We start from the raw sequence: 57671 nt of genomic DNA, 5'->3' as shown, positions 1-57671 counted from the left end.
AATACGAAGGCTGTTCAATGGAGCAACTTCCCCAGCCTCTGGAGTTAAACCTTCAAAGAATGGTGGGTTTGCGATATAAGTTGAATCTTCATCAAATGTATAAAGTGGATCACTGTTTGTTTGAATTTCGTTCCACTTCTCATTATCAGTAAATACTGTTTCGTATTCTCTGCGGAAAAGCTCTGGTGTAACTACGCGGTGAACAACTTCGTTCACTTCTGCAGTTGATGGCCAGATATCCTTGAAGAATACATCGTTGCCGTCTTTGTCTTTGCCGATTGGATCGTTTTGCAGGTCGATATCCACAGTTCCTGCCAGAGCATAAGCAACAACCAATGGCGGTGAAGCCAGGTAGTTTGCTTTTACAAGCGGGTGAATACGTCCTTCAAAGTTACGGTTACCGGAAAGAACAGAAGTAACAAGAAGGTCGCTTTCAGCAACAGACTTTTCAATTTCAGGCTTTAATGGACCTGAGTTACCGATACATGTCGTACATCCATAACCTACAAGGTTGAAACCAAGAGTTTCAAGGTAAGGAAGCAATTCAGAATCACGAAGGTATCCAGTTACAACCTTTGATCCTGGTGCCAATGAAGTCTTAACGAACTTAGGAACTTCCATTCCAAGCTCAACTGCTTTCTTAGCAACAAGACCTGCACCTACTAGTACGTATGGGTTAGATGTATTTGTACAGCTAGTGATCGCCGCAATGGCAATTGCACCAGTCTTCATTGTTGTTTTGTCGCCATTAGCAAACTCAACAACAGCTTCTTTTTCGATTTCTTTCTTGTCTAAGCCGAATCCCTGATTTCCTGCTGGAGCAGTCAATGCTTCCTTGAAGGACTTCTGCATTTCTGAAAGCGGAATCAAGTCCTGTGGACGCTTAGGGCCGGAAAGGTTAGCTTCAATTTCTGAAAGGTTGATTTCTACAACATCAGTATAAACTGGCTCTAATGCAGGATCGAAGAATAGTCCGTTCTCCTTGCAGTATGCCTCAACCACTTTAATGTGATCTTCTGTACGTCCAGTTAAACGCATGTAATCCAATGCTTCTCCGTCAACTGGGAAGAATCCGCAAGTTGCGCCGTATTCTGGTGCCATGTTGGCAACTGTCGCACGGTCAGCAAGTGGAAGTGTGACTACGCCAGGTCCGAAGAACTCGACGAATTTACCAACAACGCCTTTGCTGCGAAGAACCTGAGTCACTTTAAGTGCAAGGTCAGTTGCAGTAGCGCCGTTCGGCATATCTCCTACTAATTTAACACCTACTACTTCTGGTACTGGGAAGTATGAAGGCTGGCCAAGCATTCCAGCTTCTGCTTCGATACCGCCTACGCCCCATCCAAGAACACCAATACCGTTGATCATTGTAGTATGAGAGTCAGTTCCTACCAATGAATCCGGGAAAGTTTCAAATTCACCATCTGCATTTTTGACAGCGTGGACAACGCTTGCAAGGTACTCAAGGTTAACCTGGTGTACGATGCCCGTTGCCGGTGGAACAGCACGGTAGTTATCGAATGCTTTCTGTGCCCAGCTCAAGAACTGGTAACGTTCAGCATTACGTTCGAATTCAAGTTCCATATTTACATTAAGTGCGTCCGGAGTTCCGTATTTATCAACCTGTACAGAGTGGTCAATTACTAGATCAACCGGCTTTTCAGGATTGATTTTTTGCGGGTCTCCACCCATGTCAGCCATTGCTTTTCTAAGTGAAGCAAGGTCAACGACTGCTGGTACACCAGTGAAGTCCTGGAGAATTACACGTGAAGGCTTGAAAGGCACATCCACTTCTTTAACTTCGCTAGTTCCCCATTTAGCTAGATTTTCAACGTGCTCTTTTGTGATTACAAAGCCATCATGCTGGCGAAGAACGGATTCAAGCAATACCTTCACTGAGTAAGGCAGTTTTGATACATTGCCGATTCCAGCCTTTTCTAATGCTGCCAGGCTATAGTAATGATAGCGTTTCCCGTCAACTTCAAATGAACTGCGGGCGTTAAAAACATCTTGGTTTGACATATGTTTACCCCCTTCTTTTACGTAAACATCATAAACTAATTATAGGTAATTGTCGAAAAGTTTGAATTTTGTTGGTCATCCTAACTTTTCTCACAATTTCATATTAATATAACCTTGTATATAAGTAAATAACAAGAAAGTTATTGTGCTTGATAAGTTTTTCTTATTATAAAAATTTTAAACATGATTTAAAACCATCTTAATGAGATTTTATTAAAGAAAAATTTCTTCCCATTTCTAAGCTGATAAGAACAAAAACTATTTCACAAAAATGATAAAGCTGGATTGTGTAATACGTTGTGGGAAAAAATATGGCAGATGGAGGTGAATTCTGTGGTAAAAAGAAAAGCAAATCATGTCATCCCTGGAGCGAATGCTGCAAAAGCCCAAGGCAATGGTGCAGGCTATAACGAGGAAATGGCAAACGAGCCATTATCCGAAATGGAAAAGCAAAACAATAAAAAACGGAAAAAGAATCAGTAAGAAACAAAAAGCGGAAGGCCTCCCTTCCGCTTTTCCTGTTATTCCATATTTACCTCAGTTACAATGCTACGCAAATCCTGCTGGAACCTTTCAAGCTGCGCCCGTTGGTGTTCAGATGCGTTTTCAAGGGCATTTTCGATTTGCTGGAATGCTTCATTCACCTCATTTTTGAGATGTTTTAGCTGGTGTCCGTAGCTCGCGCTGTCCCGAACAATTTCCGAATACAATCCTTGTGCGTCTTCGAATCCTTGCTGTGCTGCCTGAAAAGCTTGCTGTTTATCTTTATGATAAGGCATATGTGATTTCCTCCTGGTGTATTAAATCTATACCGTTAAATTGCTCAGTTATAAGTAATTTATTCAGTATAAATTCGGTGGAAAATCTAATCCTAAAGTCAGGAGGGATGAGCAATGAACAAAAATGATTCCAAAGATATGCGCAAGAATGCTCCAAAGGGCGATCAAGACAGCCAGCCTGCTCCATTAAGCGGATCAAAAAAAGTAAAAAACCGTAACCATACTCGCCAAAAACATAACTCACATCACGATATGTAAAAAAGTTCAAAGCGCCATGGCGCAGGTAAACCGCAAAAAATGTAAGGGCAGCCATGTATAGGCAGCCCTTACGTTTAAATTTGTTCAAAAGCATTCAAAAGAGATTTTTCTTCCTCTGCTGTAACGGTCCGAAGATCAACATTAACCTCTTCCTTTTGTATCCTGACAACGATTGCCGGGGAATATTCCGTTCGGAGCTTTCTGGCTATATGTTCAGCGCTGACCTCCTGATGACTTATTGAGACAAGATAAGTTGGAAGCTGGACATCTGGCATCGTCCCTCCGCCTACTTGGCTAGTTCCTTCAGTCACAACCGCATTAAGACCACTTTCTAAAGAATTGATCTCCTGGGCAAAACGTTCGGTCCTGGCTCTCAGTTCCTCAAGAGGAACAAGCAAGTCCCTTATTGTCGGGATATGGAGTAAGCCCTGCTCACCCCTTAGATAATCCATCAAAGTACCTTCTAACGCCGCGAGTGTCATTTTATCTACTCGAACAACTCTTGCCAGCTGGTGTTTTTTCAGCTTATCAATAAGAGCTTTCTTCCCTGCAATGATGCCAGCCTGTGGTCCGCCAAGAAGCTTGTCCCCACTGAATGAAACGATATCTGCTCCCATTTTCAGTACTTCTCCTACAACTGGTTCGTCTCCGATTCCATGGCGAGTAAAATCATATAGAACACCGCTCCCAAGATCCTCGTAAAAAATAACCTGGTCGTGCTTAGTTGATAGTTGGGCCAATTCCTCTGTATCGACAGTTTTCGAGAATCCATATATTTTGAAATTACTCGTATGGACCTTCAAGATCATCCCAGTATCGTCAGTAATTGCATTCTCATAGTCATATAAATGCGTTTTATTTGTTGTTCCAACTTCCACTAAATGAGCTCCGCTTTCTTCCATAATGGAAGAAATCCGGAATGAGCCCCCGATTTCAACAAGCTGCCCGCGTGAAACAATGACCTCCTTGTTTTTTGCAAGTGCACTCATGATTAAATAGACAGCTGCAGCATTATTATTAACGACCATCGCTGCTTCAGCGCCGGTGACTTCTTTAACAAGAGATTCAACATGGCTGTGCCGGGACCCTCGCTCACCTTCCTTCAGCTTATATTCAAGATTTGAATAATTCCTCGCGGTTTCTACCACATGCTTCACTGCATTCTCGCTCAATCTTGACCTTCCAAGATTCGTATGTAAAATGGTCCCTGTAGCGTTAATGACCCTTTTCAGTGTGTAGTCAAATCTTTCTGTTGCGGATGAATCAAGCAAATTAAATAGCTTGTCAACAAACAGTTGCGTACCAGGCTCAGGCCCATTCCATTTTTCGTTAACAATTTCTTTCCTTATATCATTTAACACATCTTTGATTATGTCTGTAAAACGATCAGCGTCCGCATCATGCTTCTTGAGCAAATCAAGAAACCTGGAGTCTTTCTGTAGTTCATGTACAGCAGGTAGCTGTCTTAAAAACTGTTTCAAACTGTATCTCCCCCACAACATTAGTGCATTCATTAATTATATCATTATTGCCCAATTAAAAGTTTTTTCAAAACGGTGAACTTAAGGATAAACGAAAAGCACTTAAAACGTGAAGTATCCAGATAGACAATAAAAAAAGCCCGGCTAATTGCCAGGGCATTAATTCATTGCTTCCATTTGTTTGATCATTTCGTCTGAATCAGGGAAAACACCTGTATCCAGTTTCGAATATATTGTCTGGCCATTTATTGTTACCTCAAAAGCTCCTTTGGAAGCTGGGATCAGCTCCATCTTCTCAATTTGGCTTCGGAAATGAGTGAATAATTCTTCCGCGAAACTCGCGGCTTTTGGTGCATAATTTCACTGCATGCAAAATTGGATGGTTACTTGAAAATTCTTCATTGCAAAATCCCCCTGTAATACTTTTTTATATGTTTTTACTGTCATTTTAGTGTAAAGCCATTGTCAGTGCAAATAATAATAGCTTAAGGATGATTTTAAAAACAAGAAAGAGTATACTTTTTTGTGGAGGTGATCAGGTTGAGTGAACACGAGAAAATCCGTTTGACATCACTATCAACAAAGGCTGGCTGAGGATGCAAAATCAGTCCCGAGGACTTGACGCAAGTTTTGCGTCTATTGCCAGAGCAGGATTATGTTCCTGAATTGCTTGTCGGACATGAGACTTCCGATGATGCAGGTGTATATAAACTTACTGACGATATAGCCCTGATCCAAACGATTGATTATTTCACCCCTGTAGTGGATGATCCATATATGTTTGGCCAGATTGCAGCTGCGAATGCCCTAAGCGATGTTTATGCCATGGGCGGGGAACCTAAAACAGTTCTTAATATGGTAGGATATCCTATCAAAAAGCTTGGTCCAGATATGCTTGCAGAAATATTAAGAGGAGCCAGTGACAAAGTGAAGGAAGCTGGCGCAGTGACCATCGGCGGGCATTCAATCGATGACCAGGAACCTAAATTCGGTTTATCTGTAACTGGGCTTGCCCACCCTGGTGCCATCTGGAAAAACGTCGGCGCAGAACCAGGTGACCTGCTTGTTCTGTCAAAACCTATTGGTGTCGGGATCTTGACAACAGGAATCAAGCGCAGCGCAGTAACTGCGGAGCAGGAGCAGGCAGTAACCGATACAATGGCATTACTGAACAAATCTGCCGCAGATGCGCTGAAAGACTTCACACCACATGCGGTAACGGATGTTACAGGGTTCGGCCTGCTTGGGCATGGCAGTGAGATTGCACGTGGCAGCAATGTCAGTTTTGAAATTTCGTTATCGGATGTACCTGTGTTAGATGGTACATATGAATTGGCTGCAAAAGGAATTGTGCCTGGAGGATCTAAATCCAACCATAAATGGCTGGATAACGATGTGGAGTATCAGGACATATCTACAGAAGAGCAATTAGTACTCTGTGATGCAATTACTTCAGGAGGACTCCTTGTTTCACTTCCTGAAAGTGAAGCGGGACATTACGTGGAAGCCTTGAAAAAGAAAGGGCTCGTTCACGCGGCTATAGTTGGGAAGGTCGTAGAAAAGAAAAATAAATTAATCTATGTAAAAAGGTGAAATCAATGGAGATTTCACCTTTTCCTTTTATCTATAGTTTTGCTTTAATTTTTCCAGCATGTCAGCTGTCATACTTGAGAGGTCATACTTCGCCTTGAAGCCCCACTCTTCAGCCGCAGCGGATGCATCAATGGAGTTCGGCCAGCTGTCCGCGATCGCCTGTCGTACAGGATCGACATTATAGGATATTTCAAATCCAGGAATATGCTTCTTAATTTCTGCTGTCAGTTCCTCTGGATCAAAGGTCATCGCAGTTACGTTGAAAGCATTTCTGTGAATCAGCTTTGAAGGATCAGCTTCCATAAGGTCAATGATCGCTCCTAGCGCATCTGGCATATACATCATGTCCATGTAAGTGCCTTTATCAATATATGAACTGTATTTCCCATTCTTGATTGCTTCATAATAAATTTCAACCGCATAATCAGTTGTACCTCCGCCTGGAGGGGTCACATAAGAAATCAATCCTGGGAATCTTACTCCCCTTGTGTCTACCCCGAAACGGTGGAAATAGTAATCCGCAAGCAACTCACCCGCAACTTTGTTAACACCATACATTGTAGTTGGACGCTGGATGGTGTCCTGAGGGGTATTGTCCTTAGGCGTATTAGGCCCGAATGCACCAATGGAGCTTGGTGTGAAAAATTGCAAATCTAGTTCTCTTGCTGTTTCAAGCGCGTTCATTAATCCGCCCATGTTAAGGTTCCAGGCAAATACCGGCTTCGTTTCAGCAGTGGCAGATAGCAATGCTGCCATATGCATGATGGTATCGACTTCATATTTTTTGGCCAATTCGACCATTTTGTTTGTGTCCATAACATCAAGTATTTCAAATGGACCGTTGTTAGCGGCTTCAGAATCAGTTTTCCTGATGTCCGTCGCAATGACATTTTCCTGTCCGTAAATGTCACGAAGTTTAACTGTTAGTTCAGAACCAATCTGGCCAAGCGCGCCAGTTATTAAAATTTTCTTCATTCTATGTACTCCTCCTGTTATCCCTGAAAAAAATAGGCCGGCTTGTCGACAAACCGGCATATCCAATTAAATAATCTCTAATTCCTTGCCTACTTTTTCATAAATAGCCAGTGCCTCATCCAGCATTTCCTTAGTGTGTGCCGCTGAAGGCATATTCCTTACACGGCCAGTTCCACGAGGTACGGTAGGAAATACGATGGATTTTGCGTATACTCCCTCTTCGTAAAGCCTTTTGCTAAACTGCTGTGTCTTGACTTCATCGCCAATGATACATGGAGTGATTGGCGTCTCAGAATGGCCAATGTCGAAGCCAAGTTTTTGCAAACCGTCTTTCAGATAATTTGCATTCTCCCATAAACGCTCGTTCAATTCTGTGCTTTCCATCAAAATTTCGATTGCCTTTTTGCTGGCAGCAACATCAGCCGGTGTGAGCGAAGTCGAGAATAGGAATGGACGGCTTCTTACTTTCAGCCAGTCGATCAGATTTTGTTTGCCAGCAACGTATCCTCCGACTACACCAATAGCCTTTGATAGTGTCCCGATTTGGAAATCGACTTTATCTGAAAGGCCGAAATGCTTAACAGTCCCAGCGCCTTCACCCAGTACTCCAGAACCGTGCGCATCATCGACGTATGTAATGAGGTCGAATTCTTCTGCGATTTCGACAATTTCCGGAAGTTTTGCAATGTCTCCATCCATAGAGAACACGCCGTCGGTGATGACCATGATTTTATTGTACTGGCCTGACTCCTTAGCTTCTTTCGCTTTTGCGCGAAGATCTTCCATATCCGAGTGGTTGAAGCGGATGATCTTCGCTCTGGATAAACGGCAGCCATCGATTATGGATGCATGGTTCAGCTCATCAGACAGGATGGCATCATTTTTATCCATAACAGCTGAAATGGCCGCCATATTGCACATGAATCCCGACTGGTAGGCAATCGCAGCTTCAGTCTTTTTGAATTTCGCCAGTATTTCCTCTAGTTCAAGGTGCAGTTTGAGTGTACCGTTAATTGTACGTACTGCTCCGGCACCAACGCCAAATTTTTCAATAGCTTCATCTGCAGTCTTTTTCAATCTCTCATCAGTAGCAAGTCCAAGATAGTTATTAGAGGAAAGGTTTACCATGTCTTTCCCATTGATGGTTATGATTGGTCCATTAGGGCTTTCTAATGGGTCGATCACATTATATAAACCCTTCCCTTTTAAATCCTCAAGGTTCTCATTTAAAAATTGATCTAATGTTTTACTAGACATCGTAAATCCCCTTTCTGCCGTCAAATTGGGCATGTCATTATAATGGATACATCTGTCTTTATGGAGTGGACAATGAATTCGTCCCTTTTTCCATATCTAGTGTGTGTTCACAAAATATACTTTATCATATTTATTTGATTTGTACATCTATGAAGGACAGAAAACGCTTTCTTTTTTATCTGTTTATTTTCCCCTATTTTCTGGCACAATGCATGACATTTTATAAAAAGCGTCATAGAACACGTAGATTTCCTATCACCATGCAAAAAAGACTTGAGGAGCTCTGTAATAATAGGTTTGAAAATTTTTATTAGGGTATAGAAAAGAGAGCCAGTCTGCAGACAAGCAGTTTGGCGGGGGCAGTGAAATTTTGAGTTATACATAATGATCACTTCCTCCTTATTTCATATATAAATAGATACTGAATATGGAGGCTGCTTTTATGAAATACCCTTTGAATGTAACATCTGAAATTGGTGAATTAAAATCCGTAGTACTTCACCGGCCAGGAAAGGAAGTTGAAAACCTGACTCCTAAATACCTGGAACGGCTTCTTTTTGATGATATCCCCTATTTACCGGCAGTGCAGAAAGAACACGATTATTTCGCGGATGTATTAAGAAACCGCGGGGTTGAAGTTCTTTATTTGGAAAAATTAATGGAAGAAGCATTAAAAACTGATGAATTACATCAACAGTTCATCGATCAAGTATTAAATGAAAGCAAGAGCAACTTGAATGGCTCAAGGCAAACAGTCGAAGAGTATCTTCATTCTCTTTCAACTGATGAAATGATCCGAAAAGTCATGTCTGGAGTTCTTAAATCAGAAATCGAGCCAGAGAAAAAAGTTCATTTACATGAGCTGCTCGATGATTACTACCCATTCTTTCTTGATCCAATGCCAAATCTTTATTTTACAAGGGATCCGGCAGCTGTAATCGGAAATGGTGTCTCTCTTAACAGAATGTGCGAAGGTGCAAGAAAAAGAGAATCATTGTTCATGGACTTTATCATTAGACACCATCCAAGGTTCTCTGAACATGATATTCCGCATTGGTATGACCGTGATGAATATTATCCATTAGAAGGCGGAGACGAATTGGTCCTCAGTCCTGAGGTGATTGCGATTGGGGTTAGCGCACGTACGTCTGCACAGGCGATTGAAAAATTGGCGAAACGGATTTTTGCCAGGAACGGCACTATCAAAAAAGTAGTTGCAGTTGAAATTCCTAAATTAAGAGCCTATATGCATCTTGATACTGTATTTACAATGGTTGATCATGAGAAATTCACAATCCATCATGGAATTGAAGGCCCTAATGGTAATATGAAAATCTATATTCTCGAAAAAGGCACGGACCCAGACACGCTTAACATTTCCGAGCGCTCAAATCTGACACAAACACTAAAGGAAGTCCTTGGTCTACAGGAGCTCGTACTGATTCCTTGTGGTGGTGGGCATGAAATTGCGGCGGCCCGCGAACAATGGAATGATGGCTCTAATACTCTTGCGATTGCACCAGGTGTGGTCGTTACCTATGACCGTAACTATGTTTCGAATGACTTGTTGCGTAAAAATGGTGTAGAAGTCATTGAAATTCCGAGTTCGGAGCTATCAAGAGGACGGGGTGGCCCGCGTTGCATGAGCATGCCGATTTACCGAAAAAATCTATAATATGAAGTTTAGAAAAGCAGTCCCAAAAATATGAGGACTGCTTTTAAATTTACTTTAATATGAAGTATTTATTGTACTTAGATGAGTGTCTAGCTGGTTGCCAGGTAGCTTTGCAATTCTTTGATCAAGTGCTCGGCTCCTTCTTTGCTTAAGACGATTCTTCCATCTGCTAGTGACATATTATCATTGCTGATTGTACCGGTTATGAGGCAAGTCAGGTCTGGCTGGTATTTCTTGAGGATAATCATATCCTCATCAACGAATATTTCGAGCGGATCACTTTCACCAATGCTCAGTTTTTTCCTAAGTTCCATCGGAATGACCACCCTGCCAAGTTGATCTGTTTTCCTCACAATTCCTGTAGCCTTCATATAGCATCCTTCCCTTCAAAAAATTTTGGGATGTGGATGTCAATTCTTTGAATAAATTCTAGCCCAATACAATTATAGCAAAACAAGGCATAATTTTACATTATTAATGTATCAGTTTAAGCAATCAGTGATCGACCGTGCCTATGATAAATAGCTTCATCTAAACATCAAAGGTTCTATAATAATCGAATTTATCAAAAAAGGCTAAATTCTAGTATTAGAATTTAGCCCCAAGTCTATTTATGATGAAAAGGACATTTCCCTTCTATTGGTTTGCTGTCGTCTCCGATAAAATACATTTTCCATTCTCGATGATCCGGGTCGGCATAATGGCTTACATTCGGGTGCTTTGGCAGGTTGTCCCATTTCTCAACGCGCTCCCTTACCTTTTCCCGTGACATAATTCCGCCCTTTGACGTTCCTTCAAGACCCTCAAAAATTCGACGCGGCTGAAAACCAAGAACAAGACTATTGCCCAGGTCCCTCGTTTTCCGCTGTTTATAGGCAGGTGCATTTCCGAAGGCAAAAAATGGTTCACCAGCAAACGAAAATGCCCATAAGTGATGTTCAGGATCTTTTGGATAATCAGCAGGCCATGGCTGCGTATCATTTTCATGTAGAAACTGAAGTACATTCCAGAAGTATTCACGATAGTAATCAATTGTTTTTTCTTCCATTTCAGGCTCAACGAATACAAACAATCCATGTCTTATAAGAGGTTTGGAATCATCAAACAATGCAATGAACTCTTCAATAGCGCCGGGCAATTGATCCCAATTCTCCCTGCTGATATATGAATAGCGGAGCTCCCCTTTTTTTTCGGCAGACATTCCAAAATAGCAAGGAAACTCTCGATTTGTAACAACTTCCCTGAAATTTTTGTATTCATTTATCACCCATTCAGGCACAAGATCGGGGTTGACCATATCTTCCTTTGTAAACAAATAACTATTGGTAACTGCCATGTTTTACACCTCAACTTAGTTAGTTAGCTTGTTATCATTTACCCTTTCTATCTATCAGCAAACTTACTTTCTCAAACTAAAAACCCAGGGTGTCTATGGGTCGATACCAATGATCTTGTTATCAAAAGTTTGGTTTTATTTCCAATATTAAGGTACCTTGGTGTAGACAGATGACCATTGAACGATGTTTTTCAATATGTACCAACCTAGAAAACTCTAGTCTAACAGCTGAGATTTTAGTATTATTAAGAAATGTGATTGTTAAATATTTGATTCTTAAAATAGATTAAAGCGAGGATTTTATCATGAGTTTATTGAATGTAGAAATTTTAAGCCACACATTTGGGGACCGTACCCTTTTTAAAGACGTTTCCTTTCGTTTGCTGGCAGAAGACCATGTTGGTCTTGTAGGAGCGAATGGTGTCGGAAAGTCGACATTGATGAATATCATTACTGGGCAGTTAATACACGATTCCGGTAAAGTTGAGTGGACTCCAGGTGTTGAGTATGGATATCTTGACCAGCATACAGTTTTGACACCTGGAAAAACAATCCGCGATGTATTGCGTGATGCGTTTCTTCCTCTTTTTAAGAAAGAAGAAGAATTAAATGAAGTTACGGGAAAAATGGCAGATGCCTCACCTGAAGAACTTGAAAAATTACTTGAACAAATGGCCGAAATCCAGGATGCCTTAGATGCAGGAGGTTTCTACTCCCTTGATATGGAGGTCGAAGAAGCTGCACGAGGTCTTGGTTTGGATGCAATCGGTATAGACCGCGATGTTTCTGCGTTGAGCGGCGGTCAGCGTACAAAAGTTCTGCTTGCAAAGCTATTGCTTGAAAAACCAAAGGTTCTCCTGCTTGATGAGCCAACCAACTACCTTGATGTCGAGCATATCCAGTGGCTGAGTAGATATCTGAAGGACTATCCTTATGCTTTTATCCTGATTTCACATGACACTGAATTCATGAACCAGGTTTCAAATGTCATTTTCCAGCTGGAATTTTCTAAGTTGACACGTTATACTGCTACCTATGAAAAATTCCTGGAGTTGGCTGAGATTAACAAGAATCAGCATATTAACGCTTATGAAAAGCAAAAGGAATTCATCAAGAAACAAGAAGATTTCATTGCTAAAAATAAGGCTCGCTACTCGACAACAGGGCGTGCAAAAAGCCGCCAGAAGCAGCTTGACCGCATGGAACGGATCGACAGACCTGAAACAGCCATCAAACCTACTTTTGAGTTTAAGGAATCACGCGCGAGCAGCCGTTATGTATTTGAAGGTACTGACTTTGAAATCGGATATACTCACCCACTTCTTCCTAAAATGTCTGTTACGATCGAGCGCGGCGAGAAGATTGCGATTGTCGGAATGAATGGTGTCGGTAAATCGACCTTGTTGAAAACGATGCTTGGAAAAATACCTGCGTTGAGCGGTAAAATCGAACGCGGAGACTTCCTCTTCCCTTCTTACTTTGAACAGGAAGTCAAAGCAGGAAGCATCACTCCGATAGAGGATGTCTGGAGCGAGTTCCCAGGCATGGATCAGCATCAAGTCCGTGCTGCTTTAGCACGAGGCGGGTTAAAGAATGAACATATTTCCCGTCCGTTGAACCAGCTGAGCGGTGGAGAGCAGGCGAAAGTCCGCTTGACTAAATTGCTTATGCACGAGAGCAATTGGCTGCTGTTCGACGAGCCTACCAACCACCTTGACATCACTGCAAAAGCGGAGTTAAAGCGTGCGTTGAAGGCATATAAAGGCACGATTGTGCTTGTCAGCCACGAACCAGATTTCTACGAAGATTGGGTAACAAAAGTCTGGAATGTTGAAGAATGGATTGAAAAATCAAAATAGGATTCAAAGGAACCTGACGGCTATTCCGTCAGGTTTTTTAAATTGAGTTCTGACAACTCCTTAAAGATCTTGTTGAGAACAGGATTTGATTAAGATTTTCGAACTGCTTGGACACTGAATTCTCCTAATCTCCCATAATATTCATATTAAATTTCATCAAAATGTATTGAGTTATCCACTTGTTATTGATAAATTTTATAGGGTGCATAAAATTTATTTATAAAGGTGATAAACAAATGAAAAAATTGATTACTTTATTAAGCTTATTAATGATTATTGCCCTTGCGGCTTGTTCTGACAATGGTACAACCGAAGGACAAAAAGACACAAGAACAGAAACAATCAAAATCGGTGCCATTCCCGATCAGAATGCGGCTGACTTGAACAGGGGCATGGAGGACTTTGCGATGGATCTGGAAGAGAAAACGGGATTAAATGTTGAGTATGTCCCCTCTGTTGATTATTCAGCGCTTGTTACTGCATTCGAGCGAGGCGAGATCCACCTTGCGTGGTTTGGTGGTCTTACTGGTGTACAGGCAAGAAACTTAGTTCCGGAAGCTGAGGCATTTGCACAAAGGCCAATCGATGAAAAGTTTAAATCCGTTTTTATTGCCCACAGTGATGTTAAGATTAATAACCTGAAAGATTTAAAAGGAAAGTCATTTACTTTCGGCAGTGAAAGCTCGACTTCCGGCCATTTAATGCCGCGCTACTTTATGATGGAAGCTGGCATAGACCCGGATCAGGAACTTGATGGAAAGCCTAACTACTCCGGTTCACATGATAAAACATATAAGCTTGTGGAATCAGGTGCATTCCAGATTGGCGCATTAAATATTTCTGTATGGGAAGCAGCTATAAAAGAAGGCAAAGTAGATGAATCAAAGGTAAAAGTATTTTATACAACTCCTGAGTACTATGACTACAACTGGACATTAAATGAGATGGATGCAGATACCAAAGCTAAACTCAAAGAGGCTATACTTTCAATGACTTCAGAAGATAATGAAATCATGGAATTATTGCAGACTGATAAATTTATAGAAACGAAGAATGAAAATTACGAAGCCATAGAAAAGGTCGCAAAGCAACTCAAGATCATCAAGTAGGTGGAATTCATGCAGGAAGCAATAAGCCTTAAGCAAATATCAAAAATCTATGAGCGGAAGATAGCCTTATCTTCCCTCTCTTTTACTGTTAATAAAGGAGAACTAGTTGCCCTTATTGGTCCAAGCGGAGCAGGCAAGACTACATTATTGAACTTGCTGGCAGCCATTCTTCCACCAAGTCAGGGTGAAATCCTGATAGACGGCCACCCTCTCTCTGGGCTAATTGACCATAAGAAGAGAGCAAAAAAAATCGGTATCATTCGCCAACAGTTTGACCTTGTTGGTGAGCTTCCGGTCATCCATAATGTTCTTGCTGGAAGACTGTCTGAATGGGGTATTATTAAATCTCTTCTTTCCATGCTGATCCCTCAGGATAAGGAATATGCTGTCCAGGCACTGAATCGGGTGGGATTGACAGATAAATTGTATGAAAAAACTTCTTCCCTCTCCGGCGGAGAACAACAACGGGTAGCGCTTGCAAGGCTTCTTGTCCAAAGTCCTGAAATTGTCCTCGCTGATGAGCCGGTTGCCTCGCTGGATCCCGCGCGTGCGGAAGACGTCCTGGATTTATTGGTTAAAATCGCTTTAGAAGAGAACCAAACACTGATCGCCAGCTTGCATTCCGTCGATTACGCAAGGAAATACTTCGATAGATTGATAGCCCTTAAAAATGGTGAACTCTTCTTTGATCTCCCCGCCTCCTCCGTAACTGATGACCATATTAACAGCCTTTACAGACTAAAGGAGCTGTCTTGATATGGATAAAAGATGGTTGAGTTTTGAGCTCCATAAGCGAAAGATCCTTACACTGATCCTATTGCTTGCATTCATGTTGAGTCTCTTCTCTCTTGAATGGAATAGTAACTTGATTCATAGCGGAGGATTCAAAACAGCAAAACAAATTGCGGCAGCATTTTTCACTCCTGATTTATCGGGTGACATCCTTCTTCTGGCCCTGGAGTCAAGCTGGACTACTCTTTCTTATGCTGCTGCCGGCATGAGTCTGGCAATTATCATTGCCTTTTTCTATGGCATTCTCGCCGCAGGAATTGTCGTATCAGAAAGTAACATCAAAAGGTATATACGGCCTTTTTTTAGAGGGCAGCTTGGCTTCATGAGAGCCATTCATGAACTCGTTTGGGCCTGGTTATTCGTCGCCTCGATCGGCCTCTCTCCTTTTGCTGCGATTTTCGCCCTGGCTATACCATACGGTGGCATCCTGGGAAGGATTTTTGCAGATATGCTGGAGGACATACCGAGGGAACCGATTAAAGCTTTGGAAGCAGCAGGCGCTTCTAAATTGCAGGCTTTATGGTATGGTTATTTGCCCATGGTTAGGGCGAGCATTACCAGTTATGCGATGTACCGTTTTGAGTGTGCAGTTCGTTCATCTGCGATTATGAGCTTTGTCGGTATCGGCGGCCTGGGGTATCAAATTCAGTTGAGTCTTGATGACCTTCATTATGATGAAGTTTGGACTTTCGTGTTCTTTTTAATCGCCCTAGTAATCATGATCGATCTCTGGAGCAATCAACTAAGAAAGAGGCTGGTACAATGAAGAAACATAAAATCAGCTTTGTAACTGCTTCTGTTTATGCTTTATTACTCCTTGTGGTTGGATCCTGGGTATCCATATTTATTGTTGAAAAGGCAAGCTTGTCCTTACTGTTTTCAGAAAAGAACCTTTTTTACGCTAGCAAATTTTTTAGAGGGCTTTTGGGTATCGATGAAGAAAGTCCGGCCTATCTTAATGCTGAAAGCTGGAAAAATGCACTGGATCTTACGATCGAAACCTTGGTAATGAGTGTGATGGCTGCTGGATTCGCGACAATTGCCGCACTCCTGACAGTTGTGCCAGCAGCAAGGAATGTTGCAGATGGGTCCCTCACGCTGGTTAAAAAATGGCATGGTTGGCTTTCATTTGGTGCTGTTCGCGGAGGCTATATTTTTTCTCGGGCAGTCCCGGAGCTTGTTTGGGCAATGATCATCATCTTTATCTTCAAACCTGGGATATTGCCAGGAGCAATCGCACTTGCTCTTCATAATTTTGGGATACTTGGAAAGCTATTTGCAGAGGTTATTGAAGATTTAGACTCAAGGCCGGTTCGGAACCTTTCTTCATCCGGGGCTGGACGTTTTCAGCTCTTTTTGTATGGAGTACTGCCGGCTGCTCTTCCCCGATTCCTAACGTATATACTTTACCGTTGGGAAGTCATCATGCGGACGACGATTGTCGTTGGTTTTGTTGGCGCAGGAGGCCTGGGCCAGCAATTTAAGCTGAGCATGAGCTTCTTCCATTACACGGATATTACACTCTTGCTATTTTTCTATCTTGTCCTGGTATTCGCAGCCGATTACATTTCAGAAAAAGCGAGAATCTTTATAAAATAAATCCGGCCACGCCTGGCCGGATTTTTCCTTAAAAAATATCAATCTTGTCCAGCCCATTTTCCAGGAAGTATTTTTCGTAACGTGCTTTCAGTTGGAAAAGTCGATTGATTTTTTGTTCAATTGAAGCTTCGATGTTGACTTCACGCTTCAAATCAATCGTTGCAAGCTTATGGGTAAGCTGATCCCAAAAGACATCTTCCTCGTACTCATCAATAATCGCTTCCACCGTATCCCTGAGGTCTTCGGAAAGATAGTAGTATTCTTCTTCCTCGTCATAGTAAATCCCATCACGAGCTTCAAAGTCCCTTGATAGAGAGAAAATATATTGTTCAAGATCCTCCGCTTTACTCACCAGTTCCTGATTTGCTTCTGTCAATCCTAGAGGCCAGTTTCCAAGCTGCAATAATTTTACTAGTGTTAAATATTGTTCCCTTGAAAGGTCAATTCTCATATAACCCTCCCCTTTCATATGCTTGTTTCATATATATGAAAGAACAATGGCCGGCTTTCCTAAATATAACTCAAGATAGGCCCTTTTTTTGTTACCAGCTCTTTCTCATAATCAAAATATTAGTGCTCCACAAAATAAAAACGGCAAGCCGCTGTTCAAGGACCTGCCGTAATCTATTTGAACCTAGTTACTGATATTGATCGCTTCACCTAATAGTTGAATATCTTTATAAATCTCATTTTTCAATTCCTTATCCTCGCATTGCGCATACTCATCGAATAAACGGCCAAGTTCTTTGATAAATAACAGATGTTCTTCGACTGCAACCATACAGAGACCCCTTTACACAGAAGATGACCAGTGGCTATTGCTGAGATTCTATTTCTGTTGACCAGAATATTTACCCGTTAACATTAGTATCAAACTACCAATTTTTATAATTATATGAGGGTACTGTCCACTTTATGACAACCAGTTTGTTTAGTGTCCAATTCTTTAAGGTAATTAATAGGAAGAGACAAAAATATTCAGGGGGTTAAAGACATGTGGATTCAACGACCTTTTTTTAAATACGCAACTGGAACCATTCTCCTGCTTCTTATCATCCTCCTTTTTGGTAAGATAGACTACTTTGTTTGGCCGCTGCAAAACTTTATTATCGCCATTTTCTTTCCTGTTTTGATCGCAGGCCTTGTCTATTATATATTAAGGAAACCAGTTCATTGGTTTGATCGATACATGCCAAAAATAGTGAGCATTGTGATTGTCTTTGTTCTGGTAGCTGGATTATTTTCGGGATTTGTTTATTTTGCAGGTTCTCAATTAGGAGAACAGATCAGCGAAATAAAGGAAAACTTCCCTCAAAAAGTAGATGAAATTACGGAAGAGTCGAAAAAAGTCATCAATGATAACCAACTGGGATTTATTAATGCAGATCAAATCAAGCAAAGGGCACTAAACTATATGAGCAAGATTTTACAAGGTTTGGGAGAAAATCTCATGACGGTATTTTCGGTGATTACAAGTGTCGCAACTGTTCTTGTGGTAGTACCGTTTCTTGCGTTCTTCTTTTTAAAGGATGATGAAAAATTAAGGCCTTATATTTTGAAATTAATTCCCGAAGAACATGTGCAGGAAGGGAATAAAATTTTAACAGATATAGATAAAACACTATTCACCTATGTAACTGGCCAATTCATCATCGCGCTTGTTGATGGGACACTGATGTATATTGGATATAAGATCATTGGACTTGAATACGCCCTTATCCTTGCGATTTTCACGATGTTTTTAACAGTCGTTCCATTTCTTGGCCCGATGATAGGTGTTATTCCAGCATTATTCGTTGCCCTCACAAACAGTCCAATGATGATGTTGAAGGTACTGATTGTCCTGGTAATCGTGCAGCAGCTTGAAGGGAATCTTGTCACTCCTCAGGTAATGGGGAAAAAGCTCAGCATCCACCCGATTACCGTCATCCTTCTGTTAATCGCGGCCGGCTCCTTATACGGCTTCGTGGGGATCCTGATCGCCATCCCCCTTTATTCTGTAGTGAAGATTGTCATAAAGGATGTGTGGAAATTTTATAAACTAAGGGAAAAGAGGAACCTGATCACCCCTGATAACTAAAAAAATCACAAAAGGCCAGCATAGAAGCTGGCCTTTTGTCTGCTTAATTTGTATTCTTTCCTCCATCCTCCAAGCCCGTCTGAATAAGTGGCCGTACTGATGAATCTGTCAACAGGCCGCTATGGCTCACACCACTTATTTCAACATTTTCTGCTCCATCAATAATTGAACTCGTATAAGGGTTGATGACTGTATCGGCACTGCTGTAGATTGATGTGTATTGAATGGCCGATGTAGTGTCACTGCCATTTGGTGTTTCGTCAACACTGTTTAAGTCGTTTAGGAAAGCACTTCCGGGAACCATTTCTCTTGCTCCTTCTGTCCACAACCCAAAATATGAAGAAGTGGTCCCGTGATGAGGGGAACCTAATGTGACTACATCATCGACTTTCTGAGCACCTTCCAGGTATTTTACATAGTAGCGAGTACTTAGCCCACCCATACTGTGTGCGACTATATCTACTTTTGATGCTTTTGTCTGGCGTAAAACGTTTTTCACGAATGATTGCAGTTCGTACGCATTGTCTATACTGCTTCCTGTAGTATCTGAATATTGAATGGCATACAGGTAATTTGATGCCCATCCCTGGCTAACAAGCCATTGTTTCATGTTATCAAAGCTGGAAGACGAACCCGTAAAACCGTGGACAAACACGACGGGATCCTTCTCAGAAGCAACAGGCACTCTTTTGGCCGCTTCGGCTGTTGAAAAGACGGAAAGAAGAAAGACAATTGTAATAGCGATACTCATCAAACCTCTAATCTTGTTCATTAAAAACCTCCTAAAATTTTTATCTATTAATCTTATGGCAGCGCTTTCATAAAATTCCTCCATCTTGACAAATATTCACATTGCCATATAATCCAGTACCCGATTGGCCAGAAAAATAATAGTTTTTCTTCACTTTGATAAGTTGGGAAAAATCTCGAATAAAACTCCAAGTATTTGGACATTCTATTTGCGATTCAAAATTTAGGAGGATTTGCCAATGAAACGAATTAGCGTACAGATGCTTATCCTAATTATGACCGTCCTTTTGTTCACTGGGTGCAATACATATACGGATGAGGGAGCAGAAAATTATCAGATAAATAATGATGGTGCACAAATCCAGAATATCAACGACGAATACACCTCCAATTCATATAATCAAACATACAGGATGCATGTGGATGAAAACGGGGAGGAACAGGTAGAAATGCTGAATGAAGTTCAAAGCGCAACCGTCATTACCGTGCATCGAAATGCGTATGTTGCCGTAGTACTTGAAAATGGTGTTACAGAAGCTGTTCCAGATGATATAAAATCCAAAATTGCTCAACAGATCAAAGTCTCCGATGAGTCCATTGCTGATGTTTATGTATCATCCAATGCAGACTTTGTTGTCAGTATGACAGACTATAGGGAGCAGCTTCAGAGCAGGAGACCGATCGTGGGGCTAACTGAAGATTTCAATGATACAATCGAAAGGGTTTTCCCTGAGAATCGTTAAAAAATAACCAGCAAAGGGCATCGAAAAGATCGATGCCCTTTTTTCATTTAAGATGGCAATTCCGTTCCTCCAATCCCCTCATCATTCATAAGCTCTTCATCAATCATCTTATCAAGCCTGATAATGCTTTGTTTTGCGCGCTCATGTTCTATTTTCCTATAATGGTGGTTTCCGCCTTCTTCTTCATCTTTTTCATCTGCCCATTTCACTACCTGCTGAAGCGGCGTACGGACAATATCATTTGTAGGCAAAAAGGAATCTGTATGGAATAGGATTGCAAGTGAAGTGGCTTTCGCCTGCACGGGGTTCTCACCCAATCGGATCAAGAGTTTATGAGCTCTCTCCGCTCCCTTAATTGGGTGGATGTCATTTTTTCTGTATAGATCGTAGTCCCATTTGCCGTTCCTGTACCAGGTGAAATGGCCTATATCATGAAGGAAACCCGCTTTCGCTGCAATATCTACATCCACCTTATGCTGCCTGGCAAGATGGAATGCGTGGTAAGCAACAGCAATTGCGTGGGCCATGCCTGAACGCTTCAAGTATTTCTGGGCAATATGGTGTTCAAATATGTCCAAAAGAGTTACATCCCTCATTTCATACCCTCCTTAGCTGATGTGATACCCTCATTTTTATGAATGTTAACAGAAATCATAAAGAAATGCACATAAAATAAAGCTGGCAAAGGATCAAAACAATTCCCCTTTTACCAGCTTCTATTAGTTCCAGTTTTTCATTTTCAAGAGTAAGCTTTCTTTTAACTTTGCAAGGAGCGTTTTCTCCCTTCTAGCTCCTTTTTGTTTATTCCACTCATTGAAGCTGGCAACCCCGATCAGGATTGAACCCGCTATCAAGAGGTATCCCCACCAAGGGAGATTTCCCCAGAATGGGCGGGTTTGCAGGAGCACATTAAGAAGTAAAACTCCCGCCCCAACAAAGAAATAGGCTTTTACTCTCAGCCACATTCCGGCCAGCATTGAAATAAGCGACAGCGATCCAAGAATCAAGGCATCATAAACCGTATTACTTTCCAGGCCATCCTGAATGAGCCAAAGCGAGACCATAATCAATACTGCCCATTGGATATAGCTGGTGATTTGACTGCTTCTCTCTTTGAAAATAAACCGTACAAAAATCGCAAGAGCCACGAACGGAAGGACATATACCTCCCTTTCCAATAAGGCAGGGAATGTAAGCTGCTCTACGGCTGCATAATAAGGAACCAGCAGGTACGCACCTGCGATAAAAAGAATTACACTTACTCCTTTACCATGAACCCTGCTCCTCTGCATGTATAACCCTGCAGGCATAAGGAGTCCATGGATAATGAGCGCCCAGAAGGTTTCACCATTCATCAGTGCCACGGAAACAATGAACAAGAATCCAACCAATGAATAAGCATCCAGGCTTTTCAGTCCAAAAACTCCTCCCTTTTCCCAGAGATTCCTATAATTCCTTCTCCCTGAAAAAATAAGCAAAACTCCAGATCCTGAAAGAATAGCCATATCCAAATACACATGAAGCTGTGCCAGGAACAGGATTTGGATTGTACCGTAAAAAATCATGAATAATGGGAACATTGCAGCTATATCCCATTTCACACTATGGAGCAAAACCAATATCGCCGCTGCGTATCCTATAGTGATTCCAAAGAGCAGCCAGCTGAATGGATATGCTGCCAGGAAGCTTGCTACCCCTAACAGCGAAATCGGAATAAGGTAATATAAAGTTCTTTGTTTGTAATTTGCTGATGACAATAGCCAGAATACAGTCAACAAAATACTTGTCACCAGGAAGGCATAGTGGCCTGATTCTGTTTCCGTAAAATAACTGATACCTGTCTTGATTGCTAAGAACAACGTAGTGAATGCAGCGTATAATAGTGATTTCACTTTCCATTCCCTTTTGACAAAGAAAATTGTCGCAGCATAGACTCCAGTTGCAATCAAGTAGCTTAAGATCGCTTCTTCCCCGTAGATGATAAACTCAACTGCCATTATTGGAGCGAGATAAACATGGGCTATCCATGAATAAGCGACTGCGATCCCTCTCTGCTTTTGAATAAGCAAAGCGGCTGCCCCCAGCAATAACCATCCGCCTCCTGGGATGATTAAAGACTCAATTGTTGTACTAAAATCAAATATTTTTTGATTAATCGAGTCCATTGTGATCAGGTACCAGGCGAGGCTGATTACACCGGATAAAAATGCGATCAGTGACTCTTTTGTCACTCTATAAAGCAGGAGAGACATCAAGATCCCGCCAAACCAAATGAATGATTCTCCATAAATATTTGTTACCGGTGATGTGAATGTGTAAAACAGGCTTGCTGCATAGAAGCCATGCGAACTGAAAAATACTTTTTGCGAAAGGATGCTTTCCTTTGTTTTGCCTAGGACAAAACTGGCACCTAATAAAAGAACTCCCGCAAACGCGAAATTTCCGGGCATTCCAATAAGATCGCTATACAAGCTGGAATGTAACCGTATTTCTTCCCCGATTGCTGCGGCAGATAAACCGAGTGAGATGGGTGCTGCCCATTGAGCAATCAATGGCAATATCGGTCTGCTATCTATTTTCATCATGACATACAAAGCATAGCTGGTCAGAGAGAACATCAGTGCCAGCTTCCACCAATCGAGCATGGAAAAAGTAACAAGTATCGTGAAAAGCATGATCACCATTCCGACATCCCGCGAGCTAGTTTTAATCGCTTGAAGATAATTTATCTTGACCAGCCAACCTGCAAGAATGAAGAGAATGAAACCAATGAAATAAATTGGCAAAACAAGGTTTTCGAAACCGATCCATTTTCCAATCTGCAAGACGGCTTCAAACATAGCGGTGGCAAGAAAAACCGGACTTAAATATTTGAAAATGATATTTTCATTGGTATTCGTAAGATAAATGAAGTTAGCTGAAATGATCAGGTAAGCTGCCATAAGAATAAATGATGGATTTTCTGTATGAATCATCATCCCTTCAGCCGTGATGAATAAAAAAGCAAGACCTGACACAACAGCACTAGTTATTTGGAAAGCTCTTTTCAAGGCGTGTTTATCATCAATGAACCTCGGAACGAACAAAAACACAAAACCAAGAAGTGCATAACCTATCTCACTTACCTCTGTAAATCGCCAATTTTCAAGAATTTGATAGGCACCATAACTGAACATGGCACTAAAGACAAAATGATACTCTTTATGGCCATTAACGAAGATCATTGATAGATAGACTATAGCTGTCAAAATCAAATTGAACCCATTGAAAACATGATTTTCATAAAAGAAAAGCATTAATAAGGTAGACAGGACTAAGTTTGCCTGTGAATAAAGTGCAAGTTCCTTTGTGAACAGCGGCATTTGATCTTTCTTTTTAAGCTGGTGATAGGCTGCAATCAGAAGAGTATTAAAAATAATCAGCCCAAGGTAAAATCCGTCTGCTTGCAATCCAATCGCGCTCAACAGGTATGCTGCTGAAATGGATGTCGTAATGAACGTAAACCACACAAATAACCTGGAAGATAGCCTTTTGGCCAGAAACGCATATATCGGGATCAAAACCGAACTGCTTATTGCCCCTAAAATGAAGCGGCCTTCTCCATAGAATGATAAATAAGGGCCAAGCAATTCAAACCAGCCTAGTGATAAGGTGAAGATTGGCAGAAAAAGGCTGCCAAGGACAACGAACGCAAAGGCTGTCTTATCGATTTTTATGATTTTGTAGCTCATATAGGCAATTCCATAAAATAAAGCTGAAACAAGCGCGATTAATCCAGCCTTCATCCACGGAGTCATACTTTCCCAGTTACTTGTTGCTACGAACAAACCGCCAATCAATAGCATGATCACCCCAATATTCAAAGACCAGGAAATATTACGTTCACGAATCTCTTCTGCTGATTTCCTTGGTTTGACTTTTGCTGGGCGTGGTTTAGGCTGTTGTATTTGATTCTCCTTCACTGCAATATTGGCTGATGACTGAACTTTTTTGTTCTCAAGTTCAAATGCTATAGAAGTATTCTCCTTGTTCCTAGTTGCCAACTCTTTCTCCTGCCGTTCATTTGCCAGCAAATCAAGAAAATAGGCATTATGAGCTTCTGATACACTTTTGTATTCCTCTGGTGAAACATAACCTAATTCTTTTAAATTATAGAGCTCATTACGGAAAATCCTGCGTCTTTCCTCTTTAGGAGCATGTTCCATTTTTATCCCCCTATTCCTCTTAAACCCAAAACGAATTATTTAGTGTAATTTTACACCTTTTATAAAATAATTCAACATTATAATTTAAAAAACCAAAAATGATTTTTCGACAATTTTCTATTCCAACATTGCGCATGCACCTTTATAATAGGATAAGTGTTTACAGGTTGTTTTATTTGGACAAAGTGTTTTTCCTCCGCCATTCTGTTTCGATTTATAAGTTTCAGAATCGGAATGCTAAAACCACCCTGGTAAGAAACTAATTAAAAGATTACGAGGTAAGAAGATGATTGATTTTTTATGGTTAATGTATTTAGGGTTTATGGGCACGACGGCAATTTGGTTTTTGATCAAAGGGAAATATAAAAACAATGTCACCAGGCTGGATTTTGTCATTTCAATAATAACTTGGCTTGGTTTATTCGGATATGTGACCGAAACAGAAATGCTAACTCCTTTAGTATGGAAAATCGTCTTCGTTTTCGGTCTCCTTTGGGATGTGTCTTTCACCATATTCTTTGCGGAGCGGTTTGCAGGGGATTTTGGCCTGGAAGAAGAGAAAGAACCCATGCCGCTTGCAGCTAAACTTAGCGGATTGATATTTGTACTGCCCCTTTATTATGGGATATTCCAATATGCTTTTTAAAACGGCTAAGGCCGTTTTTTTTTGCTTTTCTTATGTTATACCAAAATAATAGTGTCGTTTTTTGATATAATAACCGACGATTCAGGGGATGAAACAGCATGTATTAGAGATATCCTTCTTCGTAATTAGTACCAGGTACTATTAGTGATCATCAGTGTATTTCTCAGAAAGACACTTTAATTTTGTTTGGATTTGCCGGAAAATAAAAAAGAGGATAAAACCTTTATTGGTTCTATCCTCGGAATGATTATGGATTTGTAGACCACATTCCAGCAGTCTTGATGAAAACACGGCGGTTCAATTTTAATTGCGCTACCATTAACTCGGCCAGATCTTCTGGCTGCATGACTTTATCCGGATTGCCATCTGTTAAATTCGTCTCAATGGCCAGGTCAGTAGCTACGGTACTTGGAGTAAGCGCGCTGACACGGATGTTATGTTTTCGAACTTCAAGCATTAGCGATTCAGTCAATCCTAGCACCCCGAACTTTGATGCGCTATATGCACTCGTTACCGGTGCTCCCTTTTGCCCTGCAGTTGACGCAACATTGATTATGTCACCTGTCTTCCGCTCAATCATACCTGGCAGAACCGCACGAGTCACATAGTATGTTCCCATCAAGTTGACCTGGATGATTTTTTCCCACTCCTGCGGCTCCAAATCAAGAAAGCCGCCGAATTTTGCGATTCCCGCATTGTTAATCAGGATATCTATAGGGCCGATTTCTTCTGTTACATGCTCGACAGCGTGCTGTATAGATTCGATGTCAGATACATCAGCGACAGCTCCAGAAACATTTACCCCATATTCCTCAAGTTCAGTTGTAACCTTCTCCAGATTGGCAAGTGTTAGCCCAATCATGCCAATATTTACGCCTTCTTTCGCCAGAGCTATAGCAGCAGCCCGGCCGATGCCTCTTCCAGCACCCGTTATCAGCGCAGTTTTCCCTTTTAAAGATTCCATATGATGACCCCTTTCAATTATGTAGTCAAGGGTTAATTATAGAAAACCTTATCGGTGAAAACAAATCTTGTGACTCATTTTAAAAACGGTAAACGATTTGGCGCACAAAAAGACCAGCAGTAAAGGATAACTGCTGGTTAGCACATTACAATGGCAACAATGCCACAGTTTCTTTATTCTTAAGCTGATCCACCATCCTCTTCCACTTCTCTGGTTTCTTTTCGAGAACGGAATAATAAGTGGTAAGAAAATCTGTAATTAATGCTGCAGGTAGTTCATTAGTATTTTCATCAGTCGGCATGAAACATAAATCAAGTCCTTCCACTGCTTCTCCGTCATTTTCCCATGACGGATGGACGTATTCCATATCAAGACGCTTATACCCAAGGTGAGATAATACTTCGCGTCTCACAAACGGGTCCATCGTTTTTACACCGCCAAAATCATGGTCTGTCTTACGGTACGGATCATAAATTTCTGCGAACATCCCAAACAATTCTACCCCTTGATCACCAGCGAGGTTCTGCAGGTCTTCCATCCTTTTATTTGCAAGGAATCTCCCAAGACTAAGGCCAGGTTTTCCGACGATGGTAAAGTCAGTCATCGCAATATTCCAGTCAGGATAGTACCGGTATTCGGTTACTCCCACCACTTCACCCTCATGAACAGCAACAAAGACTCTGATGCCTGGATCTTCTAGTGGTCCTTTCCATAAATCAAACTCCAATACTTCTTCCGGAGGGAAAACTTCTTTCATTAAATCGTGGAGCTTTGCAAAAAGTGGATCATCTATATTGTTAACGCGGATATATTCCATGAAGAGTGCTCCTTATCATTTTAGATTTTTTCTGCCTTTTCCCAGTCTGGATACAGGTCTGTGCGGCGGTCACGCCATGTAGTGACTGAACCGCGCTCTCGGACTTCGTACAATAGTTCTAAATCTAGATCAGCAGTTACGACCATATCATCATTAAGTTCCCCTTCGACCTGAAGCCCTTTTGGAGGGAACGGAATGTCATTAGGAGTAATCACTGCCGCCTGGCCAAAGTTAGCACGCATAAAGTCCACAGTAGGCAATGCGCCTACTGTTCCTGTCAAAACGACATATACCTGGTTTTCAATGGCCCGCGCATGGCTAGTATAACGGACACGATGGAATCCATGTCGCTCATCCGTACAAGATGGAACGAAAATGACATCTGCACCTTTTGCTTTAGCCATCCTTACGATTTCAGGAAACTCAATATCATAGCAGGTTAGTATCGCGATGCGTCCTTTCTCTGTATCAAATACCCTGAAATCCTCTCCTGCACTCATATTCCACTCATTTACCTCAGTAGGTGTAATATGAAGCTTCGCCTGCTCAACGATTCTGCCATCCGGATAAAACATATGCGCCACATTATACAATTTCCCTTCACGTGCAATGACATGTGTTCCGCCAATGATGTACATCCCTGTTTCCAATGCGAAATTCTGGAACAGGTTTAAATATTGTTCGGTAAAACCGGGGAGTTCATTGATGGTCAGCCTCGTACCCTGCTCACTGCCTATTGATAATAATTGAGTAGTAAAGAACTCAGGAAACAAAACGAACTCTGAACCATACTCCTGCGCTGTTTTTACATAATGCTCACATTGCTGAGCAAACTCTTCGAACGAGCTGATCGTGTGAAGATGGTATTGGACTGCGGAAACTCTTATTTTCACCCATCATTCCCCCTAAATCTATAGATTACATTTTGAAGTCAAATTATTAGAAATACGAAAATCATTATATAGCATTTTGCTTTTTATGAATACATTTTTCATTAAAATTAGGCAAGAAATTGAATTACAGCTTGAGCCACTTACCCTGCCCGCGAAAAAAATATTCCTTTTTAAATACAATTAGATTATAATCTAATTAGATTAAATTCTAATTAGGTCCAACCATGGAGGGCATTATGTTCAAAACATTCAACCTGGAGAAATCCTACCGTAAACTATTCCTCGCTGGGATCATCAATGGAATTGGAGATCGGTTCAGCCAGGTTGCACTTCTGGCTTTAATACTGCAAATGACTGGTTCTGGCCTGTCAGTCGGAATTACAATGGCTCTCAGGATGATTCCTTTTTTATTCTTTAGTCCCTTAAGCAGCAGCCTTGCAAGAAAAGTTGGAAGAAAAACGATTATGATAGTAACAGATCTTGCGAGAGCGGTTATTGCATTATCTTTTCTTGCGGTCAACTCTCCGGCTGATATGTGGATTGTTTATGCCGCTTCCTTCTTGCTGGCCTCAGGAGAAGCTATCTACGCACCGATTAGGAAGTCCAGTATCCCAGCCATCGTTTCCTCAAAGTCACTAAAAGAAATTAACAGTTGGGAACAGGTTTTGATGGGGTTTGTTTTAGTTATAGGAGCGTTAAGTGGTGGGATTGTCTCATACTTTCTAGGGGCAAAAGCAGCATTTCTGATTAATATAGTCTCCTTTCTTGTAGCTGGCTGGATTTTATCGACTTTACCTTCTCTTGATGGTAAGAAAGAAATTGTATTTAAGAGTAAACCAAATCATGAAAAATACAGTGAATTGGTTCCTGTTATTGTGACTTCATCCTTCCTGCTGATGTTGATGATGTTCGAGCTTATTATCCCGCTGATTAATGGGATTGAGAATGTCTTATTAAGCGTGTATGCCGTAGAAACGTTTGAAAAAGCTGACTTGGGAGTGGGCATCTTTTACAGTGTTCTTGGTCTAGGCTTAATTATCAGCCCTTTATTAACGAAGATGGTAAAAAAGAGGTTTTTATTATTTTCATTTATATGTGTCATAGGCGAAGGATTGTTTTTAACGACGATAAGCCAGACCAAAGCTTTCTGGTTGGCCGCTGTTCTATTTGGCATGACCGCAATATTCAGTGGAGTCGGCAACACACTTCTTGACACGGTAGCAATGGAAACAATACCTTCGAAATGGCATGGAATGTACTTTGGCCTAAAAAGCATGTTGTCAAATACCTTTATCGGAATATCTATGTTCTTTACCGGTATAGCCCTGGAATGGTTCAATCCAAGAATGGTGGGCATGTTTGGCGGAATCATGTATATAGTTGCCGGATCCTTTTTCTTATTATGGTCCCTAAAATATAGTCTTCATCTTGAAAAAGCTAAATTAATAAAAAAAGCGATGTAGGAATAGCAAAAGCTCCATCGTAATGGACGATGGAGCTATTTGTTTCAACGAAATCCATTTTATTCAAGAGAATTAATTCCATATTACTCCATTAAGGATATGATATTAGATTGCTAGCATTTGATATCAATTCGATATCGAATGCTATCACATATGGTCAGAATCTGTCGAAACGCCTGTTATAAAGGTGTTTATGTGCTTCCCAATCTGTCGTATTGTCGATTTTCCCGATTCCGACTCTTCAAGACGATCAATCAAAACGACAATATATGCCTGCTTTTCACCATAGGTTATAATACCGCAATCGTGTTCGACACCGGGGAGTTCTCCTGTCTTATTTCCGATTTTCAATAGAGCATCATCCATATAAAATGGCAGCTTTTCCTTGAATTGTTGTTGCAGGAGAAACGAAAGGAACGTGTTTCTCGATTGTTTATTTAAAGATACTCCAGCAACAGCTTCTTTCAGGCATAACGCGAGATCAGCTGCGGATGTAAAGTTATCGTTTCCGAATTGAATGGCATCGAAATCCAACATTTTACGCTGCAATATAGAGTTCTTCATTCCAATCCTGGATATAGTCGAATTGATTGACTTTGTCCCTATCAAATCAATTAATAGATTAGTCGCCGAATTATCCGACACAATGGTCATAAGGGACAACAAATCCTCGACAGGCAGCTGCTTAACTTTCATAGCCTGGAGAACACCCGTGTCTCCGATTTTGTCACTTTCACGAATGGTCACGAGTCTGTCTTTTTGCAGCTTACCTGCTTCAATTTGTCTCAGAGCCTCGATTAATATCGGCAGTTTTATCAAACTGGCAGACTGGTAAACTTCATTGCCGTTAAATTCTATGATTAATCCTTCTATTTCCAAAAACAAACTCGCCCGGCCCTTGCACCCAGCGAGTTCTTTCAATAGTCTATCTCTTAAATCTTCTAATTTCATAGCTATTCTGTTCCTTATCTGAAATTGACAAGCATTTCTTTTTTATCTTTTCCTTCTAAATGTTCATCATATAAATGACAGGCAACATAATGGTCTTTGTCGATTTCCTGCCAAACAGGTTTCTTCTGGGCACAGATATCCATTGCGTGCTGGCATCTGGTTCGGAATACACAACCGCTCGGAGGATCCATCGGGCTTGGCAATTCTCCCTGCAGGATGATACGTTCCCGCTTATCCTCCACATCCGGATCCGGTATCGGGATGGCAGACAGCAATGCCTGAGTATAAGGATGCAGCGGTTTATTGTAAAGCTGGTTACTAGCCGTGAGCTCGACGATATGTCCAAGATACATAACACCAATCCGGTTGCTGATTTGCTTGACCATGGAAAGGTCGTGAGCAATGAATAGATAAGTCAACCCCTTTTCTTTTTGGAGTCGCTTCAACAGATTTACGACCTGTGCCTGTACTGATACATCAAGTGCAGAAATTGGTTCATCCGCTATGATAAAGTCTGGATCAAGCGCAAGTGCCCTTGCAATTCCTATTCTCTGACGCTGCCCTCCACTAAACTCGTGTGGATAACGGTTCGCATGGTCACGATTCAATCCTACATCTTTCAGGAGCTGATAAATTCGTTCCAGACGTTCTTTTTTGTTTGGAAACAATCCATGAACTTCCATCGGTTCAGATATAATTTCCTTTACCGTAGAACGTGGGTTCAGTGAGGCATATGGATCCTGGAAAATCATCTGCATCTGCTTATGGAACTGAAATTTTTCTTTTTCCGAAAGCGAATGCACGTCTTTGCCGTTAAAAACAACTTCTCCATCTGTCCGGTCATAAAGTCCAATCATTGTTCTGCCGGCTGTGGATTTTCCGCATCCAGATTCCCCGACAAGGCCAAAGGTCTCGCCTTTATATATATCGAATGAAATGCCATCTACTGCTTTAAGGATTTCATTTTTACCCATAGTAAAATGCTTCTTTAAATCTCTTACACTTAATAAAACTTCATTTTCCATATTTATTCCTCCGTATCAATCCAGTAGCGTCTCGCTGCACAGAGTTCTTTTTCGTAGATTGTTCCTTCTAAAGAAATGATCTCGATATTCTTTCCAGTATTCGGTGAATGGAGAAGCTTGCCGTCACCATAATAGATACCGACATGATGGATGCTACCTTTTCCTTCCTCATAAGCGAAGAAGAGCAAGTCGCCTGGCAGGATGTCGGACACTGGTACTTCTTTACCCGCAGCAGCCTGTTCATGGGCGTCCCTCGGAATGATATAGCCGTTCGCCAGGCACATATTATAACTGAAACCCGAGCAGTCATAGCCATAGCTGCTCATTCCGCCCCAAAGATATGGCAATCCGAGGAATTGTTCGCCAGCAGCGACGATTGCGGCCCCATTCTTCTTAGGAATTTCCTTATCCGATGGAATAACTGCTACATCCTCAGCTCTTAAGATGCCAATACCAGTTGGTGTTTTAACGCGAATTCGATCGACTATATCCTCCACGATCGGCAATGTGGTCTGATAGCTCAATTCCATCAGCTTTTCGTTCTTTTCGGAATATAGAAGGGCTTTCTTAGCGGTAATGACTGCTGCAGGTCCCTGCTTGATATACCAATCTGATTGTTGAATCAGCTGATCTTTTGGGATCCACCCTGGATATCCGCGACGATCTTTTCCGGATGGCTGGTCAGGGACAATAACATGTGCCCATTCATTCACTTCATCAATGATCAAGACTTCCTGACCAAATAAAACCTGTGATTGAACCAGATTATCATCGCACAATAGTAGTCGTGGCTCATAAGTAAGCTTTTCAAGCCATTTATCTAAATTCAGGTTACCGGAAATTGCGTCACTGTCGATTTCTCTCGCTGAATCGTGGGAAGTCCACAAAGTCGCCACAGGGACATTGACGAGCCAAATATTATTGCTTTCCATTGGAAATTCCTCCTTCTGAAAGGACCTTTTCTATACCAAGACCTGGTTGGTCCGGAAGTGTTATTTTTCTACCATTATACTTTATTCCGCCTGAAATCGCTTCATTTGCCAGCATTAATGGCGCGTCGAAATCAAAACGCGTGATGTTTTTCTTGCTTGCTGCGAAGTGGGCAGCAGCGGTAATTCCCAGCCGTGTTTCAATCATACTGCCAACCATGCATTCAATCCCAGCGGTTTCAGCCATTTGGTTAATCATTTGTGCTTGATAAATTCCGCCAGACTTCATTAATTTAATATTAATAAGGTCTGCACTTCTCCTTCTGATCACCTCAAATGCCTGTTTCGGTGAAAATACACTTTCATCAGCCATTATTAAAGTATCGACTGAATCAGTTACCTGCTTTAAACCATCCAGATCTTCTGCTTTAACTGGCTGTTCAACCAGCTCGATATCAAGTCCAAGGTCCTCCATTTTTCGGATCGCCCTGACTGCATCCTTCGGTTTCCATCCCTGGTTCGCATCGAGCCGAATTTTAATATCATTGCCTATTCTTTTGCGGATTTCCTGGATCCTGGCAATATCGGTTTCGATCTCACCGATTCCTACCTTAACCTTAAGTACATTGAACCCATTGCTGACATAACCAACAGCATCCTCACCCATTTCATCAGGGCTGTTCACACTGACAGTAAAATCGGTTTCAAGCTCGTTTCTGTAGCCTCCAAGGAATTGATAGAGCGGAAGGCTGCAATTTTGCGAGATACAGTCGTACAATGCCATATCAACGGCTGCTTTTGCGCTGGTATTGTTAACAAGGATGGTTTTTAACCCCTGGAAAATGGCTTCAAAGTTCAATAGATTCTTTTTTAATAAAAACGGCTTGATGACGTCATTGATTGCACCCTCGATACTTACGAGACTGTCCCCTGTTATGACCAATGTAGGCGGTGCCTCTCCCCAGCCGATAATTCCATTATCACAGGTTATTTTCATAAAAATGGCTTCAGCTACAGTAACTGTACGGAGTGCGGTTTTAAACGGCTTTTTCAAAGTGACAGCATTACGGTATGTCTCGATTTTTTCAATAATCATAACTCTTATCTCCTTTGATTCTATTTGAGCCCACTCTCAACAAATAATGTTTTCTCTTTGGTATTCATGGATGCAGCCGCCCCGAGTGGCACACCAATGTGAGGAGAGCAATGCCCCATTTTGAATCCTTTGAGAGTTGGTTTACCGGCAAGTTTCATGTAATGGTCTATAACTTCTTCCAGAGTTAAAGAAAGTTCTCTTTCTGGTACGCAGTTATTAAAGTCACCGACAATGATTCCGGCTGATTCCTGGAGCTTGCCAGCCATATACAGCTGGTTCAGCATCCTGTCTACAGCCCGCGGCTCTTCATTTATGTCTTCAATAAGCAGAATCTTACCTTCTGTATCAATTTCAAATGGTGTGCCCATAGAGCTTGAAAGAAGCGAGAGGTTTCCGCCAACTAATGATCCTTCTGCGGATCCTGGGACCAGTTCTTCAATTTGCGAAAGCTCAGTAGAATAATTTAGCTCTGCTGGTGTAAACAATTGCTGGAATGTATCCTTGGAAATTTGATTAGCTTCTTCTTTGCCAATATCCGAAGCAAGCATTGGACCATGGAAAGTTACCAGTCCTGTCTGCTGCCTGATTGCAGTGTGCAAGAATGTAATGTCGCTGTAGCCCCAAAAGATTTTAGGATTATTTTTAATAACATCATAGTCTATCGCTGACGCAATTCGAGCTGTGCCATAACCGCCGCCAGCACAGATGATTCCTTTGACATCATCATCAAGGAACATCTCATGTAAGTCTGCCAGTCTCTCTTCATCATTCCCGGCAAGATAGCCATATTCAGTATAAAGTGATTTTCCTAATTTATAATTGAGCCCTAAATCCTCGACGAATTTTAAGCCGCGCTTAAGGTTTTCTTTATTAGGCGGACTCGCTGGCGCTATGACTGCCACGGTATCCCCTTTTTTTAGACGATCGGGCTTCATTGTCATTTCAACCGACTCCCTTTTATTAACGTTTTTTCGAAGTAGACATAACTATTTTATTGACTACTTTAAGAGCGCACTGGATAAAGTTAGATTCCCTGCTCTGTCTGAAATTTAGTTCCCGGACCATTTTGGGTAAATGCAGCAGGCCTGCCTTGCCCAAAATTCAGTTCTCAGACCCTTTTCGGTAAATGCAACGGAACTGCTTTGCCCCAAATTCAGTTCACCGGCTCGTTTAGGTAAATGCAACGGAACTGCTTTTACCCAAAATTAGTTTCCAGCTCCTTTTCGGTAAATGCATCGGAACTGCTCTGCCCGAAATTCAGTCCCCAGACCATTTTGGGTAAAAGCAGCAGGCCTCCTTTGCCGCAAAAATAAGATTCATATGTATTAAGGATATTTTCAAATAGTATGTACTAGTAAAAAAAGAGGTGTTCCAAGATGAACACCTCTTTCTTAGAATCATTACTTCTTATCTGCCCACTTTAATTCAAGGTATCCTACCGGATGGCGGACAACATCTGTTACTGCTTCATTTTGAAGATATACTTGGTTATAGAAGTGGACAGTAAAGATTGGTGCTTCCTCAAACAAAATCTTCTCTGCCTCATACATTAATTCAAAACGTTTTGCTTCGTCAGATTCATTTTTTGCTTGTTGAATTAGTTCATCATACTTCGGATTGCCCCAGCCAGTACGGTTCATGGAGTGGCCAGTCTGGAAGTTTTCCAGGAAGTTGATTGGATCAGCATAGTCAGCAAGGAATGAACTGCGGGAAAGCTGGTGCTTTAGTGCTTTCTGTTCTTCCGCGAATACATTCCATTCCATGTTCGCAAGCTTGACTTCTACGCCAAGGTTTTCTTTGAACATTTGCTGCAATGCTTCAGCGATTTTTTTATGGACATCACTAGTGCTGTACGTCAGGGTCACTTCAGGAAGTTCAGTGTAGCCTTCTTCTTCCATTCCCTTCTTTAGTAAAGCTTTAGCTTCTTCTACATCAGTTTTATTGAAATCTCCATTTACTTCACGGAAGTCCTTGCCTGATGGATCCTGGAATCCAGGAGAAACAAATCCATATGCAGCTTTTTCTTTGTTCTTTGTAACAAAGTCAACGATTTTTTGCTGGTCAACAGCAAGTGCAAAGGCTTTACGGATATTTACATTCTGGAACGGTTCTTTTGTAACATTGAAGCGGTAGAAATAATCTCCTGCCTGATCTTCAACCTGTACCTTTCCTTCTTCAAACAACTTATCACTTAATTCTGCTGGAACATCTGAAACATCTAGATCCCCAGCTTGATACATTTGATACTCAGTGTTTGTGTCGTCAACGATTGCCCATTCAACACGGTCAAGGTTTACGTTTTCAGCGTCCCAATACTGTTCATTCTTTTCCATGACGAATTTTGTGTCATGCTCCCAGCTTGCAAGGTTAAATGGTCCGTTGCCTACGAATGAGTCAGCTTCGGAGAACCATTCAGGGTTTTCCTTCGCAACTTTTTCATTGATCGGGAAGAATGCCGGGTTGGCAATGACACTTAAGAAATATGCCTGCGGGCTTGTTAAAGTAACTTCAAACGTCTTGTCATCTACTGCTTTTACTTTTACATTGTCAGCAGAACCCTTTCCGCTGTTGAATTCCTCTCCGCCTTCAATGAAATACCCAAGGAAAGCTGCAGCTGATCCAGTTGCAGGATCCAATAGACGCTTCCAGGCGAATTCGAAATCCTTCGCTGTTACATCGTCGCCATTAGACCATTTTGCATCTTTACGGATGTGGAATGTATATGTCTTTCCATCTTCAGATACATCCCACTTTTCTGCAGTTGCTGCTTTTGGCTGGTGGTCTTTACCCAGACGTGTAAGACCTTCCATCAGGTTGTTCAAAGCGTTCCATGAAGCTGAGTCGAAACCGATTGGCGGGTCAAAGGAAGTTGGTTCCTGGCCGTTGTTGAGGTAAAGGACTTTTTCTTCTCCTTTTTCACCATTGTCTTTTCCGTCTGTTTCTTTACCCGTGTTTTCATTTGCGGTACATGCAGCCATCGTGAATACAAGCATTGCTGCCATGAGCATGGTTAAGAACTTTTTCACTCTGTTTCCCCCTTATGTTGATCTAAATTTATATCAAAAAGGCATTAGCCTGTTTGAACCTTATCTGCTTGCAATCAATTTTTGCGCTCGCTCATCCTGGAGCCAGCAGTCCACACCGTGGCTGTCGGAAAGCTTTGTTGCTGAAGGGTAGACTTTATCACAAACCTCCATTGCATATGGGCATCGGGCTGTGAAAGGACATCCAACTGGCGGAGAGAATAAATCAGGCGGAGTCCCGCCGATCGGTATCAGCTCAGCACCATCCACGTCCAAACGCGGAACAGAATTCAATAGTCCTTTCGTATATGGATGTTGTGGATTGTAAAAAATCTCTCTCCTGGTCCCTGTTTCGACGATTTTACCAGCATACATGACTGCGATTCGATCAGCGACTTGTGCAACTACTCCTAAATCATGGGTAATCAGGATAATCGAGACGCCTGTTTTTTTCTGGATATCACGGAACAATTCTAAAATCTGAGCCTGGATTGTCACGTCAAGCGCTGTTGTCGGCTCGTCCGCAATCAAAACCTCCGGCTGGCAGACTAGCGCCATGGCGATAACAATCCTTTGCCTCATACCGCCGCTGAATTGATGAGGGTATTGTTTCAGGCGGACTTGTGGGCTCGGTATTCCCACCAGGTCAAGCATTTGTACTGCCACTTTCTTTGCTTGCTCCTTTGACAGGTTCATGTGCTGGAGAATCCCTTCAGTCAGCTGATCCCCGATTGTCAAAGTCGGATTCAATGCAGTCATCGGATCCTGGAAAATCATCGATATATCAGACCCGCGAATTTTTCGCATCTCAGAATCCTTAAGCTTCGTCAGATCCTTCCCTTTAAAAACGATGGAGCCACCATCAAACCTGCCGGGTGGTTCCGGAATCAATCTCATGATACTTTGTGAAGTCACGCTTTTCCCGCAACCAGACTCCCCTACAATCGCTAAAGTTTCCCCTTTATGTAAATCAAAAGTGACTCCACGGACAGCTTTAACCTCACCGCCGTAAGTCTTGAATGAAACATGAAGGTCTTTTACTTCAAGTGCTTTTTCCATGCTGCCTACCTCCTTAGCTTCGGGTCAAGTGCATCCTGAAGCCCATCACCTAAAACGTTAAACGAAAACATTGTCATTGAAATGAAGAATGCCGGAAAAAACAGCCTCCACCAGTCACCTGATAAAATAACCGGCAAAGCATCACTTGCCATCGATCCCCAGCTCGCAAGCGGTGCCTGGATTCCCAAACCAAGGAAGCTGAGGAATGCTTCAGCAAAGATAGCAGATGGAACGGAAAGTGTTATTTGCACAATGATTGGTCCCATCGTATTTGGCAACAGATTTTTTCGGATGATTCTTGCAGTTTTCGTTCCGAATGTTTTAGATGCTAACACGTATTCGTAGTTCTTGATTTGCAGGACTTGGCCGCGGACAATCCGCGCCATCCCTATCCAGCCAGTAATCGTTAGTGCGAAAATGATCGTAGCAAGGCTAGGCCCCATCACTACGCTGATTAAAATAACTACAAGCAGATATGGAAGCCCGTAAAGAACTTCAATAATCCTCATCATGAAATGGTCTGTTCTGCCGCCTTTATAGCCTGCAATCCCGCCATAAATGACCCCGATAAGAAAATCAATCAATGCTGCAGCAATGCCGACGAATAATGATATACGTGCCCCATACCAAGTCCGGGTAAATACATCCCGCCCCAGCTCATCGGTTCCAAACCAATACTCACTTGACGGCGGAAGATTTTGATTGACCAAATCCTGATGGTCAACAGTGTGAGGCGAAATGATAGGCCCGAAAATAGCCATGAATGTCAAAACAGATAAGAAGAATAACCCCATCATTGCAAGCTTGTTTTTCAGGAGGCGTCTCCATGCATCCTGCCAATACGACAGGCTGGGCCTGACAACAGCTTCTGCTTCCGAGTCATTTTTTTCAATAGGAACAAACCAGTCGTCAGGAATGGACGAGACTGCAGGCGGTTCCTGATGTTTACGCAGAGCCATCATTTTCCCTCCTTTTTATGAAGCTTGATCCTTGGGTCAAGAATGCCGTAGGCGAGGTCTACAAGGAAAAGCATCATGATCAATACTGTACTGTAAAAAATCGTTGTTCCCATTATGACAGGGTAGTCACGTTGGTTGATGCTTTCGACAAAGTACTTGCCCATGCCTGGAATCGCAAAGATCTTTTCGATTACGAAAGTTCCTGTAAGAATACTAGCTGCCAATGAGCCAAGAATCGTGACAACTGGAAGCAATGCATTCTTTAAAGCATGTTTAAACACAATTTTTACAGGTGACAGGCCTTTTGCCTTTGCTGTCCGTATGTAGTCTTGAGTCAAGACCTCAAGCATGCTGGATCTCGTCAAACGGGCGATGATTGCCATAGGTCCGGTAGCAAGTGCCAATGTTGGCAGGATCATATGTTTCGGACTGGTCCAGGTGGCAACCGGAAGGATCTCCCATGTAACGGCCAGCTGCTGGATCAGCAGGGTTGCCATGACAAAGTTTGGAACCGAAATACCGACTACGGCTACTGTCATTGCAAGATAATCAATCAAACCATTATGTCGAAGTGCCGCAATGATTCCCAGGAGGATGCCAGAAAAAATAGCGACGATCAGCGTGATCATTCCCAGCTCGAATGAAACAGGGAATCCCCTGCCAAGCATTTCGTTTACAGTCTGTGAGGACTTTTTAATAGAAGGCCCAAAATCGAAAGTCGCGACCGATTTTAAGTATATAAAGTATTGAACGTATAAAGGCTCATCCAAATGATAGAAACTTTCAAGGTTCTTTTGGACTGCTTCGCTCGTCGTCCGCTCCTCGTTAAAAGGAGAGCCAGGAATTGAGTGCATCAAGAAGAAGGTCAACGTGATGATGACCAACAAGGTGACCGCCATCGAGCCCAGTCGTTTGAGTATGTAATGGAGCATTAACTCACATCCTTATCATTTCTTTATGTCAGTTCTGGAGGTTAATGGAAACCTTCTATGAAAAAGTCGTCCTCATAGCGAGTTCTGTCATCACAAGCATAGCTTGATAGGCTTCTAGAATATTCTTAGCCTGATAGCGGACAATTGTGGTCCCTTCTTCAATTTCTGTTCCAGGCATCAAGTTTGCCCACTCTGCTTGTCCATAATTGGCAAATTCAATTCTTAACACAGGATTCTCAGGAGGAGTAAGCGGTTTCACTTTATCCTTGTTTTTAATAGCCAACTCAGTTTTCTCTGCAAGCAGTTCACCCGCTTTAACTGGTGTTAAAGATTTTGCCGCAGACCTTGAAATTGACTGTTTAACTACAGCAGTTGTAATGTTAGGGATCAATGACTCTGCTTCACGGGCAGCCCCATCGTCTCCTGCCACCATGATAACAGGTACCCCATAATGACCTGCTATGTAAGCGTTGAATCCAAGCTCGCCAATTTGAACATCATTGATCCACATATGGCGAACGCCGAAAATCATCGAATGCGACATCACTCCGCTCATCGATGCCCTGGCATGGTATCCGACAAATACTGCTCCACCAAAGCTGTCATCCAACCCCTGAACCATGGAAAATGGCTTTACATCTCCGGTAATCAACTGTGTTTCCGGATGAAGATCCTCTATTAAAAGGTTGTTCATCTTGGAGTGGCTATCATTGACGATGACTTCCTGGCAGCCAGTCTCAAATGCTTTCTCAATTACATAGTTCGCTTCCTGTGTCATGATTTTCCTGCCTCGATCATAATTGTGCTTTGAAGAGTCAACATGGGTATGGTCGACCAGACCAGTAATCCCTTCCATGTCCACTGATATGTACAGTTTCATTTTTACCCAACTTTCTATGAATAATTATCTTAAAATTATAAATAATAAATCTACCAACCGCAACCTTTTTTCCTATTTATTTCTGTTATTACAAGGAAATAGGAGATTTGTCACTGGTAGTGAAATGCCAATAATATTATGCAATGAATAATATTAGCAAAATGGGAATTTGTTAAAATATGAAGAAATGGGATTTAAAAGTCATTTTCTCGTACCCGCCGGAGTTTTTAAACCGTTTTTTCAAGATAATGGTTTTGGGCAGAAGAAAAGAGCGCAAAAATATGCGCTCCTACTCTTTGAGATTATGTTGCTCCATTAATTCAATAAAATGGGTCAGCACTCTTGCTGTAAGTCCCCAAATCACCTTGCCGTTCGTGCGATAGAAATATTCATCCATCGTTCTTGTCTGCCAGTTGTAGTTCTCGCCGCCAATGATCAAATCGAAAGGAAATCCATCTTCGGGTTCTACTTGAAAGTTTATTTTATAACTGTCCGGCTGGTTCTTTTTAAAGAAAGACAGAGGAACAGTGAATACTTCCCCTACTTCCGCTTCGTTAGGAATGATGTTGTTTAAATTACTTATTCTACCCACAAAAGGGTAGATAATAGTGCCGAATGCAGACACCATGTAATCCAAAGGAAAAACATCGATTATCTCGCTTTCCTTTATTCCGAGTTCTTCCGACGTTTCCCTGACCGCTGCTTTTTGGGGATCCTCTCCCTCTTCTATCTTCCCGCCCGGGAAACAAACCTCACCAGGCTGTCTTCTCATCTTTAGGGAACGTACCTCGAATAAAATATGGGCTTCACCATTAACTTCCACTAACGGCAGCAGCACTGCGAATTTGATGAATTTTTCATGGCCCAAAATTGAGGGTGTCCGCCCCAATAAGGTATTTGCTATCTGATTTATATTCATTATTGGACATCCACTCTCCCTTTAAAAGTATGTACTGTCATTGTATTACGAAAAACCAATGAATATAAAGGAAATGGCACTTATTAAATGATACTTATTGGTGACCTTATTCATTCAGATTTGAATAACAGAATACCACCAAGCTGGATTTGGGTCTAAGATCTCCAGGTTTCTGACAACCTGGCACCAAAAGCCTTTTGGGTGACTTTATAGTCCTTATTTTTAAGAAACACGGCATCAATAATGTCCATTGGGACCTGGAATCCCAGAATGTTCAGAAACAGGGCGCCAATAATGTCCATTGGTGACCTGGAATCCCGGAATGTTCAGAAACAGGGCGCCAATAAGTCCGATTGGTGACCTAAAATCCCGCAATTTTTAAAAACAGGGCGCCAACAAGCCCGATTGGTGACCTAAAATCCTGCAAATTTTAAAAACAGGGCGCCAATAAGCCCGATTTATGCCATGGAATTCCAGATACTAGAAAAGCAGGTCACTAATAAGACAATTCACTTAAAAAACAGTCCAGCCGTATGAATGCAAAGTAAAAGACAGCGACGATTTGCCGCTGCCCTTAAATCTCGTATCAACCAGATGCCCGTCCTTTGATCGCCTTATATGCAATCAAGATAATTCCTATTACTAGGAGGATATGGATGATTCCGCCGGCTATTTCAAAAATCAGTCCGAGCAACCAGAGTACCAGCAATATTCCTGCTATTGTCCATAACATTCGAATCATCTCCTTTCCTGTTGTTTTCTTGGTTAAAGTTTACCCTTTTGTTAATTCTATTAAACAAGGTGCCCCCTCACCTTCCAGCTATTCAAATATTTGATTACTTCATGGTGCTTGTGTAACACTTATACTATCCTTTTGAAGTCAGGAGAAATTGCCATGGGACACTACAAGATTTTATTTCTGGACATAGACGGAACGATTTTAAGACCTGATGATACCATCGAGGACTCTACGAAGACAGCCATCATTGAAATGAAGAGACAAGAAATTGAGGTAGTTTTGGCGACAGGGCGTCCTCTCCATGAGATATCGGAGCTTGCAGAGGAACTTCAGATCGCTTCTTTTATCGGATATAACGGAGCACTGGGAATTTATGAAGGCGAAACGATTTTTGCTGAACCAATGCAACCTGAGGATGTAAAATACATATTGGATGTGGCAGCAGCACATGGCCATGAAGTTGTTTGCTATACGCATGAAAAAAATTACTTGACCAGTTTGGAATCCGAATCGGTACAAGCCTTTCTCAAGCAATTCCATTTACGACAGAATGCAATTTTTACTGAAGGAGTGATTGAAAAAATTCTTGGCATGACAGTCATAACTGCTGGAAAAAATGGTGATTCACTATACGAATTCAAGAATGGAATCCACTTTTCTCAGGTGAACGTCGAGGGTATGCAGCATTGCCACGATGTCATTCGTGATCATGTAAATAAAGGAATCGGTGTCGAATTTCTTCTAAAAAAACTTAGGATCAAACGCGAAGAGTCGATTGCCTTTGGAGACGGAATGAATGATCGGGAAATGCTGGAAAGTGCAGGTGAAGGCTTCGCGATGGGCAATGCGCATCCTGACCTGTTTCAATATGCAAAACATAAGACAACCGCTTTCACAGATTCGGGTATTTACAATGGTTTAAAATCTCTTGGGTTATTATCAAATAAACCCGTGACATAAAAATGGAACCTCTGCCCCAGAGGTTCCATTTTTATTTACCCGCTGCCCGTTTTTTTGCGCTTGCCTTTGAGAATTGGCCCTCAGGTTGTTCAGTTTGTTTTTTGAGGCTATCTTTATAACTCATCCAATAAATCAAAGCTACGAAGACACCACCGCCTACTGCATTGCCTAAATAAACGGGTACAAAATTGGTAAAGTATTCACCCCAGCTGTAGTATCCAGCAAAAATCGCTGCCGGGATGACGAACATGTTTGCGACAACGTGCTGGAATCCGATTGCTACAAAGCCCATAATCGGGAACCAGATGGCCAAAACTTTCCCCGTCATGTCAGATGCCCCATATGAGAGCCAAACTGCTAAACCAACAAGCCAATTACAACCAATCCCCGAGAAAAATGCCGCCCAGAAGCCAGCATCAAGTTTTGCGCCTGCTACTGCGACTGTTTTGTCAAGATAAGGACCCGATTCAGTTAATCCGACAATATGTCCAAAAAAATAGGCTACAAAAAGTGCACCTACAAAGTTACTTAGTGTTATCCAAAACCAATTATTCAATAGCTTCTTAACTGTTACTTTCCTCGCAAGACTGGCTATTGAAATGGCAGTCATATTCCCCGTCAGCAGTTCACCACCGGCTAAAAGGATCAAAATCAGGCCGAGAGGAAAAACAGCGGCACCCAGGAAAGTTCCAAAAGTCCCCCACTCATGCGGGAGATTCGCGATTACCCTGATGTCCAAAAGGTAACCAATTGCGATAAAAGCTCCGCCAAGAAAACCTAGTGCCAACATGTTCTTCACGGGCATTGATGCCTTATTTGCGCCTGAGTCTATGGTCAGCTGTGCAATCTCGTAAGGTTTTCGAAATGCCAAGTTGATTCCTCCTGTTCTTTAGATGCAATTTTGGTTTGGCAACTTGTCGTTTCTTTAATGGCTTAATTCCCCTTTGTCCAGTAAAAAAACAGCTTTTAATTTTTTTTTGACAATTTTTCAGCAATGACATATCATATCGATATATCAAATTGATATATATAAATATTATTATTAAGGAGTAATGAACATGTCAATTGAACATTCGATCCTTGCAGTGATTAGCTTCCGTCCTAGTACCGGTTATGATATTAAGGCGGAGTTTGAGCATAAAGCAGCCGGACTTTTCTGGGGTATGAGTTACGGAAGTTTATACCCAAAACTCAAGAAGCTTGTAGACCAGGGTTATATAACCATAATTGAAGCCGAAACAGAAGGCCGGAAGAAAAAGCTTTACGAACTGACAGGGAAAGGCTGGATTGAGCTGGAAAGTTGGCTGGCAAAAAGACCAGAGCCTCCTTCCATTAAGGATGAGTTATTCATTAAAATGGCAGCCTGGCACGATGAAATGGATTTAAGCATCCTGGCTGGCCATTTACAAGCAAGGGCTAAGGAGTCACAGGAAATTTTAAATTTTGTCAAGGAATGGAAGCAAAACAATACTTCTCATATAAGCAGCCTTGGAATGCTTGCAATGCGATACGCAGAATTAAAGCTCGAGGCCGAAATAAAATGGATTGAAGAGTCCCTTGTTTCCATAAAGAGTGATAACCTGCCTGCCGGGCAGGATCCTAAAAATCTAGGGGAGAAACAGCTTTTACGGCGAGAATCCGCATTGAAAGCTGACCAATAGGAGGCTGTTACATGACGGCAGGGATGTTCAAACCGTTAAGAAATAAGGCTTATCGTTCACTTTTTGGCGCGCAGGTTTTTTCAGACTTAGGGAACTGGCTCGATTTTATCGCAATTCAGGTGATTGTGGCATACCACTGGGGACTGGGCGAGACCGCTATTGCATCCGTCATCATTGTCATGGGTATCCCATGGGTCATAATTGGACCGCTTGGTAGTGTATTTGTTGATAAACTTCCGAAAAAGTTATTCATGATTTCATGCCTATGGTTAAGGATCCTTTTTGTCACCGGATTGTTTTTTGCTCCTAACCTGTACGTCTTGCTGCTGTTTGTATTCCTTAAGGCTGCTGTTGCCGCTTTGTATGATCCTGCCAGACAAAGTGTAATCAGACATATAGTTCCTGAGGAAGAGCTACCTGAGGCTGTTACTTTAAGCCAGCTTTCCGTCAATACAATGAAAATTATTGGTCCTGCTCTAGGTGGTGGAATGATAGCGCTATATGGCGTTAAAAGCCCATTTATCTTTGAAGGTGCCGGATTTTTGATTGCTATACTGCTTTTATTTACATTGCCTAATATTGAAACAGATGATAATCTTCGTGTGTTTCAAAAGGCATCCTATTTTAAAGAACTTTCAGAAGGAATTACTCATATATACTCTGCGAGCATTTTAAAAGCAGCAATCATCCTCTCCTCCATTGCCTTCTTCATTATTTTTCTATACGACGGATTATTTATTTTTATGGCACAGGAACTTGGTTTTGCCCAGGCAGAGTTCGGCTTGCTCGTAAGCTCTGTCGGTTTTGGGAGTGTTGTTGGCGCCCTTCTCCTGGGCAGGTGGACAGACTGGAAACATAAGCCTATTCACCTAATGGCTTCTGCCTCCGTTGTAAGCGGCTTATTGATTCTTGTAATCGGAACAGGTGTCATGGGATTATTTTACTTACCGAAGATTCTTTGGATGTCAGGTGCGTTCCTGCTTGGTATTCTAGGCTCTGCTGGAGGGGTCCCATATGGTTATGTCCTTCAGTCAGAAACACCCAAGCAAATGATGGGAAGAGTTTCAGCAGCGGCAATGTCACTGCAGACATTCTCCATGCTAGTCGCCCCTGCAGCCGGTGCAATGCTCGCAAAATGGATTGGTGTTTCTGGAGTCTTGATTGGTGCAGGAATCGCTACATTTTTCTTGGGGTCAATCGCTTTGGTTATAAGGTTAAAGCAAACAAATAAGGAAGCACAACTTAATACTTTTGGGAGTTAAAATCGTCAAAAGCCGTTGTCCTGGGACAACGGCTTTTTGCAATTAATCTTTATTCAATAGCTCTTCCCCTGCAATCCCAGGGTTTGTCATTTCATATGGATTCAGGATTAAATCAAGCTCTTCTTCTGTCAGGACATCATACGCAAGACACAATTCCCTAACTGACTTCCCTGTCAGGATTGCTTCTCTTGCTATTCTTGAAACAGCTTCATAACCCAGGTGCGGATTGACAGCAGTAATGATGCCTACGCTCCTCTCTACATCTTTCTCGAGTTTCTCTTTGTTCGCTTCAATCCCGACAAGACAATGGTCAGTAAACACCTTAAAACCATTGTTCATGATACTGATCGATTGGATCAAGTTGAAAATAAGCACTGGTTCCATGACATTCAACTCGAGCTGGCCTGCTTCGGAAGCAAGACAGATCGTATGGTCGTTTCCAATAACCTGGAAAGCAACCTGGTTGATGACCTCAGGCATAACCGGATTCACCTTGCCTGGCATAATGGATGAGCCTGGTTGTCTTGAAGGAAGGAAAATCTCGTTGAAGCCCACTCGAGGACCTGAAGCCATCAGTCGTAAGTCGTTGGCTATTTTCGACATATTCATCATGCAAACCTTCAAGGCAGCAGAAACGCTTGTATAAGCATCGGTATTTTGTGTCGCATCTACTAAATGGTCGGCATTCCTTAATGGATATCCGCTAATTTCAGAAAGGTGGCGGACAACATTTTTGATGTATTTAGGATTTGCATTTAGCCCGGTCCCCACGGCAGTTGCACCCATATTCACTTCGAAGAGATGGCCGCGAGTATGCTTAATTCTTTCGATATCGCGTTCAATTACCCTTGTATATGCTTCAAATTCCTGGCCGAGACGGATTGGCACAGCATCCTGTAAGTGGGTCCTGCCCATTTTAATAACAGCATCAAATTCCCTGGCTTTCTGGGAAAAAACATCGCGCATGATTTGCATAGTATCCAATAGCTTGTCCAAAAGAGAAAGCACAGAAATGTGCATCGCAGTAGGAAATGCATCATTCGTCGATTGTGCCATGTTTACATGAGAGTTTGGGCTTAATGTGAAATAATCCCCTTTTTTCTCACCAAGTAATTCCAACGCGCGGTTGGCAATTACTTCATTTGTGTTCATGTTGATGGAGGTCCCAGCTCCTCCCTGAATTGGATCAACGATGAACTGTTCATGCCACTGCCCCTGGATAATTTCATCAGCCGCTCTTACAATGACCTCTCCAAGGCCGCCGTACAGCCTTCCTGTTTCCATATTGGCAAGTGCCGCAGCTTTTTTCACCATTGCCATTGCCTTTATAAGTTCACTATGTATTCTATACCCAGTTATCGGGAAGTTTTCAACAGCCCTTAAAGTTTGAATGCCATAATACGCATCCGCTAAAACTTCCTTCGTACCAAGAAAATCCTTTTCAATACGGACTTTAACCTCAGACATTTGTTCTACCCCTCCAAAAAGCGTGAAATATTCGTAATCAATCTAAAATTATGTATTGAGGGCAATCATTTTCCGACAATCTTCTTGTAACTTTTTAATCCCCCTTAGCCTAAATATTGGCCTACATGACTATTGTAAATCAAAAAAAGGATTTCATCACGACAAATCATCATTTTCCTTAACCTAGATAGCGAAAACTGTATGATTTCTGATTGTTATGCTGAAACCCCACTACTTTTGAGAGCTTTTGTCACCATGCAGGAAAACAGGAATGTTCTTGCTGAATTGTAATAGGACATCGAATTTATCATAAACCAAAACAGAAAGGAATGTGCATGATGACTGACACTCAATTCATGAAGGCATACACAATCAAAGAGGTGTCCAAGAAAATAAATGTTCCGTCCGGCACCATTAGACAATGGGAAAAAGATCTTGCAGGGTTGTTGATCGTTCCAAGAACGAAACAAGGTGCAAGATTTTATACGGATATTGAATTAGACCAATTGATGAAGATCAAACAAATGCGTGATAAAAATCTTAGCAAAGAAATGATTCGGGAGCTCTTACAGAGACATATGAGCTCTGATGCGGTTTCCGAACAAACTCCACAGGAAAACAGCCTTACGGTAAAGCCGAATATGCCAGCCGCTTCTCCGGCAGGCAGTTCAAATGATTATGATACTTTTATGTTGGCAATGGAACAATATAAAGAGTCCTTGCTTGCAGAAGTAAAAGCAGAGATCAGGAACGGCATTCGAAAGGAAGTTCTGGAGGAAGTAAAAAAAGAAATCTCCAAAGGTACTTTTACAACAGTAAAAACCCTTTCCGATTCTATCTATAAAACAGGTGAAAAAACCAATGAACATATTATGGTGCTATCTGAAACAGTTGCCAAAACCTCGGAAGATAGTTCCGAACGTCTCGGAACCATATCTTCAGAGCTTTCGAATGTTTCGAAAGGCACTTCCGAAATCAGTACGAATCTTGCAAAAGTTTCTAAAGGTACGACAGAAATGTTCAGCAAGCTTTCGGATTCTGTAACTAAAGCTTCTCAGGGTACGACTGATAAAATAACGAAGCTGACCGATAGTGTTGCGAAGGTTTCAAAAGGTACTTCCGAAAAAATAAATGCACTATCGGGAAGTCTTTCGAATGTCTCGAAGGGCACTTCCGAACGAATTGCCTCTTTGACATCTAATTTGACTAAGACCTCAAAAGGCACGAATGAAAAAATTATCAAACTAGAAAGCACGGTCAATAAGCTGTCATCCGGTACAAATAAGGAATTATCACTTTTGGCAAAACGCCTGAATGAGACAACCGAGACAGTTTCCGAAGAGTTTAAAATACTTGCGGACTATGTTTCAAATAGTCGTGAGACAACAAATCAGGAGCTATCGAATCTAAACCAGGTCATTAATCAGGAACGAGATTATTTTGTCCGCACCCTACAAAGTGAACGTGAAGAGTTACGCCGGGAGATCCGGCAACGGGATGAAATGTTTAAAAATATGGTCGATAGCTTCAGGGAGACGGCCGCTTCAAAACAAACAAAACGCAACTGGTGGAAGGTTTGGAAGTAGTTCTCATAATAACTGACATATAACTTGTAAAGATGCAAATAATATTCACACTTAATCGGTACGCGTTTTTATAAATCTCCATTATGCAACGTAAGAAATACTCTTGGGAGGGAAATTGGAGTTGGTGAGATATATTCGCTTGATGGCAATAGCAGCAATGGTCATTTATTTATCAGGAGCTTCATCAAATTTTGCTATAGCGGAAATCTCCTCGGATTACGGGCAAATAAAGGGAATCAATATCTCACATCGTGGTGCCTCGGGCCATGCACCTGAACATACATTGCATGCTTATGAACTAGGGAATGTCATGGATGGCGATTACATTGAAATCGACCTTCAAATGACCAAGGATGGAGAATTGATTGCACTGCATGACGAAACAATTGACCGGACAACCGATAAAAACGGGCTGGTCAAAAATCTTACTCTGAAGGAAATAAAGAAACTTGATGCAGGATCATGGTTTAATGAAGCTTTCCCAGAAAAAAAGAGTACCGAGTATGTGGGACTTCAAATCCCTACCTTGCGTGAGGTGATTGAGAGGTTCGGTTCAGATTCGAAGTTTTTCATTGAAACAAAATCGCCTGAAGTCTATCCTGGGATGGAAGAAAAGCTAATAAATATACTGAGTGAATACAATCTAATCGGTGTCCACCAGACATTTGGCAATGTTATTGTTCAATCATTCAGTGGAGAAAGTTTAAGGCAAATCCACCAGATAGATGAGTCGATTCCCCTGGTCCAACTGTTGTCCTACTACGCTCCAGCGATCATTACCGATAGTGAAATAAGCAAAATCAAAGAGTATGCGGTTGGGGTTGGCTTGCATTATACGGCAGTTAGTCCAGGCTATATTAAAAAGGTTACGGATTCTGGTTTAATGGTTTTCCCTTATACGGTAAATGAAAAGGAAGATATGAACATGCTTCTGGAATGGGGAGTCACAGGAATGTTTACCAATTACCCAGACCGTTTGAACGAAGTTATACAGAGCAGAATATCAAAAAATCCGTAAACCTTTTCAAGACAAAAGCTGCCTTTTGGCAGCTTTGTTCACTTAATAATGAGACTTGTTATACATGCACCTTTAGGAAGTGAATTTCTCGCATAAGGGCCTCTTTAATGACTAAATGAACCCTTAAATGTTGCGAACTTCACTCATAAGGGCTTAATAATTGGCATCTTCTCAATAAAGTCTATTTTTATATCCTTCTTCCAACCTCTTCTGTATATCAGCATCTGAGGTACCTGGAATCTTGGCGTGTGCTGCCAAAATTTCTGCACCTGATGGCAAATCAGATGAATCAGCCCAGCGTTCAGGATCCCATAAGCCGGAGCGCTTCAACGCTTTTCCGCATTGTATATAGCATTCCTCTACTTCTAACTACGATTCCAAGCAGAGGATTCTTCCCGCCGGCCTTCATTCTTTCTAGTAGCTCTGGCTCCCGTGTCAAACTGGCCTTCCCATTCACTCTCAAGGTTTCAGACATCCCAGGTATAAGAAATAACAGGCCTACCCTTGGATTGGATATAATATTTTTCAATGAGTCCATTCTCTTGTTACCGGGACGGTCTGGAATCACAATTCGGTTTTTGTCCAGAACAAGCACAAATCCAGGTGCATCTCCCCTCGGGGAAGCGTCTGTGTAGCCGTTTTCGTCAGAGGTAAATAAAACAAGAAACGGTGAATGGTGTATGTAGTTACGGCAATGGTCGTCTACGAAAGATATGACCTTACGTTTGGCCAGCTCACTAGGCTCGCCGAACAATGTCCTTAATTCTTCAAAGCTATTAATTACATGATTCATTAAATCATCTCCCAATGTTAGGTTTCATTCATACATACATAAAAACGAATAAACCAGTGTTAGGCTGATATCACTTACACCTGGTAAAAATAATATGCTAGGATGGTATTGCCACTATTTGGATGGTAAAAAATATTATAGAAGGTGCAGCATTGAGAATAACCGTAAGTAAAAATTCATTTATATTAGCATTCTTGATAGCCTTGTCTGGTGGTTTGGTGTTTTCATTCTTATCAATTCCGGTTCCTTGGCTACTCGGACCGATGTCGGCAATTCTGATTGCTGATCGCTTCAAAGGATTATCATTATATTGGCCGAGGGCCTTAAGAGACACAGCTTTAATACTCATCGGTTATTCAATCGGACTTTCCTTTACAAGCTCCTCTGTTGAAAATATCATAGAAAACCTCCCGGCAATGCTGATCATGACGGTGATTCTGGTTGCATCCGCTGCCTTGATGTCTAAAGTTATTTCAAAGCTGTCCGGTGTTGATTATCCCACAGTATTGACTGGCAGCATTCCAGGCGGGTTGTCACAAATGATCATTTTTGCAGAAGAAATGAAGGGGATTGATGTCACAACGGTTACCTTCCTTCAAGTATCCAGATTATTGATGATTGTTTTTGTCGTTCCTTTTATCATATTCGGGCCAATTTTCGATATCAGTCATATGGAGAATGAATTGGCAAGCTCAGATCCATTGATTTTTGACCCATTTATGGCCTTTATATTTTCTATAGTATGTATCCTCGGAGTGATTATTGGCAAGAAACTGAGATTGCCTACTCCATTTTTACTTGGTCCATTATTAGGTACAGCAATAATGACTTATTCTAACTATACAGGCCCAACTCTGCCATCATCAGTCATGGATGCTTCACAACTGATGATAGGCGGCTATATTGGTATGTTATTAAAACCTGAGAAATTAAAGAAGAAAGCATCCACCATCATTCTCGCTTTGTTGAGTGGTTTCTTGCTTGTAATCGGATCTTTGGTGTTAAGTATCTTTTTATCAGACACTTTAAACATCAATATAGTTACAAGTTTTCTAAGTCTGGCACCAGGCGGAATGGATCAAATGGGGATAATCGCACATGAGGTAAATGCTGATTTATCAATTATTTCAGGCTTTCAGCTATTTAGGTTATTTTTCATTTATTTTGTAGTTCCTCCGATTTTAAGGTGGTATTTCATAAGAAGAAAAATAAACCGTAAAGAGGATTCTCATTAATATTCAGGGGTATATTAACTACATCTAAAAAATTCTTAGATGGAGGAATGATATTGAACCTTTCGTTTAATAATCTGTTTAATAAAGCAAAAACGACTTTAAATCATGCATATAGTCACGCTAAGGAGACCCTTTATTCCATTACAGGGACCTCTTCAGCTTCTGTTCAGCAAATAGCTGATTTCGTGAAGAATCATCCTGATGCAACAGTTGTAAAGAAAGAATACCTGGGTGTGACTTTATCGTTTTATGCACTCGTACAGGGTGACATGAGCTATTATCTAGAGACAAAAAATGCAAAAGTTTTACAGCTTGATGTCCATTCCCATAATCACACTGTTTTAGCTTACCGATCATACCGAGATCATTTATCAGTTAACACTCCCGTAAAATTTCCAAATTTACAGAATACCAAATAAGCAGGAAGAACTGCTCTTCTCTATTCATGATACATCAAATAATAATTAAGGGTGGCCCAAAGGATATGGGACACCCAATTTTCAGTCCTTTATGTCATCCCGGACAGCTGGTCTCGGTCGTCAGCCATCGGAGGTTCCTCCAACCATGAGTTTTTGATCATGATATTGGCACCATCTTCTGCATAAAGGGCTATTTCAGGAATCAGCGAAGCATATTTCAGTCCAATATCCTTGCGCGGACTTGCTGCCATAGCGGCACCATAATTCCCGATACCTGCGGCGATCATTGCTGAGACATGGAATAAGATAAGTTTATCTGAAAATACCTGTGTTGTACTGTCTGTTACAGCTGAATCCCAAAACATGGGGGCCGGGATGTCATTATTCTTAAGGATATCACTAAACAAATCGACATGTTTTTGAGCGATTTTCTTTCCTCTCTGCAAATATCCTTTGACCTCTTTGTCCTGAGCCACTTGGATGAATCCCATGATCAGTGCCTTTCCTATTTGGTTGGTTTGTATATTCATGAACAAATGCGTTATTTCTACTGAGGTAAGTGCCCGTCTCCTGCTTTTGATTCCCGAAAGGAATTTTTGTTTCTCAACAAAGTCAACCTTATCTGGGACTGAAATAAATGGTGGCCTTATGTATGTCCCTTGCTCCAACATTGCCTCCCGTGTCAAATCCTGCAGTCCGATCGCAGATTTCAAGACACTTTTATGAAAGTTAATCACATCAGGCCGCGTTCCAAGACCGATTGCCGCAGTATTCGCTGCCATTCCGAGAATGGACATATGCCTTAAGTACATCATTGCGAATGTATCGGAAAAAAGCCGTGGAGCATGGATATTCACATCTTTCTTTGTGAAACCAATTGGGTAGGGAAAATCTTCACGATCGAAAATCTCCTTTAAAAGAGTAATGTTTTTTTGTGATGCGCCGAGAGCAAACTCCACGATTTCTTTTATCTTTTTGTCGTCTATGTTGTTGATAAAATAACTCAAAACACAAACAGAGACTGTATCATTTATATATTGCGTCCACAAACTAGACATTTCTGCCGCAGTCAGGCGGATTTTTGTCTTGTCCTCCATTTTCACACCCCAATGCACTGATGATATCTTTATCTTTCCTTAACTTGCCGTTATTTATTTAAAAATTTGGCAGTGCTCATGATGAATTTAACTATCAGCGTTGAATGTTGCTGACAGTAAAGTGAGTGAAATCATTTAACATGATAAAAACATCCTATCTATTTATCAAATAAATAGTAAAATAGAAGTATGAGTCAAATTTAGGAGTGAGCAAGCTGAGTGCAATTTTTTTATTAGTCATTGCAGCTGTTGGCATATCACTGACAGCAAATTTATTAAGATTTCATGTAAGCGCTTTTTTGAACCAACTGGTCTTCTCTGCTGCATCATTGATCCTTGTTGAGACTGCAGTTTATTTTTATGGAAGTAATCAATTAAGCTGGACTATTCTTTTATTTACCGCGACTGCGGGTTATTCTTTTAAATTAGTTGGGGGTATAGTGGCAGCCCTTATTAGTGTTCTAATCGTTTATTTACATACAGAAGGCTTCCCTTTGGCAGCTCTTCCCGTTTATTTGGTAATCGGGGCGAGTGCCGGCTACATTTCGCAATATTTACTTAAGAAAAAGAAAGACCACCACGTCTGGATGTATATGCTCATGGAGCAATCTAAGCATTTACAGGTCTTTCGTGAAGTGAGCACAACGATGCAGGGCACTCTTCAGCAGGATCTGCTTTTGAAAGTGATCTTGACATCGGTTACAGCGGGCCATGGCCTTGGATTTAACAGAGCGATGATTTTTCTTGCCTCCAATGAAACTAAGTCCCTTAAGGGGATCGTTGGTGTTGGCCCTATGGATGTAAAAAAAGGCTATGAAGTTTGGGAAAAGATTTCAGAAGACAGACTAAAACTCAGTGATTTAATTGAACATAACTTTGACAGCAATTTTACCGACCCGGAGTTGAATGCTATTTTACGTTCATTGGATATACCAATTGATGAACATAACGTCTTTGGGCTAGCATTATCAAGTCAAAAACCAGTTATTGTTCAGAGCATCGCAAAAGAGGATCCGTCACAGGTACTAATTAAAGACTTGTTCCAGACTGAGGAATTTGCGGTGATCCCCTTGATTAACCAGGGTAAGAATATCGGAATCCTGCTGATTGATAATATTGTAAATAAGAGATCGATTACCTTGATGGATACTGAAAATATCCTTCCTCTGGCGAACCAGGCTGCGATCGCTCTTGACCATGCTAATCTATATGAGCAAATTGAGGAAATGGCTTTACGCGATGGATTGACAGGTCTTCTCAACCAACGGGCATTCCAGACAATTCTAAATGAAAACTTCCCGGTTAAAGAAAATCGGAATAGTCCTCTTTCGTTAATCATCTTTGATATCGATTTCTTTAAGGTGTTCAATGACAAAAACGGCCACCTGCTGGGGAATGAAGTGTTGATGAAACTGGCAAAAGTCATTGTTAATTCATTAAGACCTGATGATTTTTCCTTCCGATTTGGCGGAGAAGAATTTGTTGTCCTATTGCCTGGCACCCATCTTGAACAAGCTGAATTAATAGCGGAAACAATTCGATCGAACGTAGAGAAAGCAAGCTTTCCTGGTGAAAAGACACAGCCTAGCGGCACATTAACCGTGAGTATCGGAATAGCCTGTACAGACCATTCTGGAATAACCACTAAAAATGAATTGATAGAAGCTGCTGACCAGGCACTATACAAAGCTAAAAGCGCAGGTAAAAATACGGTAGTTTCTTTTAAGGAGTTTATGAATATTGATTGAACTGGCATTTATTCTTGCTACCCTTTTCTTTTTCATGGCTTCCGCTTTAACAAGCAGGCCCTTATATAATCTTTCACAAAAGCATTATTCCAACCGCGTTACTGTACATTATGGGTTCAAGGTATCAGAATTGCATTATTCCTATGACCAAATGATCTACTTTATCTCACTGCCGACTACTTTGCCATATATTAAGAATGCGTTAAAGGAGGACCTGGTTATTGAGCAAGATTATTCATCTTATTTTTTTCCCGTTCTTAAAGGTATCAAAATATCTTTAAAACAGAATGGCGAAAATATGTACCTTGCCTATTTGCCTATCGGAAATTTCCGTCTGCCACATCTTGATAAATTGCAGCAGGAAGGCACTATTGATGAGCAGACATATTTAAAAATAAGCACCAGTAAGCTGCTTGATCCCGGCACATTGCATGAAGTACGCGAAGAGGTATATAAACAGCTTCAAGTGGGTCGCTATTAATTATAAAAGAGCCAGATTGGATGCTGGCTCTTTTACTTTTCAACTTCAGCAGTTGTTCCCTTTCGCTTTCGCAGGTCTATATATATCCACTTTTTTAATAAAGCAGCCCAAAAAATCATGAATAAATGAATTAAATTATTAATAATAAAATGGCGGAAATTTCTTTTGGCAATCCCACTTTTCATGACCAGAACATCCATAATCTTAGTGAAACTGAAAGCCTGTAAAATTCCTTTCCATCCACTGTCATTTTTAATAATTAATGCTGTTGCCATTGATAGAATAAATGAATAGATTGGTGCTACCTTAAAGTGTTCCTTCCAGCTATGCCATCTTTCAAAACCAAATCTGAACTTTCTTAGTATCGACATGGAGTACATTAGGTTCAGTCCATTGACCAGGATGCCAAGGAATAATGAGCTAAAATGGAACATAGGTGTTCCAATTCGTAGTTGTTGATACCAAAAATCATTTATATTAAAAAAAAGCGGAATGAGGATAACCGTATATCTCGTCTTCCACCAATTATTTCTATGGATACCCGTAAACAAGAAAAGTTTCTCGATTAGCCCGAAAAAAATAGCGAATAAGACTTTTCCTGTCCAACCAATTTTGAAAGCTGTTATAAAAATGGCGGTGAATGGAACAAAAACTGCCTGGGACATAATTGCACCAAAAAAATTGTCCAAATCCTTATTTTTGAACAATTTAGGCTTGTAGCGATAAGCTTTAAAAAGACTCAAAATGAAGTATTCAAAAATAAAACAAAGACCCATTCCCGATAAAAGAGTGATGAGCATCCTCTTTCGGTTTTTATTCTTGTAGAAGGCATACATCATTAAAGAAGTGTGGATGAAAAGGAGGAAGAAAAACGGCATATAATGTTTTTTGTTCCTGTTCATAGTGCTCCTTCCACCTTCCCTGATTAAATATCTCTATTAAGATTGACGGATTCAGATGTTTATATCCAAAAGGATTGGAACAGGAAAAGCCCAATCAAATGATTGGGCCTGCATCATCAATTTAAACTCCCAATAAAATTTAGCTCATTGGCTTCGGATATACTAGAAGGGTTTTCAAGTATTCTTTTCACATCATTTAGCGTTTCCTCGAGTTTCACGTCCTCTCCCTTCTTGCCAGTGTATGCTTCCGCTACAAAGAAAGGCTGCGTCAAATATGCCTCCAATTTCTCGCCTTGCTTATAAATTTGCGACTCGGCAGCTGGAAGGCGTTCGATGCCATGTACATTGACGATCGCCCGCAATTCTCTGTACCTGCGTAAAAGCTTTTGCGCTCTTTGTTGAATGCTATGGTGTACAGGGTCTAAATATGACCCCTCTAGGATGGAGGATGTTGAGTAGATTGGGTTGATGGCAGGGTATTTATGACGTGCTGCAAGGTCGGCATCGAATTGCCATAAAGTATCAAGAGGGCCATACGGAAGGTCTTCATCGACAGCCTCTCCTTTCAAATCCATCAGGAATGTCGTTACCTGGCTGATTCCATTGTCATCGAAAGTTTCCTGTAATGTGAACATTTCACCTGATATTACATAGGATCTGTCGGCTGTAAGTACGTAATCTTTCTCTGTACCTTCTTTTAACATTACCTTATATGTCTCTTCGATATTGTTTGTTACGTAATCGACATCATCCAGAATATCGTCAAGCTCTGGGTGATTACCCTTCGGTTTTATGAGAATGGTGACATACCCTTCACTTTTCAGTCGGTAGAGCATCTCCGCCAGTACAACTAATTGCCCCATTCCCGGCCGCGCAACCAGCCCAACAGTACCGCCCTTTGCAATTGGCGCAAATAAGTCCAAAGTTTTAATGCCAGTTTTAATCATTTCCACACTCTCCCCTCTTAAAATCAGTTCATCCAAACTGCAGCCAGCCAGCTCTGCCAGAGCGACTATCGTCCGTACCTCTGCCCTGCCGACCGGTATTTTGCCGGTGGACAAATTTGAAACGGTGGCAGGTCTCAGTCCTACAGATTTAGCTGCAGATGTAAGGTTTGGAACCTTTTTTCTCAACAACGCAACATTAAGTCTAATATTTTCCATTAATAGCACCTCCTTACTTTAGATAGTAAACTAAATTACTCTTTACAGCAATAAATTTTACTCTTAAAAGT

Annotated in this window: 54 protein-coding genes and 2 pseudogenes (1 of these 56 running past the window's edge); 22 read left to right on the top strand and 34 right to left on the bottom strand. The window is 41.4% G+C overall.

Annotated elements, in window-relative coordinates; translation table 11 throughout:
* A protein-coding gene (gene acnA, locus ACH0QE_RS16215; RefSeq protein WP_415801615.1) for an aconitate hydratase AcnA crosses the window boundary here: on the bottom strand, positions 1 to 2022 show its 5' portion. It extends 687 nt beyond the left edge of the window; the window shows 2022 of its 2709 coding nt (coding positions 1-2022); the start codon lies at positions 2020 to 2022; its stop codon lies beyond the left edge, outside the window.
* 333 nt (positions 2023 to 2355) lie between these two features.
* Here acnA and sspO point away from each other — a divergent pair, with 333 nt between their 5' ends.
* On the top strand, positions 2356 to 2505 hold the full coding sequence (gene sspO, locus ACH0QE_RS16210; protein ID WP_415801614.1) for a small acid-soluble spore protein O: 150 nt from the start codon (positions 2356 to 2358) through the stop codon (positions 2503 to 2505).
* A gap of 38 nt (positions 2506 to 2543) precedes the next feature.
* Here the strand turns inward: sspO and ACH0QE_RS16205 are convergent, their stop codons facing one another.
* Positions 2544 to 2801, bottom strand: coding sequence for a hypothetical protein (locus ACH0QE_RS16205; protein ID WP_041964970.1), 258 nt, complete (start codon positions 2799 to 2801; stop codon positions 2544 to 2546).
* A gap of 114 nt (positions 2802 to 2915) precedes the next feature.
* Here ACH0QE_RS16205 and ACH0QE_RS16200 point away from each other — a divergent pair, with 114 nt between their 5' ends.
* Positions 2916 to 3059, top strand: a complete 144-nt coding sequence (locus ACH0QE_RS16200; protein WP_023614207.1) for a small acid-soluble spore protein P — start codon at positions 2916 to 2918, stop codon at positions 3057 to 3059.
* Positions 3060 to 3133: 74 nt separating this feature from the next.
* Here the strand turns inward: ACH0QE_RS16200 and selA are convergent, their stop codons facing one another.
* Both selA and ACH0QE_RS16190 read right to left on the bottom strand, forming a co-directional pair.
* The gene (gene selA, locus ACH0QE_RS16195; RefSeq protein ID WP_415801613.1) at positions 3134 to 4540 is read right to left on the bottom strand and encodes an L-seryl-tRNA(Sec) selenium transferase; all 1407 of its coding nucleotides are present in this window, start codon (positions 4538 to 4540) and stop codon (positions 3134 to 3136) included.
* 159 nt (positions 4541 to 4699) lie between these two features.
* Positions 4700 to 4888: pseudogene (locus ACH0QE_RS16190) on the bottom strand (Rdx family protein); the annotation flags it as partial.
* A 192-nt stretch (positions 4889 to 5080) separates the two neighbouring features.
* Between ACH0QE_RS16190 and selD the strand changes: the two are divergent.
* Positions 5081 to 6133 carry a selenide, water dikinase SelD gene (gene selD / locus ACH0QE_RS16185; protein ID WP_415801612.1) on the top strand — a complete coding sequence of 351 codons (1053 nt, stop codon included), beginning with the start codon at positions 5081 to 5083 and terminating at the stop codon, positions 6131 to 6133.
* A 27-nt stretch (positions 6134 to 6160) separates the two neighbouring features.
* Here selD and ACH0QE_RS16180 read toward each other — a convergent pair whose 3' ends face one another.
* Positions 6161 to 7108: an L-threonine 3-dehydrogenase gene (locus ACH0QE_RS16180; RefSeq protein WP_415801611.1), complete on the bottom strand. Its 948-nt coding sequence runs from the start codon at positions 7106 to 7108 to the stop codon at positions 6161 to 6163.
* Between the two features lie 66 nt (positions 7109 to 7174).
* A complete protein-coding gene (locus ACH0QE_RS16175) occupies positions 7175 to 8365 on the bottom strand; it encodes a glycine C-acetyltransferase (protein ID WP_415801610.1) in 1191 nt (396 codons plus the stop codon).
* Positions 8366 to 8807: 442 nt separating this feature from the next.
* On the opposite strand from ACH0QE_RS16175, the gene arcA reads away from it, so the two are divergent.
* Entirely contained in the window at positions 8808 to 10040 is a 1233-nt protein-coding gene (gene arcA / locus ACH0QE_RS16170; protein WP_415801609.1) for an arginine deiminase, read from the top strand.
* 89 nt (positions 10041 to 10129) lie between these two features.
* Here the strand turns inward: arcA and ACH0QE_RS16165 are convergent, their stop codons facing one another.
* Together ACH0QE_RS16165 and ACH0QE_RS16160 are read right to left on the bottom strand one after the other, a co-directional pair.
* On the bottom strand, positions 10130 to 10411 hold the full coding sequence (locus tag ACH0QE_RS16165) for an AbrB/MazE/SpoVT family DNA-binding domain-containing protein (RefSeq protein ID WP_415801608.1): 282 nt from the start codon (positions 10409 to 10411) through the stop codon (positions 10130 to 10132).
* Between the two features lie 236 nt (positions 10412 to 10647).
* On the bottom strand, positions 10648 to 11376 hold the full coding sequence (locus ACH0QE_RS16160; RefSeq protein ID WP_415801607.1) for a YqcI/YcgG family protein: 729 nt from the start codon (positions 11374 to 11376) through the stop codon (positions 10648 to 10650).
* A gap of 305 nt (positions 11377 to 11681) precedes the next feature.
* On the opposite strand from ACH0QE_RS16160, the gene ACH0QE_RS16155 reads away from it, so the two are divergent.
* From ACH0QE_RS16155 to ACH0QE_RS16135, 5 genes are all read left to right on the top strand, one after another.
* Positions 11682 to 13235, top strand: coding sequence for an ABC-F family ATP-binding cassette domain-containing protein (locus ACH0QE_RS16155; RefSeq protein ID WP_415801606.1), 1554 nt, complete (start codon positions 11682 to 11684; stop codon positions 13233 to 13235).
* A gap of 236 nt (positions 13236 to 13471) precedes the next feature.
* On the top strand, positions 13472 to 14344 hold the full coding sequence (locus ACH0QE_RS16150; protein WP_415801605.1) for a putative selenate ABC transporter substrate-binding protein: 873 nt from the start codon (positions 13472 to 13474) through the stop codon (positions 14342 to 14344).
* 9 nt (positions 14345 to 14353) lie between these two features.
* Positions 14354 to 15100: a phosphonate ABC transporter ATP-binding protein gene (locus ACH0QE_RS16145; RefSeq protein ID WP_415801603.1), complete on the top strand. Its 747-nt coding sequence runs from the start codon at positions 14354 to 14356 to the stop codon at positions 15098 to 15100.
* Between the two features lies 1 nt (position 15101).
* Positions 15102 to 15902 (top strand): PhnE/PtxC family ABC transporter permease, encoded by an 801-nt coding sequence (locus tag ACH0QE_RS16140; RefSeq protein WP_415801602.1) that lies wholly within the window; start codon positions 15102 to 15104, stop codon positions 15900 to 15902.
* On the top strand, positions 15899 to 16735 hold the full coding sequence (locus ACH0QE_RS16135) for a PhnE/PtxC family ABC transporter permease (RefSeq protein WP_415801601.1): 837 nt from the start codon (positions 15899 to 15901) through the stop codon (positions 16733 to 16735). The genes ACH0QE_RS16140 and ACH0QE_RS16135 overlap by 4 nt, the downstream gene beginning before the upstream one ends.
* Before the next feature lie 28 nt (positions 16736 to 16763).
* Here the strand turns inward: ACH0QE_RS16135 and ACH0QE_RS16130 are convergent, their stop codons facing one another.
* Both ACH0QE_RS16130 and ACH0QE_RS16125 read right to left on the bottom strand, forming a co-directional pair.
* Positions 16764 to 17186, bottom strand: a complete 423-nt coding sequence (locus ACH0QE_RS16130) for a hypothetical protein (RefSeq protein WP_415801600.1) — start codon at positions 17184 to 17186, stop codon at positions 16764 to 16766.
* Between the two features lie 183 nt (positions 17187 to 17369).
* The gene (locus ACH0QE_RS16125; RefSeq protein ID WP_167830874.1) at positions 17370 to 17516 is read right to left on the bottom strand and encodes a hypothetical protein; all 147 of its coding nucleotides are present in this window, start codon (positions 17514 to 17516) and stop codon (positions 17370 to 17372) included.
* Positions 17517 to 17729: 213 nt separating this feature from the next.
* Here ACH0QE_RS16125 and ACH0QE_RS16120 point away from each other — a divergent pair, with 213 nt between their 5' ends.
* Complete coding sequence (locus ACH0QE_RS16120; RefSeq protein WP_415801599.1) at positions 17730 to 18815, top strand: AI-2E family transporter; 1086 nt, start codon at positions 17730 to 17732, stop codon at positions 18813 to 18815.
* 43 nt (positions 18816 to 18858) lie between these two features.
* Here the strand turns inward: ACH0QE_RS16120 and ACH0QE_RS16115 are convergent, their stop codons facing one another.
* Entirely contained in the window at positions 18859 to 19587 is a 729-nt protein-coding gene (locus ACH0QE_RS16115) for an esterase/lipase family protein (protein ID WP_415801598.1), read from the bottom strand.
* A gap of 217 nt (positions 19588 to 19804) precedes the next feature.
* Between ACH0QE_RS16115 and ACH0QE_RS16110 the strand changes: the two genes are divergently transcribed.
* Positions 19805 to 20308 carry a YhcN/YlaJ family sporulation lipoprotein gene (locus ACH0QE_RS16110; RefSeq protein ID WP_415801597.1) on the top strand — a complete coding sequence of 168 codons (504 nt, stop codon included), beginning with the start codon at positions 19805 to 19807 and terminating at the stop codon, positions 20306 to 20308.
* A gap of 47 nt (positions 20309 to 20355) precedes the next feature.
* Here ACH0QE_RS16110 and ACH0QE_RS16105 read toward each other — a convergent pair whose 3' ends face one another.
* Positions 20356 to 20904, bottom strand: a complete 549-nt coding sequence (locus ACH0QE_RS16105) for an HD domain-containing protein (protein WP_415801596.1) — start codon at positions 20902 to 20904, stop codon at positions 20356 to 20358.
* A gap of 123 nt (positions 20905 to 21027) precedes the next feature.
* Entirely contained in the window at positions 21028 to 24513 is a 3486-nt protein-coding gene (locus ACH0QE_RS16100; protein ID WP_415801595.1) for an SCO7613 C-terminal domain-containing membrane protein, read from the bottom strand.
* Between the two features lie 286 nt (positions 24514 to 24799).
* On the opposite strand from ACH0QE_RS16100, the gene ACH0QE_RS16095 reads away from it, so the two are divergent.
* Positions 24800 to 25159: a hypothetical protein gene (locus ACH0QE_RS16095; RefSeq protein ID WP_415801594.1), complete on the top strand. Its 360-nt coding sequence runs from the start codon at positions 24800 to 24802 to the stop codon at positions 25157 to 25159.
* Between the two features lie 247 nt (positions 25160 to 25406).
* On the opposite strand, the gene ACH0QE_RS16090 is transcribed toward ACH0QE_RS16095, so the two are convergent.
* The 3 genes from ACH0QE_RS16090 to ACH0QE_RS16080 form a co-directional block, all read right to left on the bottom strand.
* Complete coding sequence (locus ACH0QE_RS16090; RefSeq protein WP_415801593.1) at positions 25407 to 26123, bottom strand: 3-ketoacyl-ACP reductase; 717 nt, start codon at positions 26121 to 26123, stop codon at positions 25407 to 25409.
* A gap of 145 nt (positions 26124 to 26268) precedes the next feature.
* A complete protein-coding gene (locus ACH0QE_RS16085; protein WP_415801592.1) occupies positions 26269 to 26940 on the bottom strand; it encodes a GNAT family N-acetyltransferase in 672 nt (223 codons plus the stop codon).
* A 20-nt stretch (positions 26941 to 26960) separates the two neighbouring features.
* Positions 26961 to 27833: a carbon-nitrogen hydrolase family protein gene (locus tag ACH0QE_RS16080; protein ID WP_415801591.1), complete on the bottom strand. Its 873-nt coding sequence runs from the start codon at positions 27831 to 27833 to the stop codon at positions 26961 to 26963.
* 236 nt (positions 27834 to 28069) lie between these two features.
* Here ACH0QE_RS16080 and ACH0QE_RS16075 point away from each other — a divergent pair, with 236 nt between their 5' ends.
* Entirely contained in the window at positions 28070 to 29296 is a 1227-nt protein-coding gene (locus ACH0QE_RS16075; RefSeq protein WP_415801590.1) for an MFS transporter, read from the top strand.
* 147 nt (positions 29297 to 29443) lie between these two features.
* On the opposite strand, the gene ACH0QE_RS16070 is transcribed toward ACH0QE_RS16075, so the two are convergent.
* The 12 genes from ACH0QE_RS16070 to ACH0QE_RS16015 all read right to left on the bottom strand — a co-directional run bounded on the left by ACH0QE_RS16070 (position 29444) and on the right by ACH0QE_RS16015 (position 41802).
* Positions 29444 to 30247 carry a serine hydrolase gene (locus ACH0QE_RS16070; protein ID WP_415801589.1) on the bottom strand — a complete coding sequence of 268 codons (804 nt, stop codon included), beginning with the start codon at positions 30245 to 30247 and terminating at the stop codon, positions 29444 to 29446.
* Between the two features lie 14 nt (positions 30248 to 30261).
* On the bottom strand, positions 30262 to 31272 hold the full coding sequence (locus ACH0QE_RS16065) for an ABC transporter ATP-binding protein (protein WP_415801588.1): 1011 nt from the start codon (positions 31270 to 31272) through the stop codon (positions 30262 to 30264).
* A gap of 2 nt (positions 31273 to 31274) precedes the next feature.
* Entirely contained in the window at positions 31275 to 32204 is a 930-nt protein-coding gene (locus tag ACH0QE_RS16060) for an NlpC/P60 family protein (protein WP_415801587.1), read from the bottom strand.
* Positions 32191 to 33297, bottom strand: coding sequence for a mandelate racemase/muconate lactonizing enzyme family protein (locus ACH0QE_RS16055; protein WP_415801586.1), 1107 nt, complete (start codon positions 33295 to 33297; stop codon positions 32191 to 32193). The genes ACH0QE_RS16060 and ACH0QE_RS16055 overlap by 14 nt, the downstream gene beginning before the upstream one ends.
* 20 nt (positions 33298 to 33317) lie before the next feature.
* On the bottom strand, positions 33318 to 34238 hold the full coding sequence (locus ACH0QE_RS16050; protein WP_415801585.1) for a S66 peptidase family protein: 921 nt from the start codon (positions 34236 to 34238) through the stop codon (positions 33318 to 33320).
* Between the two features lie 459 nt (positions 34239 to 34697).
* The gene (locus ACH0QE_RS16045; protein ID WP_415801623.1) at positions 34698 to 36305 is read right to left on the bottom strand and encodes a peptide ABC transporter substrate-binding protein; all 1608 of its coding nucleotides are present in this window, start codon (positions 36303 to 36305) and stop codon (positions 34698 to 34700) included.
* 78 nt (positions 36306 to 36383) lie between these two features.
* Complete coding sequence (locus ACH0QE_RS16040) at positions 36384 to 37379, bottom strand: ABC transporter ATP-binding protein (RefSeq protein WP_415801584.1); 996 nt, start codon at positions 37377 to 37379, stop codon at positions 36384 to 36386.
* A gap of 5 nt (positions 37380 to 37384) precedes the next feature.
* The gene (locus ACH0QE_RS16035) at positions 37385 to 38338 is read right to left on the bottom strand and encodes an ABC transporter permease (protein ID WP_415801583.1); all 954 of its coding nucleotides are present in this window, start codon (positions 38336 to 38338) and stop codon (positions 37385 to 37387) included.
* The gene (locus tag ACH0QE_RS16030; RefSeq protein ID WP_415801582.1) at positions 38338 to 39270 is read right to left on the bottom strand and encodes an ABC transporter permease; all 933 of its coding nucleotides are present in this window, start codon (positions 39268 to 39270) and stop codon (positions 38338 to 38340) included. The genes ACH0QE_RS16035 and ACH0QE_RS16030 overlap by 1 nt, the downstream gene beginning before the upstream one ends.
* A 55-nt stretch (positions 39271 to 39325) precedes the next feature.
* Positions 39326 to 40150 carry a M55 family metallopeptidase gene (locus ACH0QE_RS16025; RefSeq protein WP_415801581.1) on the bottom strand — a complete coding sequence of 275 codons (825 nt, stop codon included), beginning with the start codon at positions 40148 to 40150 and terminating at the stop codon, positions 39326 to 39328.
* A 289-nt stretch (positions 40151 to 40439) separates the two neighbouring features.
* On the bottom strand, positions 40440 to 41069 hold the full coding sequence (locus ACH0QE_RS16020; protein WP_415801580.1) for an NUDIX hydrolase: 630 nt from the start codon (positions 41067 to 41069) through the stop codon (positions 40440 to 40442).
* Positions 41070 to 41655: 586 nt separating this feature from the next.
* Positions 41656 to 41802 carry a lmo0937 family membrane protein gene (locus tag ACH0QE_RS16015; RefSeq protein WP_167830891.1) on the bottom strand — a complete coding sequence of 49 codons (147 nt, stop codon included), beginning with the start codon at positions 41800 to 41802 and terminating at the stop codon, positions 41656 to 41658.
* A gap of 162 nt (positions 41803 to 41964) precedes the next feature.
* Here ACH0QE_RS16015 and ACH0QE_RS16010 point away from each other — a divergent pair, with 162 nt between their 5' ends.
* Entirely contained in the window at positions 41965 to 42768 is an 804-nt protein-coding gene (locus ACH0QE_RS16010) for an HAD family hydrolase (RefSeq protein ID WP_415801579.1), read from the top strand.
* Between the two features lie 31 nt (positions 42769 to 42799).
* Here ACH0QE_RS16010 and ACH0QE_RS16005 read toward each other — a convergent pair whose 3' ends face one another.
* On the bottom strand, positions 42800 to 43639 hold the full coding sequence (locus ACH0QE_RS16005) for a formate/nitrite transporter family protein (RefSeq protein WP_415801578.1): 840 nt from the start codon (positions 43637 to 43639) through the stop codon (positions 42800 to 42802).
* Between the two features lie 187 nt (positions 43640 to 43826).
* Here ACH0QE_RS16005 and ACH0QE_RS16000 point away from each other — a divergent pair, with 187 nt between their 5' ends.
* Together ACH0QE_RS16000 and ACH0QE_RS15995 are read left to right on the top strand one after the other, a co-directional pair.
* The gene (locus tag ACH0QE_RS16000; RefSeq protein ID WP_415801577.1) at positions 43827 to 44429 is read left to right on the top strand and encodes a helix-turn-helix transcriptional regulator; all 603 of its coding nucleotides are present in this window, start codon (positions 43827 to 43829) and stop codon (positions 44427 to 44429) included.
* A gap of 11 nt (positions 44430 to 44440) precedes the next feature.
* Positions 44441 to 45691 (top strand): MFS transporter, encoded by a 1251-nt coding sequence (locus ACH0QE_RS15995; RefSeq protein WP_415801576.1) that lies wholly within the window; start codon positions 44441 to 44443, stop codon positions 45689 to 45691.
* Positions 45692 to 45733: 42 nt separating this feature from the next.
* Here the strand turns inward: ACH0QE_RS15995 and aspA are convergent, their stop codons facing one another.
* Positions 45734 to 47158, bottom strand: coding sequence for an aspartate ammonia-lyase (aspA, locus tag ACH0QE_RS15990; protein WP_415801575.1), 1425 nt, complete (start codon positions 47156 to 47158; stop codon positions 45734 to 45736).
* 335 nt (positions 47159 to 47493) lie between these two features.
* Here aspA and ACH0QE_RS15985 point away from each other — a divergent pair, with 335 nt between their 5' ends.
* Positions 47494 to 48744 carry a MerR family transcriptional regulator gene (locus tag ACH0QE_RS15985; RefSeq protein ID WP_415801574.1) on the top strand — a complete coding sequence of 417 codons (1251 nt, stop codon included), beginning with the start codon at positions 47494 to 47496 and terminating at the stop codon, positions 48742 to 48744.
* Between the two features lie 133 nt (positions 48745 to 48877).
* The gene (locus ACH0QE_RS15980) at positions 48878 to 49762 is read left to right on the top strand and encodes a glycerophosphodiester phosphodiesterase (protein ID WP_415801621.1); all 885 of its coding nucleotides are present in this window, start codon (positions 48878 to 48880) and stop codon (positions 49760 to 49762) included.
* 171 nt (positions 49763 to 49933) lie between these two features.
* On the opposite strand, the pseudogene ACH0QE_RS15975 reads toward ACH0QE_RS15980, so the two are convergent.
* Positions 49934 to 50555, bottom strand: a pseudogene (locus tag ACH0QE_RS15975) (pyridoxamine 5'-phosphate oxidase family protein).
* A 152-nt stretch (positions 50556 to 50707) separates the two neighbouring features.
* Between ACH0QE_RS15975 and ACH0QE_RS15970 the strand changes: the two are divergent.
* Positions 50708 to 51790 (top strand): AbrB family transcriptional regulator, encoded by a 1083-nt coding sequence (locus ACH0QE_RS15970; RefSeq protein ID WP_415801573.1) that lies wholly within the window; start codon positions 50708 to 50710, stop codon positions 51788 to 51790.
* Positions 51791 to 51843: 53 nt separating this feature from the next.
* Complete coding sequence (locus ACH0QE_RS15965; RefSeq protein WP_415801572.1) at positions 51844 to 52209, top strand: hypothetical protein; 366 nt, start codon at positions 51844 to 51846, stop codon at positions 52207 to 52209.
* An 89-nt stretch (positions 52210 to 52298) separates the two neighbouring features.
* On the opposite strand, the gene ACH0QE_RS15960 is transcribed toward ACH0QE_RS15965, so the two are convergent.
* Positions 52299 to 53306: a DUF3231 family protein gene (locus tag ACH0QE_RS15960; protein ID WP_415801571.1), complete on the bottom strand. Its 1008-nt coding sequence runs from the start codon at positions 53304 to 53306 to the stop codon at positions 52299 to 52301.
* A 206-nt stretch (positions 53307 to 53512) separates the two neighbouring features.
* Here ACH0QE_RS15960 and ACH0QE_RS15955 point away from each other — a divergent pair, with 206 nt between their 5' ends.
* Both ACH0QE_RS15955 and ACH0QE_RS15950 read left to right on the top strand, forming a co-directional pair.
* Positions 53513 to 55054 carry a GGDEF domain-containing protein gene (locus tag ACH0QE_RS15955; RefSeq protein ID WP_415801569.1) on the top strand — a complete coding sequence of 514 codons (1542 nt, stop codon included), beginning with the start codon at positions 53513 to 53515 and terminating at the stop codon, positions 55052 to 55054.
* The gene (locus ACH0QE_RS15950) at positions 55047 to 55535 is read left to right on the top strand and encodes a hypothetical protein (RefSeq protein WP_415801568.1); all 489 of its coding nucleotides are present in this window, start codon (positions 55047 to 55049) and stop codon (positions 55533 to 55535) included. The genes ACH0QE_RS15955 and ACH0QE_RS15950 overlap by 8 nt, the downstream gene beginning before the upstream one ends.
* Positions 55536 to 55567: 32 nt before the next feature.
* Here ACH0QE_RS15950 and ACH0QE_RS15945 read toward each other — a convergent pair whose 3' ends face one another.
* Together ACH0QE_RS15945 and ACH0QE_RS15940 are read right to left on the bottom strand one after the other, a co-directional pair.
* Positions 55568 to 56437, bottom strand: coding sequence for a hypothetical protein (locus tag ACH0QE_RS15945; protein ID WP_415801567.1), 870 nt, complete (start codon positions 56435 to 56437; stop codon positions 55568 to 55570).
* Between the two features lie 116 nt (positions 56438 to 56553).
* On the bottom strand, positions 56554 to 57600 hold the full coding sequence (locus ACH0QE_RS15940; RefSeq protein ID WP_415801566.1) for a hypothetical protein: 1047 nt from the start codon (positions 57598 to 57600) through the stop codon (positions 56554 to 56556).
* Positions 57601 to 57671: the final 71 nt, after the last annotated feature.

Origin of the sequence: Mesobacillus sp., from assembly GCF_047739415.1 — a bacterium.
Lineage (GTDB): Bacteria > Bacillota > Bacilli > Bacillales > Cytobacillaceae > Mesobacillus.
The sequence above is the reverse complement of the archived record's forward strand: the minus strand, read 5'-3'. Positions and strand labels throughout refer to the sequence as shown.

What these genes read in the sequence shown, in the direction of transcription:
- ACH0QE_RS16205 (WP_041964970.1), bottom strand. Translation starts at nt 2,801, where the DNA reads ATGCCTTATCATAAAGATAAACAGCAAGCTTTTCAGGCAGCACAGCAA.
- ACH0QE_RS16200 (WP_023614207.1), top strand. Translation starts at nt 2,916, where the DNA reads ATGAACAAAAATGATTCCAAAGATATGCGCAAGAATGCTCCAAAGGGC.
- ACH0QE_RS16180 (WP_415801611.1), bottom strand. Translation starts at nt 7,108, where the DNA reads ATGAAGAAAATTTTAATAACTGGCGCGCTTGGCCAGATTGGTTCTGAA.
- ACH0QE_RS16175 (WP_415801610.1), bottom strand. Translation starts at nt 8,365, where the DNA reads ATGTCTAGTAAAACATTAGATCAATTTTTAAATGAGAACCTTGAGGAT.
- arcA (WP_415801609.1), top strand. Translation starts at nt 8,808, where the DNA reads ATGAAATACCCTTTGAATGTAACATCTGAAATTGGTGAATTAAAATCC.
- ACH0QE_RS16165 (WP_415801608.1), bottom strand. Translation starts at nt 10,411, where the DNA reads ATGAAGGCTACAGGAATTGTGAGGAAAACAGATCAACTTGGCAGGGTG.
- ACH0QE_RS16160 (WP_415801607.1), bottom strand. Translation starts at nt 11,376, where the DNA reads ATGGCAGTTACCAATAGTTATTTGTTTACAAAGGAAGATATGGTCAAC.
- ACH0QE_RS16155 (WP_415801606.1), top strand. Translation starts at nt 11,682, where the DNA reads ATGAGTTTATTGAATGTAGAAATTTTAAGCCACACATTTGGGGACCGT.
- ACH0QE_RS16150 (WP_415801605.1), top strand. Translation starts at nt 13,472, where the DNA reads ATGAAAAAATTGATTACTTTATTAAGCTTATTAATGATTATTGCCCTT.
- ACH0QE_RS16145 (WP_415801603.1), top strand. Translation starts at nt 14,354, where the DNA reads ATGCAGGAAGCAATAAGCCTTAAGCAAATATCAAAAATCTATGAGCGG.
- ACH0QE_RS16140 (WP_415801602.1), top strand. Translation starts at nt 15,102, where the DNA reads ATGGATAAAAGATGGTTGAGTTTTGAGCTCCATAAGCGAAAGATCCTT.
- ACH0QE_RS16135 (WP_415801601.1), top strand. Translation starts at nt 15,899, where the DNA reads ATGAAGAAACATAAAATCAGCTTTGTAACTGCTTCTGTTTATGCTTTA.
- ACH0QE_RS16130 (WP_415801600.1), bottom strand. Translation starts at nt 17,186, where the DNA reads ATGAGAATTGACCTTTCAAGGGAACAATATTTAACACTAGTAAAATTA.
- ACH0QE_RS16125 (WP_167830874.1), bottom strand. Translation starts at nt 17,516, where the DNA reads ATGGTTGCAGTCGAAGAACATCTGTTATTTATCAAAGAACTTGGCCGT.
- ACH0QE_RS16120 (WP_415801599.1), top strand. Translation starts at nt 17,730, where the DNA reads ATGTGGATTCAACGACCTTTTTTTAAATACGCAACTGGAACCATTCTC.
- ACH0QE_RS16115 (WP_415801598.1), bottom strand. Translation starts at nt 19,587, where the DNA reads ATGAACAAGATTAGAGGTTTGATGAGTATCGCTATTACAATTGTCTTT.
- ACH0QE_RS16110 (WP_415801597.1), top strand. Translation starts at nt 19,805, where the DNA reads ATGAAACGAATTAGCGTACAGATGCTTATCCTAATTATGACCGTCCTT.
- ACH0QE_RS16105 (WP_415801596.1), bottom strand. Translation starts at nt 20,904, where the DNA reads ATGAGGGATGTAACTCTTTTGGACATATTTGAACACCATATTGCCCAG.
- ACH0QE_RS16100 (WP_415801595.1), bottom strand. Translation starts at nt 24,513, where the DNA reads ATGGAACATGCTCCTAAAGAGGAAAGACGCAGGATTTTCCGTAATGAG.
- ACH0QE_RS16095 (WP_415801594.1), top strand. Translation starts at nt 24,800, where the DNA reads ATGATTGATTTTTTATGGTTAATGTATTTAGGGTTTATGGGCACGACG.
- ACH0QE_RS16090 (WP_415801593.1), bottom strand. Translation starts at nt 26,123, where the DNA reads ATGGAATCTTTAAAAGGGAAAACTGCGCTGATAACGGGTGCTGGAAGA.
- ACH0QE_RS16085 (WP_415801592.1), bottom strand. Translation starts at nt 26,940, where the DNA reads ATGGAATATATCCGCGTTAACAATATAGATGATCCACTTTTTGCAAAG.
- ACH0QE_RS16075 (WP_415801590.1), top strand. Translation starts at nt 28,070, where the DNA reads ATGTTCAAAACATTCAACCTGGAGAAATCCTACCGTAAACTATTCCTC.
- ACH0QE_RS16070 (WP_415801589.1), bottom strand. Translation starts at nt 30,247, where the DNA reads ATGAAATTAGAAGATTTAAGAGATAGACTATTGAAAGAACTCGCTGGG.
- ACH0QE_RS16065 (WP_415801588.1), bottom strand. Translation starts at nt 31,272, where the DNA reads ATGGAAAATGAAGTTTTATTAAGTGTAAGAGATTTAAAGAAGCATTTT.
- ACH0QE_RS16060 (WP_415801587.1), bottom strand. Translation starts at nt 32,204, where the DNA reads ATGGAAAGCAATAATATTTGGCTCGTCAATGTCCCTGTGGCGACTTTG.
- ACH0QE_RS16055 (WP_415801586.1), bottom strand. Translation starts at nt 33,297, where the DNA reads ATGATTATTGAAAAAATCGAGACATACCGTAATGCTGTCACTTTGAAA.
- ACH0QE_RS16050 (WP_415801585.1), bottom strand. Translation starts at nt 34,238, where the DNA reads ATGACAATGAAGCCCGATCGTCTAAAAAAAGGGGATACCGTGGCAGTC.
- ACH0QE_RS16045 (WP_415801623.1), bottom strand. Translation starts at nt 36,305, where the DNA reads ATGCTCATGGCAGCAATGCTTGTATTCACGATGGCTGCATGTACCGCA.
- ACH0QE_RS16040 (WP_415801584.1), bottom strand. Translation starts at nt 37,379, where the DNA reads ATGGAAAAAGCACTTGAAGTAAAAGACCTTCATGTTTCATTCAAGACT.
- ACH0QE_RS16035 (WP_415801583.1), bottom strand. Translation starts at nt 38,338, where the DNA reads ATGGCTCTGCGTAAACATCAGGAACCGCCTGCAGTCTCGTCCATTCCT.
- ACH0QE_RS16030 (WP_415801582.1), bottom strand. Translation starts at nt 39,270, where the DNA reads ATGCTCCATTACATACTCAAACGACTGGGCTCGATGGCGGTCACCTTG.
- ACH0QE_RS16025 (WP_415801581.1), bottom strand. Translation starts at nt 40,150, where the DNA reads ATGAAACTGTACATATCAGTGGACATGGAAGGGATTACTGGTCTGGTC.
- ACH0QE_RS16020 (WP_415801580.1), bottom strand. Translation starts at nt 41,069, where the DNA reads ATGAATATAAATCAGATAGCAAATACCTTATTGGGGCGGACACCCTCA.
- ACH0QE_RS16015 (WP_167830891.1), bottom strand. Translation starts at nt 41,802, where the DNA reads ATGTTATGGACAATAGCAGGAATATTGCTGGTACTCTGGTTGCTCGGA.
- ACH0QE_RS16010 (WP_415801579.1), top strand. Translation starts at nt 41,965, where the DNA reads ATGGGACACTACAAGATTTTATTTCTGGACATAGACGGAACGATTTTA.
- ACH0QE_RS16000 (WP_415801577.1), top strand. Translation starts at nt 43,827, where the DNA reads ATGTCAATTGAACATTCGATCCTTGCAGTGATTAGCTTCCGTCCTAGT.
- ACH0QE_RS15995 (WP_415801576.1), top strand. Translation starts at nt 44,441, where the DNA reads ATGACGGCAGGGATGTTCAAACCGTTAAGAAATAAGGCTTATCGTTCA.
- aspA (WP_415801575.1), bottom strand. Translation starts at nt 47,158, where the DNA reads ATGTCTGAGGTTAAAGTCCGTATTGAAAAGGATTTTCTTGGTACGAAG.
- ACH0QE_RS15985 (WP_415801574.1), top strand. Translation starts at nt 47,494, where the DNA reads ATGATGACTGACACTCAATTCATGAAGGCATACACAATCAAAGAGGTG.
- ACH0QE_RS15960 (WP_415801571.1), bottom strand. Translation starts at nt 53,306, where the DNA reads ATGGAGGACAAGACAAAAATCCGCCTGACTGCGGCAGAAATGTCTAGT.
- ACH0QE_RS15945 (WP_415801567.1), bottom strand. Translation starts at nt 56,437, where the DNA reads ATGAACAGGAACAAAAAACATTATATGCCGTTTTTCTTCCTCCTTTTC.
- ACH0QE_RS15940 (WP_415801566.1), bottom strand. Translation starts at nt 57,600, where the DNA reads ATGGAAAATATTAGACTTAATGTTGCGTTGTTGAGAAAAAAGGTTCCA.